The following is a 55,448-nucleotide window of genomic DNA, read 5'->3' on the forward strand; positions in this document are numbered from 1 at the left end:
CAAGTGCGGCGACGATTTCGTGCGGCGCAAGGATGCGTTCCTGGTCGCCTTCGACCAGGAGTGCAAGACCAAAAAAGACGTGGACCTTGAGAGCCTGACCGCCTGCGGCCAGGCGCTGAAGCAGCGCTTCGGGTTCCCGGACCAGGCCTGTCCGGCGGAAAGCCCGCTGTCGGAGATCGACGTGGCGACCCTGCCGCTGGCCTCGCCCGGCGCCTGAACGGCCGCTGCGGCGTGTGCCGCCCATTCACGTGGCGGGCATGGACGCGGGGCTAGCGTCGCCGCATCCCATCCCGGAGCGCGCGCATGGCCGCCGGAACCCGCTTGATGCTGCGGCTGTACCTGCCCCCGGCGTTGTTGGCGTTGGGCGGTTTCGTGATCGCCGAAGTGCTGCTGCACCTCGCCAACGGGCTGCATGCGCCGTGGCTGGCGCGGACCGGCTCGCTGCTGAGCCTGTTCGGCCTGCTCGCGGCGACCGCGTGGGCACTGTGGGCGAGTTGGCGCGCCTGGCACCGGCAGCGCTATGCCGCCCCGGCCGCGGCCGCGGTAGTGGCGAGCGAGAATACGGTAGTGGCGAGCGAGGAGACGCCATAGGGCCGCTGCGCTGGCCCGCGCAGGCCGCGTAGACTGCGGCACTTGCCGCCGCCGCTGCCGAGCGATGTCCTTGTCCATCTCCTTCGCGTTCCGCCTCACTCCCGTCCTGCTGGCCCTCGTTGCTAGCGTCGCTTCCGCGCAGAACGCGCCACCGGCATCGTCCGCGCCCGCGCCGACCACCGCCCCGCCAGCGGCACCTGCCGCACCTGCTGCCGCGCCTGCGGCGGCACCGAAACCGGCGCCGCGCCATGCCGCCGCTGCCGCACCCGCACCCGGGCCGCTGGCCAAGCAGGATGCGCAGATGGCGCAGGCCGGCCTGCGCGCCGCGCAACTGGTCGATGCCGGACGCACCGGCGAGCTGTGGGACGGCGCCTCCGTTGTGGCGAAGAAGGCGGTGACGCGTGCGGTGTTCGTGCGCGAGATCGACGCCGCGCGTGCGCGGCTGGGCGCGCTGCTCGGCCGCGGCGTCGCCAGCGTGGCGCGGGTGCAGTACGCCGCCGGCTCGCAGGTGCCGCCGGGCACCTACGTCAACATCAGCTTCCCCAGCCGCTTCGCCAATGCGCCGCAGCCGGTGCCCGAGCTGGTGTCGTTGCGGCTGGACGAGGACAAGACCTGGCGCCTGGTCGGCTATCACGTGGCCATGCCCGATTGAGCGGCATGCTGCGCGCCGTCTTCCTTCCCTCCGAGGCTCCGATGCCCATCGAAATCCGCATGCTGGCCTGGGCGATCCTGCTCGGGATCGCGCAACTGCTGCTCGCCTCCGCCTTCGTCACCGCGCAGCGCGGGCTGAAGTGGAACGCCGGCGCGCGCGATGCGCCGCAACCGCCGCCGGCCGGCGTGGCCGGGCGCCTGGACCGCGCGCTGCGCAACTTCCTGGAAACCTTCCCGTTCTTCGCCGCCGCGGCGGTGGCGGTGGCGGCGCTGGGCAAGGGCGATGCGCACACCGCGCTGTCGGCGCAGATTTACCTGTGGGCGCGGGTGGCGTACGTGCCGCTGTACGCGGCGGGCGTGCCGTACGTGCGCAGCCTGGTGTGGGTGGTGTCGCTGTGGGCGATCCTGCAGCTGGTGTGGGCGCTGTTCTGAGCCCCGCGGGCTGCGACCGATCGTCGCAGCGCTGATCCAGATCAAGGACGCGGTGCGCGGCGGTCGTATCCTGGCCGGGTCCGATCACGGAGTCGCCGCATGCAAGTGGATATCGCCATCGTCGGGGCCGGCCCTGCCGGCCTGTGCTTCGCCCGCTCGCTGGCCGGCAGCGGCCTGTCGCTGGCGCTGATCGAGCCGCAGCCGCGCGCGGCGCTGGCCGAGGCCGCCTTCGACGGCCGCGAAATCGCCCTGACCCATGCCTCGCGAGCATTGCTGGATCAGTTGGACCTGTGGCCGCGGATCGACCCGCAGGCGATCGCGCCGCTGCGCGATGCGCGGGTGATGAACGGCTCCTCGCCGTTCGCACTGACCTTCGCGGCGGGCGAGGGCGGCCGTGGCGATCTCGGCTGGCTTGTGCCCAATCACCTGATCCGCCGCGCCGCGTTCGCCGCGGTGCAGGACCAGCCCGGTCTGACCTTGCTCGATGGTGTCTCGGTGCAGGCATTGCGCCGCGACGCGCGCCAGGCGCAGGTGCAGCTCTCCGACGGGCGCCGCGTGGCGGCGCGCCTGGTGGTCGCCGCCGACAGCCGCTTCTCCAGTACCCGGCGCATGAGCGGGATCGGTGCGCAGCTGCGCGATTTCGGCCGCACCATGCTGGTGTGTCGGGTGCGCCACGAACGTCCGCACCATCAAACCGCCTGGGAGTGGTTCGGTTACGGCCGGACCATGGCCCTGCTGCCGCTGCACGGCAACGAGGCCTCGGCAGTGCTGACCCTGCCGCCGGAACGCGCGCAGGCGCTGCTGCAGATGGACGAGGCGGCGTTGGGGGCGGAGATCAGTACCTGCTTCGAGCATCGCCTGGGCGCGATGACGCCACTGGTGCGGCCGCAGGCGTACCCGTTGGTGGCCGTCTATGCGCAGCGCTTCGTCGCCGAGCGCTATGCCTTGATCGGCGACGCCGCGGTGGGCATGCATCCGGTGACCGCGCATGGGTTCAACTTCGGCCTGCAGAGCCAGGCGCGGCTGGCGCGTGCGCTGCACGACGCGGTCGCGCGCGGCGGCGACATCGCTGCGCCGGCCTTGCTGGCCGGCTACCAGCGCGGGCACCGCCTGGCCACGCGGCCGCTGTACGAAGCGACCAACGCGATTGCCGCGCTGTACACCGACGATCGCCTGCCGGCGCGCGCCCTGCGCAGCGCCGCGCTGCGCGTGGCCGACCGGGTCGCGCCGTTCAAGCGTGCCATCGCGGCGCACCTGACCCAGCGCGTGGCGGCCATGGCGCGCTGAGGGGGGCGGTCGTGCCGATGCATGCGTGCGTGTCTATCGGTGCTCGGCGCGGCTTGCTTTCAATCCCGAATCCCGAATCCCGATCTCAGCGGCGGCTACCTGGCGTCGGCGTGCCGCTGTTCCGCACCGGCGACCAGCGCGTCGAGGGCGCTCTGCAGGTCGCCGCTGCGCTGCGCCGCTTCGATCGGGGCGATGGCCCAGGCGCAGCCGGCGTGGCGCAGGTGCTGGCGCCAGTCGCCGGTCCAGCCCTCCAGTTCGTCCAGCGCCAGGGAGATGGAGCCGCCGCGCTCCGCGTGGCCGCCGCGGATGGACTGGCCCAGGCGGAACGGCTGCGCTGCGTCGGGGTCGAGCTGCGCGATGTACACGTCGTGGTGCGGATCTTCCGCAGATGGCGCGATGTTGCGGATGCCCAGCGTGATCAGCATCGTGCGGCGATCCGCGCTGTCCGGCGCCACCGGCCGGCGAGTGGCAGGCCAGGGGCACCGATGGCGGTCATGCCTTGCCGAGCACCTGCACCTGCACGTCGCCCAGCTGTACCACCTGGCCCGCGCGCACCTTGCAGGCCTTGCGCAGTTCGACCTCGCCATCCACGCGCACCTGGCCTTCGCTGATCACGGCCTTGGCGGCGCCGCCGCTGTCGCACAGGCCGGTCAGTTTCAACAGGTGCTTGAGTTCCACGTAGTCGCTTTCTAGCTGGAGATCGATGGTCTGCATTGGGGGCTTGCTCGGAAATCGGCGCCCATTGTCGGTCATTCGCGGGCAAAACGCCCGCCATGTCGGCGGCTGGGGGCTGTCGCCGCTGCCGCAGCCTGCGGCGCCGCGCCTGCTGCAGGCGGCCGCGGTGGCCGGCGTCCGGCAGTGCGGAGAGGGTCACGCCTGAACGGTGTCGTTCACCTGCTTTCGACATGCGGCCCGGCAGGGCGCACAATAGGGGCTTCTTTGCGCCTGCCGGTTCTCTGCGGCGCCCCCGGAGTCTCCCATGTCCCAAGATACCCCCGCGCCGCTGCTGTTCGCAGATCTCGGCCTCTCCCCTGCTGTGATGAAGGCGGTCGCCGACGTCGGCTACGAGTCGCCGTCGCCGATCCAGGCCGCCACCATCCCGGCGCTGCTGACCGGCCGCGACCTGCTCGGCCAGGCGCAGACCGGCACCGGCAAGACCGCCGCGTTCGCGCTGCCGATCCTGTCGCGGCTGGATTTCGCTCAGCGCAAGCCGCAGGCGCTGGTGCTGGCGCCCACGCGCGAACTGGCGATCCAGGTGGCCGAGGCGTTCCACCGCTACGCCGCGGCGATCCCCGGCTTCCAGGTGCTGCCGGTGTACGGCGGCCAGCCCTACGTGCAGCAGCTGTCGGCGCTCAAGCGCGGCGTGCACGTGGTGGTGGGCACCCCGGGGCGGGTGATCGATCACCTGGACCGCGGCACCCTGGACCTGTCCGAGCTGAAGACGCTGGTGCTCGACGAAGCCGACGAGATGCTGCGCATGGGCTTCATCGACGACGTCGAGGCGGTGCTGAAGAAGCTGCCGGAATCGCGCCAGGTGGCGCTGTTCTCGGCGACCATGCCGCCGGCGATCAAGCGCATCGCGCAGACCTATCTGAACGACCCGGCCGAGGTGATCATCGCCTCCAAGACCACCACCTCGGCCAACATCCGCCAGCGCTACTGGGCGGTGAGCGGGCTGCACAAGCTCGACGCGCTGACCCGGATCCTGGAGGTCGAACCGTTCGACGCGATGATCATCTTCGCCCGCACCAAGGCCGGCACTGACGAGCTGGCGCAGAAGCTGCAGGCGCGCGGCCTGGCCGCGGCGGCGATCAACGGCGACATCCAGCAGGCGCAGCGCGAGCGGGTGATCCAGCAGCTCAAGGATGGCAAGCTCGACGTCCTGGTCGCCACCGACGTGGCCGCGCGCGGCCTGGACGTGGAGCGGATCAGCCACGTGCTGAACTACGACATCCCCTACGACACCGAAAGCTACGTGCACCGTATCGGCCGCACCGGCCGGGCCGGGCGCAGCGGCGAAGCGATCCTGTTCGTCAGCCCGCGCGAGCGCGGCATGCTGCGCGCGATCGAGCGCGCCACCCGCCAGCCGATCGAGGAAATGCAGCTGCCCAGCGTGGACGCGGTCAACGACCAGCGCGTGAGCCGCTTCATGGAGAAGATCAGCGAGACCATCGCCGCCGGCGGCATCGACATGTACCGCGACCTGCTGCAGAAGTTCGAGGCCGAGAAGAACGTGCCGATGGTGGAAGTGGCCGCGGCGCTGGCGCGCCTGCTGCAGGGCGAGACGCCGCTGCTGCTGGCCCCGGACCGTCCGCGTCCGCCGCAGGGCGAACGCTTCGAGCGCCGCGAGCGGCCCGAGCGGGGCGAGCGCCCGGAGCGTCCCCGGTTCGAGCCGAAGTTCGAGCGCGAGCCGCGTGCGCCGCGTCGCGACGACGGCGAGCGCCCGGCGCGTTCGGCCCCGGCCGCGCGTGGCGAGGATTTCGACTACCACCGCGACGTCGGCAGCTTCGAGGCGCCGCGCCGCGACAAGGCGCCGAAAGCGCCGCGCGGCGCGCCGGAAGTGGGCATGGAGACCTACCGCATCGAGGTCGGTCACCAGCATGGGGTCAAGCCGGCCAACATCGTCGGCGCGATCGCCAACGAGGCCGGGCTGGAGAGCAAGTACATCGGCCGCATCGACATCCACGACGACCATTCGGTGCTGGACCTGCCGGCGGACATGCCGCGCGAGCTGCTGACGCACCTGAAGAAGGTCTGGGTGTCCGGCCAGCAACTGCAGATGCGCAAGCTCGAGGGCGACGATGCCGGCGGCGCGCCGTTCAAGCCGAAGTTCGCCCGTACCGGCAGGCCCGGCGGCAAGCCCAACGCCGCCGGCCCGCGCCCGGCCGGCCGCTTCGCCGCCGACCGGCCGCCGCGCAAGGGGCCGCCGAAGCGCTGAGAGGCCGGGAATAGGGAGTAGGGAATCGGGAATGGGGGCGTCCCCGCTGCCGCTCCCTGCCGTCGTTCCCGACGTTAGCCATGGCCCAGCCGGCAGCAGCCCGCTGTTGCCATTCCCCATTCCCAACTCCCCATTCCCAGCTCCCAGCCCATGTCCGTCCGCCTCAACAAGCACATCGCCGAGACCGGTTTTTGCTCGCGCCGGGAGGCCGATCGGCTGATCGCCGCGCGCCGGGTCACCGTCAACGGCCAGCCGGGTGGGGTCGGTTCGGTGGTGGGCGAGGGCGACGAGGTCAAGGTCGACGGGCAGCCGCTGCGCGCGCGGGCCAAGGCCAAGAGCGGGCGCCGCCACGTCTACATCGCGCTGAACAAGCCGGTCGGGGTGACCTGCACCACCGAGAGCGCGGTCAAGGGCAACATCGTCGACTTCGTCGGCCACGAGCAGCGCATCTTCCCGATCGGGCGCCTGGACAAGGAGTCCGAGGGGCTGATCCTGATGACCAGCAACGGCGACATCGTCAACGAGATTCTGCGCGCCGAGAACCGTCACCAGAAGGAATACCTGGTGGCGGTGAACAAGCCGGTCACCGACGAATTCCTGCGCGGCATGGCGCGCGGGGTGCGCGTGCACGACCAGATGACCCTGCCGTGCCGCACCGCGCGGATCGCCAAGTTCGGCTTCCGCATCGTGCTGGAGCAGGGACTCAACCGGCAGATCCGCTTGATGGCCGCGGCGTTCGACTACCGCGTCACCCAGTTGCGCCGCGTGCGCATCGACAACATCAAGCTCGGCGCGCTGAAGCCGGGCCAGTGGCGCAATCTCACCGAACAGGAACTGCGCGGCCTGCTGCCGCAGCGCCAGGAGTGGTAACCACGTCGCAGTGTCGGCGTTCGGCTGCCGCCGCGCGGCCCAACCGTACAGGCGTCGCGCCCGCCAGGGCTGGCGTCCGTCGCGGATTTGGCCATACTGCGCAACGCGAACCATCGCCGCCGCCGGGTATTCCGTGATCAAGCCCCGCAAGCCCGACAACGAAGCCGCACGCCTGCAGGCGTTGCACGCGTTGCAGATCCTCGACACCGAACCGGAAGCGTCCTACGACGATCTGGTCGGCATCGCCGCCAAGCTGTGCGACACGCCCTCGGCGCTGATCTCGCTGGTCGATGACGAGCGCCAGTGGCTGAAGGCGCAGCGCAACGTCTGCCTGTTGAGCACCGCACGCGACGAGTCGTTCTGCGGCCACACCATCCTGACCCCGGAGCAGGTCATGGTGGTCGCCGACGCCACCGCCGATGCGCGCTTCCAGCACAATCCGCTGGTCACCGAGGGCGGGGTGCGCTTCTACGCTGGCGCGCCGCTGCTGACCCGCGAGGGCCTGCCGGTCGGCACGGTGTGCGTGCTCGACAACCGTCCGCGCACCCTGCAGCCGGAACAACTGGCGGCACTGCAGGCGCTGTCGCGGCAGGTGATGCAGCTGATCGAACTGCGCCGCAGCAGCCATGCGCTGGCGCTGCAGTTGCGCGAACGCGCCTGGTACGAGCAACAGCTGCTGCAATACCAGGAATCGCTGGAATCGCTCAACGCCGAACTGCTGGAACAGGCGCGCACCGATCCGCTGACCGGCCTGCTCAACCGCCGCGCCTTCGCCACCGCGTTGATGATCCATGCCGAGGCGGCGCAGCCGGGTTCGGCGCCGCTCAGCGTGGCGATCCTGGATCTGGACTACTTCAAGAGCGTCAACGACCTGCATGGTCACGACAAGGGCGATGAGGCGCTGCTGGCGCTGGCCGACATGCTGCGCGCGCGCCTGCCGCCCGAGAGCGTCGTGGCGCGCTACGGCGGCGGCGAGTTCGCGCTGTTGCTGCCGGGGATGGACGCGGCGCAGGCGATGCGCGCCTGCGAGCGCCTGCGCCAGGACACCAGCCTGCTGCAGCTCGGCGTGTCGCTCACCGCCAGCATCGGCGTGGCCACGCTGCAGGGTCGCGAAAGCGCCGAGGACCTGCTCAAGCGCGCCGACCAGGGCCTGTACCAGGCCAAGCGTGCCGGCCGCGACTGCGTGTCGCTGGCGGCGTAGGTACGCCACGTCATTCCGGGACGATCCTCAGGTTCCTCCTTGTTCTACGGGAAAAATTCCCCCGCAGGGGTAGGCGCGTCGCCTCGCGAACGCAGACGACGCAGATGCTTTCGCGCCGTACCCTCACCCCAACCCCTCTCCCGGGGGGAGAGGGGCTAGTTCCCGAGCATGCTGCGCCTTTCGCGTTGGGCCTGCGGTCATGCCGCAAATGCGCAGGACCGGGCCAATCCCGACTCCGCAATCCCCAATCCCGAAGTGAGCGCCCCCGTGCTCACTCCACCACGTTCTTCGCCTCGCAGGTGGCCAGCAGCTCCGGGTGCTGCACCGGACGCGTGCGGGTCAGCAGCGGATGCAGGAACACCGCGCCCAGGATCACCGCCACGCCGAGGTAGAACAGCCCGGTGAGCTGGCGCTGCTCGTCCAGCAGCACGATCGCGAACACGATCGCGTAGACCGGTTCCAGGTTGGTGACCAGTTGCACCGCGTAGGCGCTGAGCCGGCGCAATGCGACCAGGGCCAGGGCGAACGGCAGCAGCGTGCACAGCAGCGCCAGCGCCAGCAGCAGCGCGGTGTCGTGCAGGCTGGGCAGCACCAGCAAGGGCCCGCTCAACGCCGGCAGCACGAACGGCAGCAACGGCGCCAGCGCGGTCAGGGTCAGGGTGCCGGCGCCCAGTTCCAGCGCGGTCACGGTCAGCGGATCGGCATGGTCGACCAGGCGCTTGTTGAGCGAGCCGAAGGCCGCCACCAGCAGCGCCGACACCGCGCCGACGGCGACACCGGCGCGCATCCCGTGCGGTACCCCGCCGACCACCAGGGCCACGCCAGGCAGCACCGCCAGGCCGAAGGCCAGTTCGCTGGGGCGGAACGGCCGTTTCGCCACCCAGGGTTCGATCACCGCGGTGAACACCGGCGCCAGCGCGATGCAGGTCGCTGCGACCGAGGCGTTGGCCAGCTTGATCGCGCCGTAGAACGTGAGCCAGTGCAGGCCGACCAGGGCGCCGACGATGGCATAGCCCAGCGCCAGTTTCGGCGTCAGCGCCGCCAGTCCGCGCCACACCCGCGGCAGCAGCGCCAGCGCGGCCACCACCATCAGCATCCGCCACCACACCAGCGGCAGCGCGGGCAGGGTGATCAGCTTGCCGAGAATCGCGGTGATTCCCCACAGCAGGACGCAGAAATGGATTTGCAGCTGGGCTTTGGTGGTGGGGTGCATCGGCATCCGCGTATTGTCGCGCAAAGCGCGCCGCCACGGTCGCGGATCGCCACACGGGTCAGGCGTCTGGCACCGGCGGCGACGCGTTCCGCGCCATCCTGCGCGCATAGGCGGCGGTGAGCGGCGGCACCAGCAGCGCCGTCACCACCACCGAGGTCGCCACCAGTGCGGTCGCGGCCGGCGCGGTGGCCCGGAACTGCGGCGCCACCGCCGCCACCAGCGCGGGCGTGGCCACCGCCGCGCCGGCGGTGCTGGAGGCGGCGAGGCCGGCGCTGCCGTTGCCGCCGGCCAGCCAGCGATCGGCCAGCAGCAGCGGGATCCCGGTCGCCACCATCACCAGCAGGCCCAGCGCGACCCCGGCCACGCCGGCATGGGCGACCATGCGCAGGTCCAGGGTATTGCCCAGGGCGAAGGCGAAGAACGGGATCAGCGCCGGTACCGCACGCGCGAACAGGGCGCGCAGCGCCGGGTCCAGATTGCCGAGCGCGAAACCGGCCAGCAGCGGCAGCACCGCGCCGAGCAGCAGCCGCGGTTCGAAGTTGGCGACGCCGGCGGTGCCGAGGATCAGCATGGTCACCAGCGGGCCGGATTCCAGCGACATCAGCGCCATCGCCCCGGCCTCGCCGCGGCGGCCGTACTGCTGCATGAGCGCGGCGAACAGGCCGGCATTGGTCATGTCCATCGCCGCGACCAGTGCCAGCACCGACATGCCGCTCCAGATGCCGGAGACGATGCCGCCCGGCGGCAGCAGTCGCGCGGCGATCACCGCGGTCAGCCACGCCACCGCGATCTTGGTCAGCACCAGCACGCCGGAGGCGCGCAACACGCGGCCGCCGCTGCGCAGCCGGATCGAGGCGCCCAGGCAGAAGCACCACACCGCCAGGATCGGCACCAGCCCGCCGATCAGGCCTTCGGTGAAGGAGCCGAACCAGGCGCCGGCCTGCGGCCACACGGTGTGGCAGAGCGCGCCGAGCAGCAGCGGCGCCAGCATCATGCCGCCGGGAAGACGTTCGAGCGTGTGCTTGATCCGCATCGAGGGACTCCGCGTGTGCAGGCGCGGCCCGCGGCCGCGGCCCGGCGACGGCGCCGGACGGGCGGTGTTGTACCCCAGCGCGGCGACCGCCAGGTGTCGCCGCGTGCGCGCGCTCGGGGTCCGGTTCAGCCGTCTTGCGACCGCGGCGGCGACGGTCGCGCTTGCGCCGTGCCGGGCGTCGCGTACGCGTGGTCGAGCGCGTCACGCCTGTGCGGCGGACCCCAGCATCTTCAGCAGGGCCATCGCCGCGGCGGGATTACGCTCCTTGGCGGCGCTGATGAAGTAGACGAAGACCTCGCGCGGCGTGGTCTTGGCCACGGCCGTATCGGCGTGCGGCAGCGCCTGCGGATCCTCGCCGCGGCGCCAGGCTTGCGCGTGCGCGGCCCAGGCCTGCAGTTCCTTGGGCGGGTAGCCATGGGCGAGGTCGGCGCGACTGCGCATCAGCCGCGCATAGACGAAGTCGGCGCCCAGGTCGGCGAAGGAGGGGAACTCGGGCGAATCGGTGAACACCGTGGCCACGCCGTGCCGGCGCGTCAGGTGCAGCAGTTCCGGTCCGACGCAGGCCGGATCGCGCACTTCCAGCACGTGGCGCAGACGGCGTCCGTCGGTCCTGCGCGGCAGCAGGTCCAGGAACGCGGCCAGGTCGTCCAGGTCCAGGCGGTGGCCGTGCTCGAACTGCCACAGCAGCGGGCCGAGGCGGTCGCCGAGGCTGGCGATGCCGCCGACGAAATCCTCGATCTGCGTGCCGGCGCCGGCCAGCCGCCGCAATGCGGTGATGCGCTTGGGCGCCTTGGCCGAGAACAGGAAGCCCGGCGGCGTCTCGTCGCGCCAGCGCGCATAGGTCTCCGGCTTCTGCGCCCCGTAGTAGGTGCCGTTGATCTCGATGCTGGTGACGTGGCGGCTGGCGTATTCCAGCTCGCGGCGCTGCACCAGGCCCTGCGGATAGAACATGCCGCCGCGCCATGGTGCGTAGGTCCAGCCGCCGATGCCGATACGGATGCCGTCCGGCGCGGCCGGGGCGGAGTCGAAGAGGTCGTTCATGCGGGCGTGTCCGGCGGCAGGCGGGGAGCGATTGTGCCGCAGCGTGGCGTTGCGGGGTGTGGTCGTGGGAGCCGGCCACCTTGCGGGGTCGCTCGGTGCTGCGCGGCCGCCGCCTGTGCGGCAGGTCGAGGCCTGCGTGATCGCGTGCAGGCATATGCCTGGGGACGGGAGATGTTGCGGAACCGCACTGGCCGCCGCTCGCGAGGTGGACGTCGGCGGCGGTGTCAGCGCCCACCTGTAAGACATCAAGCCCCGCGCGGTGCCGCCGCCCGCCGTGGCGTCGCCGCAAACGGCCCGGCAGGCTCTACACTCGCCGGGACGCGCGCGCCAGTGTGCGGCCTTGGTTTCCCTTCTTCAGGAGCGACGCAGTTGAAGAGCATCTCGATGGGCTGCGGCCTGTTGCTGGCGATGAGCGCCACCGTGCAGGCGCAGACGCCTGTCCCCGCCGCGGCCCCCGCACCGGCCCCGGCCGCATTGCCGCCCGGGCTGCAGGATCTGGACGCGCAGGTGGAGCGCGTGCGCAAGCAGTTCGAGGTGCCCGGCATCGCCATCGCCATCGTCAAGGACGGGCAGGTGGTGCTGGAGCGCGGCTACGGCGTGCGCGAACTCGGCAAGCCGGAACCGGTGGACGCGCAGACCCTGTTCGCCATCGCCTCCAATACCAAGGCCTTCACCTCCGCCGCGCTGTCGATCCTGGCCGACGAAGGCAAGCTCAAGCTCGAGGACCGGGTGGTGGACCACCTGCCGTGGTTCCAGATGTCCGACGCCTACGTCACCCGCGAAATGCGCGTGCGCGACCTGCTCAGCCATCGCAGCGGCCTGAGTCTGGGGGCGGGCGACCTGCTGTTCTGGCCGGCCACCAGTTACAGCAACGAAGAGGTGGTGCGGCGCCTGGCGCATGTGCCGCTGAAGGGCGGTTTCCGCGACCGCTACGCCTACGACAACATCCTGTACGCGGTGGCGCAGAAGCTGATCGAGCAGGTGTCCGGGCAGAGCTACGCCGAGTTCGTGCGCCAGCGCATCTTCGTGCCGGTGGGCATGACCGGCGCGCGCATCAACAGCGACCACCTGCAGCCCGGCGACGAGGCCGCGGTCGGCCACGCCAAGTTCGACTTCCGCGAGCTGCGCACGGTGGCGCCGCTGACCTGGTCCAACAATTCCGGTGCCGGCGGCATCTACGCCAACGTGCACGACATGGCCAAGTGGATGCAGGCGCAGCTCGACAGCGGGCGCCTGCCGGCGGCCGATGGCCAGGCGCGGCAGTTGTTCAGTGCGCAGCGCCAGCAGGAGATGTGGCAGATGATCACGCCGATCGCGATCTCCGAGCCGAGCGTGCCGGAACTGCTGCCGGCCAGGCCCAATTTCGCCGGTTACGGCGAGGGCTGGAGCCTGAGCGACTACCGCGGCGCCAAGCTGGTCTGGCACACCGGCGGCTGGCCGGGCATGGTCTCGCGGTTGACCCTGGTGCCGGAGCGCAAGCTGGGCGTGATCGTGCTGACCAACCAGGAAGTCGGCGCCGCCTTCAACGCGATCACCCTGCGCGTGCTGGACGCCTACCTGGGCGCGCCGGCGACGGACTGGACCGCCGCCTACGCCAAGGCCGTGGCCAAGGCCGACGCCAATGCCGACGAGGACTGGGCCAAGCACGTCGCGGCGCGCGACGCCAAGTCCACCCCGTCGCTGCCGCTGTCCGGCTACGCCGGCACCTACCGCGACCCGTGGTACGGCGATGTGGTGGTACGCCAGCAGGGCAAGCGCCTGGAACTGCAGTTCAGCAAGACCGCGCAGCTGGTCGGCACCCTGGAGCACTGGCAGCACGACACCTTCATCGTGCGCTGGCGCGACCGCTCGCTCAACGCCGATGCCTTCATCAATTTCGCGCTCACGCCCGACGGCAAGGTACGCGAGGCGCGCATGCAGGCGATCTCGCCGCTGACCGATTTCAGTTTCGATTTCCAGGATCTGGTGCTGACGCCGGCGGAGTGACTGCTGGGAATCGGGAATGGGGAATAGGGAATGGTAGGAGCGGCTTCAGCCGCGACGTGCGTTCCCCGGTAAAGCCCCGTCGCGGCTGAAGCCGCTCCTACGAGGGAAAGCGATGCGCACGCGCAGCCGCTTTTGCGATTCCCCATTCTCCACTCCCCATTCCCAGCGTCACGAAGCGTGACGCCGAATACGCTACCCTGACGCCCCTTTTTAGGCGTGACGTGGCGATGTTCCGCTGGTTCGAGTCCCTGATCGAGGTCTTCCCGAAGATCGAGACGCAGATGCCGCCGCGCGGGGTGGTGCGCTTCTATCTGCATTACCTGCGTCCGCTGTGGCCGCTCTTGCTGGCCACGCTGCTGGCCGGTCTTGCGCTGGCGCTGGTGGAAGTGGCGATGTTCGACTTCCTCGGCCGCATCGTCGACATGGTCGCCGAGCAGCCGGGGCCGGACTTCTTCCAGCGCCACGCGGGCGAACTGCTGTGGATGGCCTTCATCGTGCTGCTGGCGCGGCCGCTGTTCGTGGCCCTGCACAACCTGCTGGTGAACCAGGCCATCGTGCCCGGCCTGAGCAACCGCGCGCGCTGGCTGATGCACAACTACGTGGTGCGGCAGAGCCTGGGCTTCTTCCAGAACGACTTCGCCGGGCGCATCGCCAACCGGGTCATGCAGACCGGCACCTCGCTGCGCGAGTCGGCGGTGCAGATGGTCGATGCGCTCTGGTACATCGTGGTCTACACCGGCAGCGCGCTGTACTTGTTCGCGCAGGCCGATCCCTGGCTGATGGCGCCGCTGCTGGTGTGGGTGCTGGCCTACGTGGCGCTGATGGTCTACTTCGTGCCGCGGATGAAACAGCGGGCCTGGATCGCCTCGGACGCGCGCTCCAAGGCGATGGGCCGCATCGTCGACGGCTACACCAACATCGCCACGCTCAAGCTGTTCTCGCATGCCGGGCGCGAGCAGGCTTACGTACGCGAGGCGATCGACGAGCTGGCGGTCAAGCACCGCGGGCAGACCCGCATGACCACCGCGATGGACAGCGCCATCGCCATCATCAACGGCTTCCTGATCGCGGTGACCTGCGGGCTGGCGCTGTGGCTGTGGAGCCGCGGACAGATCAGCGTGGGCGCGATTACCCTGGCCACCGGCCTGGTGATCCGCATCCACAACATGTCCGGCTGGATCATGTGGACGGTCAACGGCATCTTCGAGGACATCGGTGCGGTGCAGGACGGCATGGAGACCATCGCGCAGCCGGCACAGGTGCAGGATCGCGCCGACGCGGTGCCGCTGCGCGTGGAGCGCGGCGAGGTCCGCTTCGAGCACATCCACTTCCACTACGGCAAGCGCGGCGGGGTCATCGCCGGGCTCGACCTGCAGGTGCGCGCGGGCGAGAAGATCGGCCTGGTCGGGCCGTCCGGCGCCGGCAAGTCGACCCTGGTCAACGTGCTGCTGCGGCTGTACGACCTGGAGCAGGGCCGCATCCTGATCGACGGCCAGGACATCGCCGGCGTCACCCAGGAGAGCCTGCGCCAGCAGATCGGCCTGGTCACCCAGGACACCTCGCTGCTGCACCGCTCGATCCGCGACAACCTGCTGTACGGCCGCCCCGACGCCAGCGAGGCGCAGCTGCGCGCGGCGGTGGCCAAGGCGCGCGCCGACGAGTTCATCGAGCAGTTGCAGGACGGCGAGGGCCAGCGCGGCTACGACGCGCAGGTCGGCGAGCGCGGGGTCAAGCTGTCCGGCGGCCAGCGCCAGCGCATCGCCATCGCCCGCGTGCTGCTCAAGGACGCGCCGATCCTGATCCTGGACGAGGCCACCTCGGCGCTGGATTCGGAAGTGGAGGCGGCGATCCAGGACAGCCTGGACGAACTGATGGCCGGCAAGACGGTGATCGCGATCGCCCACCGGCTCTCCACCATCGCGCGGATGGACCGCCTGGTGGTGATGGACCGCGGCGCCATCGTCGAGACCGGCAGCCATGCAGAACTCGTTGCCCGCGGCGGGCTGTACGCGCGGCTGTGGGCGCGCCAGACCGGCGGCTTCGTCGCGGCGGACTGACGCGGCTCGCCATCCAGGATGGCCGGCGACGGCGCGACATCGGTGTCGTGCCGCCAGGGCGGGGCGGCGCCGGGTACGCGCCGCGGCATGGTCCTGGGCGGGGCCCGCGCGTGCATGCCCGACGCGCATCCGACCAGCCGACCGTGGTGTTCCCTGGGCGGCGCACCGCCAGGCGGTTCGGCGCCAACGGCCCGGCAATGCGACAATGCCCGGCTTACCGAGATTCGCCAGACCATGTCCCGATTGCAGTTCCAGCTCCACACCACCGACGGCGCCGCGCGCCGCGGCCGCCTGACCTTCCCGCGCGGGACGGTCGAGACCCCCGCGTTCATGCCGGTGGGCACCTACGGCTCGGTCAAGGGTGTGCTGCCCGAGCAGATCAAGGCGCTGGGCGCGCAGATCATCCTCGGCAACACCTTCCACCTGTACCTGCGCCCGGGCCTGGACGTGATTGGCGATCACGGCGGCCTGCACGGCTTCGCCCGCTGGGACGGGCCGATCCTGACCGATTCCGGCGGCTTCCAGGTGTTCTCGCTGGCGCACCGACGCAAGATCAGCGAGCAGGGCGTCACCTTCGCCTCGCCGACCGACGGCGCCAAGGTGTTCCTGGGGCCGGAGGAGAGCATGAAGATCCAGCGGGTGCTCGATTCGGACATCGTGATGATCTTCGACGAGTGCACCCCGTACCCGGCCACCGAGGACGTGGCGCGGCGCTCGATGGAACTGAGCCTGCGCTGGGCGCAGCGCTCGCGCGACGCGCACGACGCGCTGGGCAACGATGCGGCGCTGTTCGGCATCGTCCAGGGAGGCGTGCATGCGGACCTGCGCAGCCGCTCGATCGAGGGCCTGCAGGCGATCGGCTTCGACGGCTACGCGATCGGCGGCCTGGCGGTGGGCGAGCCGGAGCACGAGCGCAATGCCATGCTCGAGCACCTGCATCCGCGCCTGCCGGGCGACCGCCCGCGCTACCTGATGGGCGTGGGACGCCCGGAGGACCTGGTCGAGGGGGTGGCCCGCGGCGTGGACATGTTCGACTGCGTGATGCCGACCCGCAACGCGCGCAACGGCCACTATTTCACCTCCTTCGGCACGGTGCGCATCCGCAACGCCAAGTACGAGCGCGACCTCGATCCGATCGAGCCGGGCTGCGGCTGCCATGCCTGCAGCAGCGGCTACACCCGCGCCTACCTGCGCCACCTGGACCGCTGCAACGAGATGCTGGCGCCCATGCTGGGCACCCTGCACAACCTCTGGTACTACCAGAAGCTGATGGCCGACATGCGCGCGGCGATCGCCGCGGGAACCTTTGCCCAGTTCCGGCGGTCCTTCTATGCGGCGCGCGGGGTCGAAGCGACGCCACTCCCGACGGAGCAAGGATAAAGCCCCTCTCCCGTCGGGAGAGGGGTTGGGGTGAGGGTCCGGGCGCAGCCTCGTGTTGTTCGGGAGGGGTCGGGGGTGAGGGTCCGGGCGAAGCCTCGTGCCGTTTGGGAGGGGTTGAGCCGAGGGTCCGGCCACCGCCGAACCCTGTTCCTCTCCCGGATCCAACCGCAAGGACCCCGTACGCCAGATCGCCATCGCCCGTCGGTGCCGGCCTGCCTTCCCGCTGCGCATGGCGCCGTTCCTGTGCCGCAAGGGCAGGGCAGCGGTTCCGGAGGGTGAAGGAAGATCGTGGCATAATCGGCGGCTGCTTGCTGCCGCAAGGCAAACCAGCGGTCCGTGCCCCAGGGCGTCGGGCTGCCCAAACCATAGGACGTACCCGATGAATCCGCTCGATTTCCTGATTCCCGTCGCCCAGGCGCAGACCGCTGGCGGCGCCGCCCCGGCCGGTGGTGGCCTGCAGATGTTCCTGCTGCCCATCATCCTGATCGCGGTGATGTATTTCGTGATGATCCGGCCGCAGATGAAGCGCCAGAAGGAACACAAGTCGATGCTGGACAAGCTCGGCCGCGGCGACGAGGTCATCACCTCCGGCGGCGTGGCCGGCGTGGTCACCGACATCGGCGACAACTTCATCACCATCGAAGTGGCCGACAACGTGCGCATCCGCGTGCAGAAGGGCGCCGTCGGCAATGTCCTGCCGAAGGGCACGCTGAAGTCCGCCTGATCCATTTCTCCTACTGCTAGGCGCGACGCCGGCGTGGCGTCGTGCGGGGTCCCGCAATGCTCGAGTTTCCGCGCTGGAAGTATGTCCTCATCCTGATCGTGCTGGCGTTGAGCGCGTTGTACGCGCTGCCCAACGTGTACCAGAAGGATCCGTCGGTCCAGATCACCGCCAGCCGCGGCGGCAAGATCGACGACGCCCTGCGCGAGCGGGTCCTCGCCGACCTGAAGACGGCCGGGATCACCCCGAAGCTGGTCGACAAGGAAGGCGACAGCCTGATGGTGCGCCTGCCGAACCTGCAGGCGCAGACCCGTGCCAACGACGTGCTGCGCCAGCAGGTGGGCGAGAACTACACGGTGGCGCTGAACCTGGCCTCGACCGTGCCGGACTGGCTGTCGCGCCTGGGCGGCAAGCCGATGGTGCTGGGTCTTGACCTGGTCGGCGGCGTGCACTTCGCCCTGCAGGTCGACCAGAAGGCGGCGCTGGAAAAGCGCCTGGACGCCTTCGCCGAGGACATCCGCACCACCTTGCGCGACAGCCGTCTGGCCTACCGCTCGGTCGAGCGCCGTCCCGACAACAGCATCCAGGTCAGCCTGGGCGAGGGCGTCGATGCCAGCGCCGCGCGCGCGGCCATCGCCAAGGCGCAGCCGACCCTGAGCTACGCCGTGTCCGGGCAGACCATCGCCGTGACCGTGCCCGAGGCCGAGCTGAAGCAGATCGCCGCTGGCGCCATCGAGCAGAACCTCACCACGCTGCGTAACCGCGTCAACCAGCTGGGCGTGGCCGAGCCGATCATCCAGCGCCAGGGCGACGACCGCATCGTGGTCGAGCTGCCGGGCGTGCAGGACACCGCCGAGGCCAAGCGCATGATCGGCGCCACCGCCACGCTGGAATTCCGCGGCGTGGTCGACGGCAACGCCGAGGACGCGGTGCGCAGCGGCAACATCCCGCCCGACGCCAAGGTCTACCGCCTGCGCGACAGCGGCGCCCCGGTGCTGCTGAGCAAGCGCGTGCTGGTGTCCGGCGACCAGATGGTCAACGCCACCGTCAGCACCGACCAGAACGGCATGCCGGCCGTGGCGGTCACGCTCAACAACGCCGCCGGCCAGCGCATGTTCGACTACACCAGCGCCAATACCGGCAAGCTGATGTCGGTGGTCTACATCGAGCGCATCCCCACCGTGACCATGGTCGACGGCAAGGAAGTGCGCAGCGTGCGCGTCAACGAGGAGGCGCTGGCGCCGACCCGGATCGCCGGCGTGTTCGGCAAGAACTTCCAGACCACCGGCCTGGAGAAGACCGAGGCCGAGAACCTGGCCAAGCTGCTGCGTGCCGGTTCGCTGGCCGCGCCGATGGACTTCGTCGAGGAATACGTGATCGGCCCGAGCCTGGGCGCGGAGAACGTCGAGCGCGGCATCACCGCGGTGGTCTACGCGTTCCTGTTCACCCTGGTGTTCTTCAGCGTGTACTACCGCATGTTCGGCCTGATCACCTCGGTCGCGCTGCTGATGAACCTGCTGATCGTGGTCTCGGTGATGTCGCTGTTCGGCGCCACCATGACCCTGCCGGGCTTCGCCGGTCTGGCGCTGTCGGTGGGCCTGTCGGTGGACGCCAACGTGCTGATCAACGAGCGTATCCGCGAAGAACTGCGGCTGGGCGTACCGCCCAAGTCGGCGATCGCGGCCGGTTACGAGAAGGCCGGCGGCACCATCCTCGACGCCAACCTCACCGGCCTGATCGTCGGCGTGGCGCTGTACGCGTTCGGTACCGGCCCGCTGAAGGGCTTCGCGCTGACCATGATCATCGGCATCTTCGCCTCGATGTTCACCGCGATCACCGTGTCGCGCGCGCTGGCGGTGCTGATCTACGGCCGTCGCAAGAAGATCAAGTCCGTGGCCATCTGAGCCACGCACGCCACCTTCCGCACGTCCCCGCGCCGACAGGCGCGGGGTCCAAAAAAACGCAGAGCGGTCTCCAATGAAAATTTTCCCGCTTCACCTGATCCCCAACGACACCAAGATCGACTTCATGCGCTGGCGGCACCCGACCCTGGTGCTGATGCTGGTGCTGGCGCTGGCCTCGTTCGCGGTGATCTTCGCCAAGGGCTTCAACTACGCGCTGGAGTTCACCGGCGGCGCGCTGGTGCAGACCAGTTTCCAGAAGCCGGTCGACGTGGACCAGGTGCGCGAACAGCTGGCCAAGGCCGGCTTCGAGAATGCGCAGGTGCAGAACGTCGGCAGCGGCAACGAGGTGGTGATCCGCCTGCAGCCGCAGGGCGAGCACAACAACGAGGACATCACCAAGAACCTCGCCGAGCAGGTGCGCAAGGCGGTGAGCACGCCGCAGAACCCGGCCACGGTCAAGCCGGGCGAGTTCGTCGGCCCGCAGGTCGGCAAGGACCTGGCCTTGAACGGCGTCTACGCCACGGTGTTCATGCTGGTCGGCTTCCTGATCTACATCGCCTTCCGCTTCGAGTGGAAGTTCGCGGTGGTGGCCAGCCTGACCGCGCTGTTCGACCTGTTGGTGACGGTGGCCTACGTGTCGGTCACCGGCCGTGAGTTCGACCTGACCGTGCTGGCCGGCCTGCTGTCGGTGATGGGCTTTGCGATCAACGACATCATCGTGGTGTTCGACCGCGTGCGCGAGAACTTCCGCAGCCTGCGCGTGGAGCCGATCGAGGTGCTGAACCGCTCGATCAACCAGACCTTGTCGCGTACGGTGATCACCGCGGTGATGTTCTTCCTGTCGGCGCTTGCGCTGTACCTGTACGGCGGCGAGTCGATGGAAGGCCTGGCGCTGACCCACATGATCGGTGCGGTGGTGGTGGTGGTGTCCTCGGTGATCGTGGCGGTGCCGCTGCTGTCGATCGGGCCGTTCCAGGTCACCAAGCAGGACCTGCTGCCGAAGTCGAAGGACGTCGAGGCGCTGGCGCGCAGGCCCTGATGGGGCCGGGAGTGGGGATCCGGGTTTGGAGATTCGTGAAAGCGTGACGTCCTGGGCCTGAAGCACTCCCTCCTGCGAACGAAAAAGCCGCGCGGATGCGCGGCTTTTTCTTTGTGCGGACGCTGGGGGCGTCGGGTGGGTGCAGCGCGACGTCGGCCGGGTTGCCGTGCGTGGGATGGGACCGTCAATGACGGTCCCATCCCCTCCGTGGCGTGCCTGCCGCGCAGGGCGTCCGCGCTACGTCGCGTTGGCGGTGGCGCGGGCCACCAGTTGCGCCACCATCGGATAGGTCTCGCTGCGCACCTGGAACTGGCCGACGATCTCCACCAGGTCGCCGGCCTGCTGCTCCATCGCGCGTGCCGCGGCAGTGGCTTCCTCGACCAGGGCGGCGTTCTGTTGGGTGGTCTCGTCCATCTGGGTGACGGTGTGGTTGACCTGCTCGATGCCGGCCGACTGCTCCTGCGAGGCGGCGGCGATCTCGCCCATGATGTCGGTCACGCGCTGCACCGAGGCCACGATGTCCTGCATCGTCGTGCCGGCCTGGGCGACCAGCGCCGAACCTGCGTTCACGCGCTCGACCGAGTCGTCGATCAGCGTCTTGATCTCCTTGGCCGCGCTGGCCGAGCGCTGGGCGAGGGTGCGGACCTCGCTGGCGACCACGGCGAAACCGCGGCCCTGCTCGCCGGCGCGTGCCGCTTCCACCGCGGCATTGAGTGCCAGGATATTGGTCTGGAAGGCGATGCCGTCGATCACGCCGATGATGTCGGCGATCTTCTTCGAGGCCGCCTCGATGCCGTCCATGGTGGTGACGACCTGTCCGACCACCGTGCCGCCCTGCGAGGCCACGGAGGCCGCGCCGGCGGCCAGCTGGTTGGCCTGGCGCGCATGCTCGGCGTTCTGCTTCACCGTGGCGGTCAGTTCCTCCATCGATGCGGCGGTTTCCTCCAGGCTGGCGGCCTGCTGCTCGGTGCGGCGCGACAGGTCGTCGTTGCCGCTGGCGATCTCGCCCGCGGCGGTGTCGATGCTGGCCGCGGCCTGCTGGATGCGGCCGACCATGTCGGTCAGTTGCGCGACGGTGGCGTTGGCGTCGTCGCGCATCCGCGCGAACACGCCGTGGAACTCGCCCTGCATGGTCTGGGTCAGGTCGCCGGCGGCGATCGCGCGCAACAGCTGCGACAGCGCCGCCAGATTGGTCTCGGTGCCCGTCATCATCGTGTTGAGGTTGGCGACCATGCCGCGGAAGGCGTGACGGAAACGCTGATCATTGCCGCGGCGGGAGAAGTCGCCCTGCGCGGCGGCGCGCACCAGCAGGTCGATCTCGTCGTTGATCGCGCCGAGATTGCGCTTCACCTTGGCCATGGTCTCGGTCAGGATCGCCTTCTCGCCCGGGAACTGCTCCAGGTCGCGGCTCAGATCGCCTTCGGCATACTCGCCCATCAGCGCGATCAGCTGCTGCTTGACCGAGATATGGCTGTGCACCAGGGCATTGGTGTCGCGGACCATGCGCCCGTAGTCGCCCGGGAAGCGTGTCTCGTCCATGCGGAAGCTGATCCGGCCGGCGTCATGCTGCTTGGCCATCTCGGTCTGCGCCTGGATCACCGTGCGCAGTTCCTCCTGCATCTGCCGCATGTCGTTGAGCAGCGACGGCGCCTGGGTGCGCAGGCGCACGTCCTGCGACAGGTCGCCGCTGGCGATGCGGCGCACCACGTCGGCTGCGTAGGCGGGCTCGCCGCCGAGCTGGCGCATCAGGCTGTTGCGGACCAGCAGGCCGAGCAGGATGGCGGCGACGATACCGATCAGCATGCCGCCGAGGCTGGTCCATTCGCCCGACTGCGCGCGCGCCTCGCTCTCGGCCTTGCGCACCTGCAGCAGGGCGCGCTCGGCGTTCTCGTACTGACCGATCGTGTCGCGCAACCCGTCCATCTGCTGCTTGCCGACGCTCCGGAACGCGTCCAGCTGGGCGTCGTCGCTGTCGGCCGCGGTGGTGCGCATGTGCTCCACCGCCTTGCGCTTGGTCGTCATGAACTGCGTGTAGTCCTGCATCAGGGTCTGCAGGCGCGCCTGCTGCGCCGCGTTGTCCGCGGTCAGTTCCTTGGACTCCTGCCACTGTGCGCTGAACTCGCGTTCGCCGAGTTCGAGTGGCGCCAGGTAGGACGGATCGCGGGTCAGGGCGAAGCCGCGCGCGCCGCTCTCGATGTTGAGCAGGCTCACCAGCATGCGGTCGCCGAGGGTGATGACCTTGTAGGTGTGCGCGTCCAGCGCTGCCGCGCTGGTGAACTTGCGGAAGCCGATCAGGCTGGTGATGCCGACCAGCAACAACATGGCGATCACGCCGCAGAAGCCGATTGCCAGGCGCTTGGTGACGGTGAGATGATGGAAGGACACGCGAGATCTCCGGAAGATGCGAGAGAGCGGCGCTATCGGCTCCATTGCCGCAGGGACGGCAATGCAGGCACGGATCAGCGGGGAAGTTCGGGCAAAGACCCGCATCGGTATCGGCCGCGTTCCGTGGATCTTTAGGGCTGCGTTCGCCGATTGCGTCGGGCGCATCGCACATGCCGTTTTGCCTGCACGTAGCGCGTCGTGTGCCGTTTTCTACGCAAGCGCCGATCAAGCAGGAGTGAAGCGCGCAGCGTCCAATGCGTGAGTGCGGTGTGACGGAAAAACGGCCCGTGCGTTCTGCGTTCGACGGGATTTCCTGGATGGCGGCTGGTCTGCGCGAGGCCAGGCGGATGCTGCGAAAGGACCTGTGCGGAGGTCGTGCGCCGGTCCGATCGGCGGATGACGGACATAAAAAAAGCCGCGCGAGTGCGCGGCTTTTCTGTTGTTGCGGTGTCGCTGCGCCGGCGTAGCGCCGGTCGCCTCGCTCAGAACTTCGCGTCGAACTCCCCGGCGAAGCCGGTATTGACGATCAGCTTCTGCAGCGCGTCGCCGACCTTGAGGTTGCCGGCGACCACCTGGAACTGCTGTGGGCCGCGGTCGTCGATGCGGCCGAGGGTGCCGCCCTTGAAATCGGTGACGCGGCCACCGGCCTCGCGCACCAGCAGCACGCCGGCGGCGATGTCCCAGGCCTTCACGCCGGCTTCGAAGTAGGCGTCGCTGCGGCCGCAGGCCACATAGGCCAGATCCAGTGCTGCCGAACCGGTGCGACGGATGTCCTCGGCCTGCACCAGCAGTGCATCCACGCACTTGAGCTGGGGGCTGGTGCGCTTGCGCTCGCGCGGCGCGAAGCCGGTGTGGACCATGGCGCCGTTGAGTTCTTTGCGCTCGCTGACACGGATGCGGCGGTCGTTGAGCACGGCGCCGTTGCCGCGGCTGGCGGTGAACAGTTCGTTGCGGAGCGGGTCGAAGATCACCGCGTCGACCGGCTCGCCGTTCTCGACCAGGGCGATCGACACGCAGTAGTGCGGGAAGCCGCGCAGGTAGTTGCTGGTGCCGTCGAGCGGGTCGATCACCCACATGTAGCGGCCGCCGCCCTGCACGCCGCTTTCCTCGCCCATCACGCCGTAGTCGGGGTAGGCGCGGCGCAACTCCTTGACGATCACCTTTTCCGCATCGGCATCGACTTCGCTGGCGTAGTCCATGCGGTCCTTCTGCACCACGTTCAGTGCTTCCAGGCGGTTGATGTGGCGCAACAGCACGTTGCCGGCGAGGCGGGCGGCCTTGACCATGACGGTGACGGCGGGTTTTTGCATGGCAAGCGCTCCCGAGAAGGCGGAGGGGGGTCTGGAGGAGGAAAAGAGCAGTCCGGCGCCAAGGCCGGCCGCACAGTTTACCATCTACGCCCCCGTTCGCTTCGCCTGCCGTGCCGCCATGACCGATTCCCTCCGTATCCGCTTCGTCCTGGTCGGGACCCAGCACCCCGGCAACATCGGCGCGGCGGCGCGCGCGATGAAGACCATGGGGCTGTCGCGGCTGGTGCTGGTGGCGCCGGAATGCGAGCTGGAGACCGAGGCCTACCGGCGTTCTGCCGGGGCCGAGGATCTGTTGCAGCAGGCGCCGGTGCTGCCGGCGCTGGCCGACGCAGTGGCCGATTGCCGGTTGGTGCTGGGCTGCACCGCGCGCAGCCGCCGCGTGTCGCTGGAGGAGTTGCTGCCGGCCGATGCCGCGCAGCGCCTGACCGCGACCAGCGCCGAGCCGGCGGAGGTGGCGCTGGTGTTCGGCCGCGAGCGCACCGGCCTGACCAACGAGGAACTGCAGTTGTGCCATGCGGCCGTGCACATTCCTTCCGATCCGGCGTTCAGCTCGCTCAATCTGGCCGCGGCGGTGCAGGTGCTGGCCTACGAACTGCGCCTGGCGCAGCTGCGCGGCGCCGCCCCCGCGCCGGCGCCGGCACCGGGGTTTCGCGAGGCACCGGCCAGCCACGCACAGGTGGAAGGGCTGTTCGGGCAGTTGGCCGAGACCCTGGACGATATCGACTTCCACAAGGGCCGCGCCCCGGATTCGGCGATGCGCAAGTTGCGCCGGCTGTTCCTGCGCACCGAGCTGACCGAGCAGGAAGTGCGCCTGCTGCGCGGCGTGCTGTCCGATGCGCAGCGCATGGCGCGACTCGCCGGGCAGGCCGGAAACTGAGGCCAGGCCAGGCGCGAAGGCCTCCATCGCGGCGCGCGCGCCGACGCGTGCGCCCAGGGCGGACTGCATGCGCGGCAGGCGCCATTCTGTGACGCTGTCACCGGCATGCGCTTTCGGCTAGGCTTTGCAAGGTCTACTTGGGGATCGTGGTTTGTCCAGTTCGCGTTGGCGGGTGGTCGTGGTGTGGCTGGCGCTGGCGATCTGCTGGCCCGCGTCCGTGCACGCGCGGCCCTCGGTCCTGGTGCTGGGGCGCATCAGCGACAATCCCAAGGCCCATTACGAGCAACTCAAGCCGCTGCTGGACTACGTGGTGCCGCGCATGCGCGAGGTCGGCATCACCTCCGGGCAGATCCTGATGGCCCGCGACAGCCAGCAGATGAGCAGTTACCTGCGTCGCGGCCGGGTCGACTGGGTCACCGAGACCGCTGCCACCGCGATGGCGCTGGAACAGCGCGGTGGCGCCAAGCCGCTGCTGTTGACCGAGCGCAACGGCGTGCGTCAGTACCACACCGTATTCTTTGTGCGCAATGACGCGCCGGTGCACGACCTGTCGGATCTGCGGGGGCGCACGCTGGCGCTGCAGAGCACGCTGTCCACCAGCGCCTACCTGGTGCCGATGATGACGCTGTTCGAGCGCGGCCTGCATCCGGAGATCCTGCTCTCGACCAAGGACCAGCCCTCGGCGGAAACGGTCGGTTACGTGTTCGCACGCTCGGAACTCAACATCGCCGCCTTCGTGCACAAGCACCTGGTGGATGCCGGGGCGTTCAGCAATCTCGACTGGGACGACGATCGCCGCATTCCCCCCGCGTTCCGCCGCGACTTTCGGGTGATCTACCGCAGCGAACCGTATCCGCGCGCGGTGGAGATGGTGCGCAGCGATCTGCCCACGGACGTGGAGACGCGCCTGCGCGAGGTGCTGCTGCACGCCGCCGACGATCCGCAGGGGCGCGCGGCGCTGCGCCAGTTCTTCGGGACCTCCGGCTTCTACCCGATCGATCCGGCGTCGCAGAAACGCCTGGATGCCCTGCGCGCCGGCGTGGCGCGGGTGAGGCTGGAAGTGGAATGAAGACCATGCGTTTCGGGTTGCAGGCCAGGTTCCTGCTGGCCATGGGCGTGGCTGCGCTGCTGGTGATGGCGATCCTGGCCCTGCTGCTGGAGCGCCAGGCGGCGATGCAGCGCGAGGTGCGCACGCTCAGCGGCAACGCCATCCACAGCCTGTTCGACAGCAGCATGCGCACCCGCGGCGAATCGCTGGCGCGGCAACTGGCCGATTCGCTGGCCAACCCGGTGTACTACTCCGACCTGGATGCGATCGGCACGCAGGTGCGTGGGGCGCTGGGCTATGTGGCGGTGGCCTACGTGCTGGTCTACGACGCCGACGGGCGGCTGATCCACGACGGCAGCAAGGACCTGGTGGGCTACGGGCAGCGCATGCGCGGGCCGATGGCCGACGCCGCGATCCGCGCCAAAGGCCTGCTGGCGCAGGAGTCGCCGGAGTTCCTCGACGTGTCGATGCCGATCATGATCGGCGACCAGCGCGTGGGCGGGGTGCGGGTAGGCATGTCCTGGGCACGCGCGCAGGAGTACGAGCGCAAGGCCGGGCAGAACCTCGACCAGCGCCTGGGCGAACTGGGCAAGCGCCATCTCGGCTGGTTGCTGCTGTTGCTGGCCGCCCTGGGCCTGACCGCGGCGATGGTGACGGTCTACGTGCAGCGCACGCTGGTGGCGCCGTTGCGCTGGATGGCGGCGGCCGCGCGCCAGATCGAGGCCGGCAACTACGCGGTGGAGCGCCGCGACAGCGGCCGCCACGACGAGGTCAGCGAATTGCTGCGCGCGTTCGGGCGGATGAGCGAGGCCATCGCCCGGCACGACCGCGACGTGCGCCACATGGCCTACACCGATGCGTTGACCGGGCTGACCAACCGGCTCGCGTTCCGCGAGGCGCTGGACCATCGCATGCTGTCGGCGCGCGCCTCGCAGCGCAGGCTGGCGCTCCTGTTCGCCGACATCGACGATTTCAAGCGGATCAACGACACCCTGGGCCACGAGGCCGGCGACGAGGCGCTGCTGCAGTTCGCGCGGCGCATCCAGCTGGCGGTGGAGCAACTGGGCGGCGACGATGCGCTGCTGGCGCGTTTCGGCGGCGACGAGTTCGTGATCCTGGTGGAGGATGCGCAGGCGGCCAAGGTCGCCACCGCGCTGGCGCAGCGGCTGGTGCAGGAACTGCGCGAGCCGCTGCGGATCCAGGGCCGCGAGGTGTTCATGGGCACCTCGATCGGCATCACTGTCTACCCGGGCGATGCCGAGGACGCCTCGGCGCTGCTGAAGAACGGCGACATCGCCATGTACCAAGCCAAGCTGGCCGGCAAGAACTGCCACCGCTTCTACAGCCGCGCGATGGACTATGCGGTGGAGCGGCGCGTGCACATGGAGCACGAACTGCGCGGCGCCTGGGAGCGCGACGAACTGAAGCTGGCCTACCAGCCGATCTTCCGCACCCAGGACCGGCGCATGGTCGGCGTCGAGGTGCTGCTGCGCTGGCAGCATCCGGCGATGGGCACGATCTCGCCGACGGTGTTCATCGACGTGGCCGAGCAGAGCGGGCTGATCGAAAGCATCGGCCCCAAGGTGCTGCGCGCGGCCTGCAGCGAGGCCACCCAGTGGCGGCGCGCCGACGGCAGAGCCGACCTGTTCGTCTCGGTCAACGTCTCGCCGCGGCAGTTGCGCAGCGGCGATCTGCCCGAAGTGGTGGCCGAATGCCTGCGCGAGTCCGGGCTGCCGGCGGCGCAATTGCATCTGGAGCTGACCGAGACCGCGGTGATCGGCGACGAGCTGCAGGCGGCGAGCATGCTGGCGCGGCTGCATAGGACCGGGGTCAAGGTCTGGCTGGACGACTTCGGTACCGGCTTCTCCGGACTGAGCCATCTGCGCCAGGTACCGGTGGACGGGGTCAAGATCGACAAGAGTTTCGTCGCCGACCTGCAGCGCGACCCGGACGATCTGGCGCTGACCACCGCGATCATCGCCATGGCGCATTCGCTGGACATCACCGTGGTCGCCGAAGGCATCGAGCAGGAGACCCAGTTCGAGCTGCTGCGCGAGCGCGGCTGCGAACTGGGGCAGGGCTTCTGGCTCAGCCGTCCGCTCAGCGCGGAGGAATTTCGTCAGCTGCTCGCCAACGAGGACGCACCGCCCGCCAGCGCGTGATCGCCGCTGCGGCGTCGTGGCCGGCGTGCGCTGTGCCTGCGGCGGTCCCGGCCAGGCGGGTCAGGGCATCAACGGGCGCTTGCCGGTATCGCCGGCGATCTCGCGCACCAGCTTCGGCACGAGATAGCCGGACAGGCGCGCGGCCAGCGCCTGGTGCAGGGCCAGTGCGGTGGCATCGTCCACTTCGAAATGGGCCACGCCCTGCACCCGATCCAGTTGATGCAGGTAGTAGGGCAGCACGCCGGCGGCGAAGCTGCGCTCGCTCAGTGCGGCCAGCGCCTCCACGCTGTCGTTGACCCCGCGTAGCAGCACCGCCTGGTTGAGCAGGTGCGTGCCGGCCTCGCGCAGGCGCGCCAGCGCGGCATCGACGCCGGCATCGAATTCGTTGGCGTGGTTGGCGTGGATCACGAACGCCAGCGGCCACGGCAGCGTGCGCAGCCAGGCCAGCAATGGCGCATCGACGCGCTCGGGCAGCACCACCGGCAGGCGGCTGTGGATGCGCAGGCGCTTGAGTTGCGGCAGCGTCGCCAGCGCCTCGGTGAGTTCGGCCAGCTTCGGCGTGGCCAGCGACAGCGGATCGCCGCCGGACAGAATCACTTCCTCGATGCTGGGGTCGGCGGCGATGGCCGCCACCGCCGTGCGCCAGCCATCGCGCGCGGCGGTCTCGTCGGCATAGGGAAAGTGCCGGCGGAAGCAGTAGCGGCAGTGCACCGCGCAACTGCCGGTGGCCACCAGCAGGGCGCGGCCGCGGTACTTGTGGATCACCCCGTCGGCCTTCTTGGCTGCGGTGTCGCCGACCGCATCGAGGGCGAAGCCGGCGACCACGCGCTGCTCGTCGTCGATCGGCAGCACCTGGCGCAGCAGCGGGTCGTGCGGATCGCCCGGGCGCATGCGTGCGACGAAGCTGCGCGGCACGCGCAGCGCGAACTGCGTCGCAGCCTGTTCGGAGACGCCCAGCGCTTGCGGATCCAGGTCCAGCAGGGCCAGCAGCTCGCGCGGATCGCGCACGGCGTCGCGCCAGGCCTGCTGCCAGCGCGGCGGCGCGACGGCGGGCAGGGGCGGGGACGGCTGCATCGGGCGGGGGGCTGCGGTTATCATAGGCGGTCATCAGACGAGCGCCCGCCGTTGCGGCGGAGCTTCCATTCTATCCGGCCGGCCGCCGAACGCGGCGGGTTTGCCTTACCCGAGGAGTTTCAGATGGCCAGCTACGGCATGAACGACGTCAAGAACGGGATGAAGATCCTGGTCAACAGCGAGCCTGCGATCATCACCGATACCGAATACGTCAAGCCCGGCAAGGGCCAGGCGTTCACCCGCGTCAAGTACCGATTCATCAAGTCCGGGCGCGTGGTCGAAATGACCATGAAGGCGACCGACAGCGTGGAAGCGGCCGACGTGGTCGACACCGACATGCAGTACCTGTACAGCGACGGCGAGTACTGGCACTTCATGCAGCAGGAAACCTTCGAGCAGGTGCAGGCCGACAAGGCCGGCGTCGGCGACGCCGCCAAGTGGATCAAGGGCGAGGAGGATTGCGTGGTGACGCTGTGGAACGGCACGCCGATCCAGGTCACCCCGCCGAACTTCGTCGAACTGAAGATCGTCGAGACCGACCCGGGCGTGCGCGGCGATACCTCCGGCGGTGGCGGCAAGCCGGCGACCCTGGAGACCGGTGCGGTGGTGCGCGTGCCGCTGTTCGTCGGCCAGGAAGAAGTGATCCGCGTCGATACGCGTTCGGGCGAATACGTTTCGCGCGTCAAGTAAGTCGGCATGCCCGCGGCCGCCGCCGGCCGCGGGCATGCGCACGCGCTGGCGTGCGGCGGCCAGGCAGCGCCATGCGCCGGATCGCCGTGCGGCGGTGATGGATCACCTCGCTCCCAGGAAACGCCCGTGACGACCAGCCACGCCGACAGCGCCGACAGCAAGTACCCGCACGACCGCGTCGTGTTCTTCAGCGATGCGGTCTTCGCCATCGCCATCACCCTGCTGGCGGTGGAAATCAAGGTGCCCGGACACGCCGACGTCGCGGCGGCCGGCGGCATCCTCGCCGCCCTGCACCGAATGCTGCCGCTGTTCATCGGCTTTGCGGTCAGCTTCCTGGTCACCGCGCTGTTCTGGAAGTCGCACCTGCAGTTGTGCCGGCACATCCGCCAGTTCGACGACCGGCTGATCTGGCTCAACGTGCTGCAGTTGCTGCTGATCGGACTGCTGCCGTTCTCCACCGCGCTGTACTCGGACTATTTCGGCAGCCACGAGGCGTTCTCGGTGTACTGCGCGCATCTGGCGGCGATCGGCCTGGCCGGGTACTGGCTGCATGCCTATGCGGTGCGCAAGGAAGGCCTGGCGCAGCGGCTGGGCCCGCTGCAGGCGCAGGCGATGAAGCTGCGCGCGGCGGTGTCGCCGTTAGTGTTCGTGTTGTGCATCCCCCTGGGCATGGTGGCACCGTGGCTGGGCCGCTTCGGCTTCCTGGCGGTCTTTCTGCTGCAGTGGGGGGTGATGCGCGTGTACCAGCGACGCATCCGCCAGTCCCAGGCGGCACCGGCACCGTGACCCTCCCTTTTCTAGAGTCCCTGCGATGACCTCCATACCCGAATCCTGCGACCTGCTGATCGAAGCCGGCTACGTGGTCCCGATCGAACCGCATGCGGTGGTGCTGGAAGACCACGCGGTGGCGGTGCGCGGCAGCGAGATCGTGGCGGTGCTGCCCACGGCCGAGGCACGCACGCGCTTCGCCCCCGCGCGCACCGTCTCGCGCCCGGACGCGGCGCTGCTGCCGGGGCTGGTCAACGCGCACACGCACAATCCGATGACCCTGCTGCGCGGCATCGCCGACGACCTGCCGCTGATGGTGTGGCTGCAGCAGCACATCTGGCCGGTGGAGACCGCGGTGATCGGCCCGGAGTTCGTCGCCGACGGCACCGCGCTGGCCATCGCCGAGATGCTGCGCGGCGGCACCACCTGCGCCAACGAGAACTACTTCTTCGCCGACGTGCAGGCCGCGGTGTACAAGCAGCACGGCTTCCGCGCGCGGGTCGGCACGGTGATCATCGATTTCCCGACCGCCTGGGCCAAGACCTCCGACGAGTACTTCGCCCGCGCCTGCGAGGTGCACGACCAGTGGCGCGACGATCCGCTGGTCGGCATCGCCTTCGCCCCGCATGCGCCGTACACGGTCAACGACGCCAACTTCGAGCGGGTGCGGATGCTGTCCGACCAGCTCGAGGTGCCGGTGCACCTGCACACCCACGAGACCGCGCAGGAAATCGCCGACTCGCTCAAGCAGTACGGGCAGCGCCCGCTGGCGCGGCTGGACCGTCTGGGCCTGGTCAACGACCGCCTGATCGCGGTGCACATGACCCAGCTCACCGACGCCGAGATCCACCTGTGCGCCGAGCGCGGGGTCAGTGTGGTGCATTGCCCCGAATCCAACCTCAAGCTCGCCTCCGGCTTCTGCCCGGCCTGCGCGCTGCAGCGGGCGGGCGTGAACCTGGCGATCGGCACCGACGGCTGCGCCAGCAACAACGACCTGGACATGTTCAGCGAGAACCGCACCGCGGCGATCCTGGCCAAGGCGGTGGCCAACGACGCCACCGCGCTGGACGCGGCCAGCACGCTGCGCGCGGCCACCCTGGGCGGCGCGCGCGCGCTGGGCTTCGGCGAGACGATCGGCTCGATCGAGCCGGGCAAGCAGGCCGATCTGATCTGCGTGGACCTGTCGGCGCTGGAGACCCAGCCGCTGCACAACGTGCTGTCGCAACTGGTGTACGCCACCGGCCGCCAGCAGGTCAGCGATGTGTGGATCGCCGGCCAGCCCAAGCTCAGCCAGCGCGTGCTGGTGGACATGGACGTCGACGCGCTGGTCGCCAATGCGCGCGAATGGCGCGAACGTATCCGCAGCGTCCACGCCTGATCCGCTATGTTCGCCGCGCCGCTCCGCGTGCGCGGCCCCAACGAGAATCCGTTATGACCGCTTCCGCCGCCAACGCCTCCGCCAACTTCGATCAGGCCGAACTGGACAAGTTCGGCGCCCTGGCCACCCGCTGGTGGGATGCCGACGGCCCGCAGAAGCCGCTGCACGCGCTCAATCCTGTGCGTCTGCGCTACGTCGCCGAGCGTCTGCCGCTGCGCGGCGCGACGGTGCTGGACGTGGGCTGCGGCGGCGGCCTGCTCAGCGAGGCGCTGGCCAAGGAGGGCGCGCAGGTCACCGCGATCGATCTGGCACCGGAGCTGATCAAGGTCGCGCGGCTGCACCAGTTCGAATCCGGGGTCGAGGTCGACTACCGCGTGCAGTCGGTCGAGGACCTGGCGGCCGCACAACCGGCCAGCTTCGACGCCATCACCTGCATGGAGATGCTCGAGCACGTGCCCGATCCGGCGGCGATCGTGCGCGCCTGCGCGACCCTGCTCAAGCCGGGCGGACAGCTGTTCCTGTCCACCCTCAACCGCACCCCGGCCGCGTTCGCCCTGGCCATCGTCGGTGCCGAGTACGTGGCGCGGCTGCTGCCCACCGGCACCCATCGCTACCAGGACTTCATCAAGCCGGCGGAGCTGGCCGCGTGGTTGCGCCAGGCCGAGCTGCAGCTGCGCGACGTCAGCGGCCTGGCCTACGAGCCGTGGCGCAATCGCGCGCGGCTGTCCTCGCGGACCGAGGTGAATTACCTGGCGTGTGCTGTAAAGCCGGGAATCGGGAATGGGGAATAGGGAAGCGCCGCTGCCGCGGCGGGGTTACCCGCGGGTGGTGCTGTTCGATCTGGATGGCACGTTGCTGGACAGTGCGCCGGATCTGCTGGCCGCGGCCAATGCGCTGCTGGCCGAGCATGGGCGTCCTGCGCTCGACCTGGCGCAGTTGCGGCCGGTGGTGTCGAAAGGCTCGCGGGCGATGCTCGGCGTCGCCTTTCCGGATCTGCCCGCCGCACAGCGCGATGCGCTGATTCCGGCATTCCTGCGCCACTACGAGGCGCTGATCGGGCGCCATTCGCAGCCGTTCGACGGCATCCCGGAACTGCTGCAACGCCTGGAAGAGGCCGGCAGCGTGTGGGGCATCGTCACCAACAAGCCCGAGGCGCTGGCGCGGTTGATCCTGCCGCAGTTGCAGTGGCAGCAGCGCTGCGCGGTGCTGATCGGCGGCGACACGCTGCCCGAGCGCAAGCCGCATCCGCTGCCGCTGCAGGTCGCCGCGCAGCGCCTGGGCGTGGCGCCGCAGGAAGTGGTCTACGTCGGCGACGACGAACGCGACATCCTCGCCGCTCGCGCCGCCGGCATGGCCTCGGTGGCGGTGCTGTGGGGTTATCGGCTGGACGAAGACGATCCGCTGGCCTGGCGCGCCGATGCGATGGTCGCCGCGCCGGCCGAGTTGTACGACGCCGCGGCCTGGCCGGTCAGCGCAGCCGCGTCCTGAAACCGGTGCTGTCGCCGCGTTCGCGGTGATGCATGACCGCCGTGTCGCGGCCTGCACGCCGACGCCGCTCGGCATCCACCGGTCGCGCACGTACACTGCGCGTTCTGCGCGGCAGCCGCGCTCACTCTCCCATTGCGCGATGCCGTCGGCGCGCGCGCCTGACTCCGGATTCACCGATCGCATGAGCAGTTCGTCCGCCCTGGATGCCTTCCTCGACAAATGGCGCCGCCGCTGGCCGGAATGGGCCGTGGCCGAGGCGTTCGTGCCGGCGCCGCAGCGCGCCCGCACCGTGGCCTGGTTCGCCCTGCTGCAGGAGTTCGACGACATCCTCAACATCGCCGGCGACCCGCTGCCGGCCGACGCCAAGCTGGCGTGGTGGGGCGAGGAACTGCGCAGTTGGGCCGGGCAGCGTTCGCGGCATCCGCTGGGCCGGGTGCTGGAGCCAGTGGCTGCGCCGTGGACACAACTGGCCGAGGCCTTGCCGAGCCTGCCGCAGTCGCGCGCGGCCGCGGCCGACACCGCGCATGCGCTGGAGCGGCTGGAGCCGTTCGCGCAGGCGGTGGTCGCGGTCGAGCGCGCGTTGTTCGAGGCCTCGGCCGAGGGCGCCGCGGTGTCGGTCGCGCTGCAGGTGCTGGCGCAGCGCCTGGTCGAGGGCGGCGCCGCCACCGCGCCGCTGGCGCTGCGCGGCGGCGATGAGGCGCAGCAGCGCCAGCGCTGGGCGCAGGCATTGCTGAAGCCGTGGCCGCGCCGCGTGCGCGGGCCGCGTCCGCGGCGCATCCTGTCGGCGTTGGCGCGTGCGCGGATGGTGCAGCAGGCGGCCGCCATACCCAGGCCGCCGGGACAGATGGCGACGCTGTGGCGCGCCTGGTGGGCCGGGCTGGGATAGAGCCCGCCCGCCCTCCGCGCCGGCATGCCTCAGGGCGCGCTGCCGGCGCCGCTGTTGGCGTACTCGTAGAAGCGATTGGCCGAGGTGCTGCAGTTGCTGCTGCAGTACGGACGGCCGATGGTCGAGGCGTTCCACGGCGCGCTCTTGCGGATGTGCCCGCCCAGCGTCGAGTCGCGGATCACCACCTTGCCGTTGGGCGAGGTGCCGTCGACGTAGTTGGACAGGCTGCCCACGCTCTCGTCCCAGGCCCGGCCCAGCCACACCGTGCCGCTGCCCGGATTGCCGACCGCATCGAAGGTGCTGCCGATCGCCAGGAAGCCGTAGCTGCTGCCCGGGCGGGTGCTGGGCGCGAAGATCACCCCGCCATCGTTGGCGCCGCGGCGCGCGGCGGTGTAGCGGATGGTGCTGCCGGCGAACACCGCCACGCCCGAGCCGAAGATGAAGTCGGTGTCGCCCTCGATGGTGCCGCCCTTGAAATAGGCGCGGATCACCGTGTTGGCGCTGCCGGCGCTGATCAGCAGGGTGTCCTGGTTGCCGGTCAGCACCACGTTCTCCAGCACTGCCTTGTCGCCGCGCAACGCCAGCGCCACCGCCGACTGGTTGCTGCCGCTGTAGGTGCCCTCGACGTAGCTGTTGACGATCGCCAGGTTGCGCGCCTGGAACTGCGCCGCGCGCACGGTGACGGTGCCGCTGTCGGAGGTGCCGACGGTGCTGCTGGCGGCGTTGCTGGCGCACGGATGGGTGGCGCTGCCGGTGGGTTTCGGGGTGGGGTTGGCGTTGCCGAAACGGATCGTGGTGCTGGCCGGGCTGCCGCCGAGGCCGAACAGCGTGAGCGGCGGCGCCGCGGCGGGCACGCAGACCACTTCGGTATAGGTGCCCGGCGCCACGCTGATGTAGCGGCGCATGCTGCCGCCGGCGGCGACCGCGGCGTCCACCGCGGCCTGCACGGTGCGGTAGCGGGTGCTGCCGTCGGCGGCCACCGCGTAGTCGGCCTGCAGCAGCGCGACGCCGGCGCTCGGATCCCAGTTGTCGGTAACCAGCGCGCCGATCGGTCCGGCCTGGGCCAGGTGGCGGGCGACGGTCTGGTTGGCCGCCTCGCTGCTGGTCAGTTGCGGGCGCGACGCGGTGCCGGTCAGGGCCGGGGCGTCTGCGACAAACCCGCCCGCCAGGGCGAGGGTGGAGGAAAGCAGCAACCAGCGCGATACGGTCATGGGAAGCCTCCGCTCAAGGATAAGGGCCCGCGGCCACGCCTGAAATGATACCGGTGTCATCCGGTCGCCTGATCCGGCGTCGTCAGCGGACCGGCGATGGTAGGGGCGTTCGCGCGCCGATGCCGGCCGATGTCGCAGCCAGAGCTCGGTTGTGCCGCTTCCATCACGATCGCGGATCCGCCGCACGTGCGGCGCGCCGGTTGGTGGGGGCGTGGAGGGCGATTCCCAGGCCAAAACGCGACGGCTGCAGGCGCTCCAGACCCGGCGCCGGCGGACGGTCGCCGCACTGCGGCATGGATCTGCGCGCCGTGTGCCACCCCACTTTCTGGCGTGACGGGGTCGTGAATTTGGATACGAGCGCCGTCGCGGCTTGCGCTACCCTCGACGCCGATCCCACTTGGAAGTCATCGATTGAAGCGCCTGTGCCGTTGGTGCTGCCTGTTGCTGTGCCTGGGGCTGGTCGGGTCGGCGCTGGGGCAGGAACTGTTGTTGCAACGGCTGGCCGCCGACCCTCCGCCGCCGGAGGTGGTGGCGGGGCGCCACGATACCGCGTTCGCCGATGCCGGCCATGGTGCGATCCTGTACGAGCGCAGCAAGCAGCCCACCTGGTGGCGGATCCGTGCCGACCATGCGATCGGTCGCGACGGCCAGCCGCAACTGGTGCTGCAGTCGCCGTATCTCACCCGGGTCGAGGCCTGGGTGCCAGGGCGCACCGGGCCGACCCGGCACGCGATCTACGGCGCCGACGCCGACCTGCGCTACTCCACCCGGGCCCTGGTGATCGCCTTGCCGCAGGGGTTGCCGGCCGGTGCCTCGATCTGGCTGCGGGTGCATGCGCCGGCGGCGATGCCGATGCCGGTGGGCATCGCGCCGCTGGCGCAGGTGCAGCGCGAGGATCTGCACTACGTCGGCTGGCGCGCCTTCATCCTCGGCTCGACCGCGGTGCTGGCGATCCTGGCGATCGCCTTGTGGGCGCGTCTGCGCGAGCCGATCTACGGCTACTTCACCGCCAACGTGATGTGTGTGCTGCTGTACCTGCTCGGCCTCGGCGGTGAGGCGCGCGCGGTGCCGGGCCTGGCCAGCGTGTTCGCGTCCTCGCCGACGCCGATGCGCATCGTCGCCGCGCTCGGCGGCTTCTTCATCATCACCTTCCAGCGCCGGCAACTGGAGATGCGCCGGCAACTGCCGCGGCTGGACCGGGTGCTGCGGCTGTGCGCGCTGTTCCTGCTCGGCATCGCCGTGGCCTGCTTGCTGTCGGACGCGGCGGTGCTGAGCCTGCTCGGCAATCTCGGGCTGATCGTCGGTGCGGCGCTGCTGCTGCCGTGTTGCCTGCTGCTGGCCTTGCGCGGGCAACGCTACGCCTGGCCGTTGCTGGCTTCGTGGACGCCGCTGTGGATGCTGTGCGTGCTGCGCTGCCTGGAACTGACCGGGTGGTTGCGCCTGGACGTGGCCGCGCCGGTGCTGGCGCATGGCATCAGCCTGGCGTTGGCGATCTCCTGCCTGCTGGTGACCTTCGGGTTGGCCGAGCAGATCCTGGAGCTGCGTCGCGACCGCGACCGCGCCAGCCGCATGGCGACCGTGGACGAACTCACCGGCATCCTCACCCGCGCCGCCCTGCAGCAGCGTCTGGCCGAGGCGCTGCAGGACGCCGCGCGCGGCGACCGGCCGCTGGCATTGGCTTACATCGACATCGACCATTTCAAGCGCATCAACGACATCCACGGCCACGCCGGCGGCGACGCCTGCCTGCGCTGGATCGCCGCCTGCGCGCGGGCGCGCCTGCGCAGCACCGACACGCTCGGCCGCCAGGGCGGCGACGAGATGCTGCTGCTGATGCCCGGCGCCACCCTGGAGGCCGCGCGGCGCGTGGCCGAGGACATCCGCCAGCACGTCGCCGCGCAGCCGCTGCCGCGCGAAGGCCAGGCGCTGTCATGCACGCTGAGCGTCGGCGTGGCGCAATGGCAGCGCGGCGAGAGCGCGGCGGCGCTGTTGCAGCGGGCCGATGCCGCGCTCTACGCCAGCAAGGCCGCCGGCCGCAACCGCGTCAGCGTGTCCACCCCCAGCCACCACGTCACCCACCAGGAGCCTCAACCATGACTGCGCAGACCGATTTGCCCGCGTTCGCTCCCGATCAGTTGCAGGTCGGCGACATCCTGTTGCAACTGGGCTGCGGCCCGGTGTCCGAACTGATCGCCTGGTGCGGCGACAGTATCTACAGCCATGCCGCCATCGTCGCCGATCAGGGCGATCTGATCGAGGCGGCGGCCAGCGGCGTGCGCCGCTATCCGCTGTCGCAGCGGCTGACCGACACCACCAACTACCTGATCATCGACGCCTACCGGCCGCTCAGCTACGCCTGCGTGGCGCTGGACGACGCCGATCGCGCCAGCGTGCTGGCCAAGGCGCAGTCGCTGCTGGGCGTCCCGTACCCGCTGGACAGCCTGGCCACGCTCGGCCTGCTGGTCGCCATCCGCGGCAAGTGGCCGCAGCACTGGCTGGCGCGGATCGTGGTGCGCGAGGCGCTGGACCATCTGGTCCGCGACAACCCCTCGCACATGGTGTGCAGCGAAGTGGTATACCGCGCGCTGGCCGAATGCGATGCGACGCCGCCGGGCCGGCTGGCGCCGCAGATCGTGCTCAGCGGGCCGACCCATATGCCGTTCCCGCACCTGGACTGGAAGGCGTTGTGGGAGGAAGTGTGGCAACTGCTGCATCCGCACCGGCAGCAGGCGCTGGGCGATATCGCGCAGCGCCTGGCGGCGGTGGAGGGCGCACCAGCCAGCCTGGCCGCCTCGGCGCTGACCACGGTCGCCGACGACGACCTGCTCAGCCGCGCCAACGCGGTCCGCGCCGGCCTGGGCCTGCCGCCGCTGGCGCCGGTCACCGATCAGGTGGAAGACAACGGCAGCCTGCTGCGCGAAGCCGGCGAAGAAGCGCCGGGCGCGCCGTTGCCGCATCCCAATCCCAAGCTGGTCATGCCGCTGGATCTGGCCAACAGCCCCTCGCATGTGGTGCTGGGGCGCCTGCTTGAGGTGCCCACGTCGGCGTAGCTGAAAGGCTGCGCGCCAGCGCAGTGCGCGAGGCTGCGCCCGTACCCTCATCCGCCCCTTCGGGGCACCTTCTCCCGAGGGGAGAAGGGAGAGCGCTTGCCCCTCTCCCATTGGGAGAGGGGGCAGGATGAGGGTGCGGCCTCCCGGCCACGCGCGCCAACGCACCTGACCCACCAGCGCTTTACGGCTGCTTTGTCCGCTCCAGCACCAACAACGGATCGATGCGCACATCGAACCGCGCCAGGCGAATGTGTCCGCGACCCGGATGAGGAACGCGCCGCCGCGCGCCAGCGCACCTGACGCACCAACGCTCTACGGCTGCTTCGTCCGCTCCAGCACCAGCAATGGGTCGATGCGCACATCGAACCAATTCATCCCCCAATGCAGATGCGGCCCGGTCGCACGGCCCGTGGCACCCACCGCGCCGATCACCTGGCCCTGGGCGATGCGGTCGCCGACTTTGACGTCGATCCGCGACAGGTGCAGGAAGTTGGAGCTGACGCCATAGCCGTGATCCAGCAGCACGGTGCCGCCGGTGAGGTACAGGTCGGGGGCCGCGAAGGTGATCACGCCGGCGGCCGGCGCCTTGACCGGGGTGCCGGTGGGCACGGCGATGTCCATGCCCGAATGCCCGGCGCCGGGCTGGCCGTTGTAGACCCGGGCGTTGCCGAAGCGGCCGCTGATGCGGCCCTGCACCGGCCAGATGAAGGGTGCGGCGAAATCGGTGCGCGGGTCGTCGCGGTCGCGTGCGGCAGTGACCTGGGCCTGTTCGCGCTTGATCCGCTCGGCGATCGCCGGCGGCGGGTTCACCGTCTTCGGCGGCACGCCGTTGACCTGTTCCAGCGGCCAGTCGCGCGGCGTCACCGCGATCTCGACGGTCTCAGTCCCGCCATCCGGGCGCTGCACGGCGATGCGCAGCGGGCCTCGCTCGTCGCGGCCGATGCCGAACACCACGCTGCCGTAGTCGCTGACTCGCAGGGTGCGTCCGGCGTACTGCACGCGGCTGCCGGGCGCGACCTTGCCGATCACCAGCGCCCCCTGCGAGGCGCTGCGCGGGAACACGCTGCGCGCCTCGGCGCCGGCCGCGGCCGGCGTCTGTGCGTGCAGCGCCGGGGCGAGCGGTGCGGTCAGCAGGACCAGCGCCAATGCGGCGCCGGACACCAGGGCGCCGCGCATCAGCGGTCGAACGCCAGGCGCTGCCCGTTGGGGGTGCCGACCAGGCGGGTGCCGTCCCAGGCCAGCACGCCGTTGATCCAGGTCGCGGCGATCCTGGAGCGGAAGCTGCGGCCTTCGAACGGCGACCAGCCGCACTTGGACAGCACGTCCTCGCGGCGCACGGTGAACGCGGTGTCGTCGATCAGCACCAGGTCGGCGTGGTAGCCCTCGCGCAGGAAGCCGCGTTCGTGCACGTCGAACAGCAGCGCCGGCGCGTGCGCGAACTTGTGCACCACCTGGGCCACGCTGAGCCGGCCCTCGTGGACCAACTCCAGCGCCGCGACAAGCGCGTACTGCACCAGCGGCAGGCCCGACGGCGCCTGCGCGTACGGCTTGCTCTTCTCTTCCCAGGTGTGCGGGGCGTGGTCGGTGGCGAGCACGTCGATCACGTCCTCGGCGATCGCGCGGATCAGCGCCTCGCGGTCGCTGGCGTCCTTGATCGCCGGGTTGCACTTGATCAGGTTGCCGAGCGTGGCGTAGTCGGCGCGGTCGAAGCGCAGGAAATGGATGCAGGTCTCGGCGGTGATGCGCTTGCCCTGGATCGGGCCAGGGGTGAACAGCGCCAGCTCGTCGGCGGTGGAGATGTGCAGCACGTGCAGGCGGGTGCCGTGCTTCTTCGCCAGCGACACCGCCAGCTGCGAGGACTTCAGGCAGGCCTCGCGCGAGCGGATGTCCGGGTGCATGTCCGGGGTCAGCGCCTCGCCATACTTTTCCTTGAACGCAGCCAGGGTCGCGTCGATGGTCGGGGTGTCTTCGCAGTGGGTGATGATCGGCGTCGGCGCGTCGCGGAAGATCGCGTCCAGGGTCTGCGGGTTGTCGACCAGCATGTTGCCGGTGGAGGCGCCCATGAACACCTTGATGCCGGGCGCGGTCTTCGGGTCCAGGGTCTGGATCGCGGCCAGGTTGTCGTTGCTGGCGCCCAGGTAGAAGCCGTAGTTGCCCCAGGCGCGGCCGTGCGCGGCGTCGTACTTGGCCTGCAGCGCGGCGGCGTCGAGCGTCGGCGGATTGGTGTTGGGCATGTCCATGAAGCTGGTCAGGCCGCCGGCCACCGCCGCGGCCGATTCGGTGGCGATGTCGCCCTTGTGGGTCAGGCCGGGTTCGCGGAAGTGCACCTGGTCGTCGATCATGCCGGGCAGCAGCCAGCGCCCGGCGGCATCGACCACGGTCTCGCCCTCGCGCGCGGCCAGCTGCGGGGCGATCGCGGCGATGCGGCCGTCCGCGATGCGCAGGTCGCCCTGGGTTTCGCGGCCTTCGTTGACCAGGCGCGCGTTGACGATCAATGTGGAAGCGGACATCAGTGTTTTCCTTGGCAGCGGCAGGGTGGCGGCGCCGTGGGGTCGGGCACCGGGTCGAACCCGCCAGGATGGAAGGGGTGGCAGCGGCCGACGCGGCGGGCGGCCATCCAGCCGCCGCGCAATGCGCCGAAACGGGCGATGGCGGTCACCGCATACGCCGAGCAACTGGGCACGAAACGACAGCGCGGTCCCAGCAGCGGGCTGATGAAGCGCTGGTACAGGCGCAGCAGGGCGATGAGAGCGCGGGCGATCACATCACCATGATATGCCACTGTGCTGGACTAGGCGGGTCGCTCGGCGTATACGCCGCGTTGTTGCCGCGGGGGGTAGGGTAGGCTATAAAGGCCCGCTTTCCCGGGCCCCGGGAAGACCAAGGAAGAGCGTTCGTGGCTGCTAAAAAACCTGCAAAGAAGGCCGTCCAGGCCGCCAAGAAGCCTGCCAAGCCCGTCGCCAAGAAAGCGACGGTGTCCGCCGCCAGCAAACCGCTGAAGAAAGCCGCGCCTGCGAAGTCGGCAGCCAAGGCCGCGCCGGCCAAATCGGCCAGCAAGGCCGTGGCCAAGAAGCCGGCGGCCAAGCCGGTCGCTGCGTCGCCGGCCAAGTCCGCTCCCGCCAAGAAGGCCCCGGCCAAGAAGGCGCCTGCCAAGCCGGTCGCACCGGCGAAGGCCGCCGCCAAGCCAGCGCCCGCCGCCAAGCCGGCAGCGAAGACGCCCGCGGCCAAGCCTGGCGCCAAGGTCGTCAAGACCGCGGCCGCTCCCGCCAAATCCAAACCGGCCACCGCCCCCGTTGCACCCGCGGTGACCACCTCCGTACCGAAGTCGGCGCCCAAGCCGGCTGCGGCCAAGCCTGTCCCGGTCAAGCCCGCCGCGCCTGCCGCAGCACCGGCCCCCAAGCCCGTTGCCGCCAAGTCCGCCGCGCCGTCGACCCCGCCACAAAAGAATCCCGTGTCCGTTTCGAAATCCTCCGCGAAAACCCCCACCAAGTCCGAATCCACCCCGAAGGCGCCGGTCGCCAAGCCCACCGGCAAGGTCGCCGTGGCCGTGACCGCCAAGTCCAACACCCCGGCCAAGCCGGCCAAGTACAAGGTGGTCGAGTACAAGACCGACGAGGCCACCGGCCGCCCGATCCTGCCCAAGGGCTACAAGCCGGCGGCGGACGAGGAGTACATGAGCGCGCTGCAGCAGGAGTACTTCCGCCAGCGCCTGCTCACCTGGCGCGCCGACCTGGTCGAGGAATCCAAGCAGACCATCGAGAACCTGCGCGACGAGGTCCGCGACATCGGCGACGAGGCCGAGCGCGCGACCCGCGAGACCGAGAACTCGCTGGAACTGCGGACCCGCGACCGCTACCGCAAGCTGATCGGCAAGATCGACAGCACCCTCAAGCGTCTGGACGCCGGCGACTACGGCTACTGCGTGGACACGGGCGAGGAAATCGGCCTGGAGCGCCTGGAAGCGCGTCTGACCGCCGAGCGCACCATCGACGCGCAGGAGCGTTGGGAACATCTGCAGAAGCAGCAGGGCGACTGAGTCCGCGCCGCCCCGACGTGTCAAGGCAAGGCCCCGCTCGCGCGGGGCTTTGCGTTTTCGGCCCCCTCGTCAGGGCGAAGCGTCTGCCGTTTGCTGCCGCGTGTAGCGGTAGTGCCACTCCTGCTGCACGACCGCCCATCGATGCGCGATGCGCAGCCGAGCGCCCGTCCAGCCGCCGCGGCCGTTCGCGGCCGCGTGGGCAGACTTCCGTTGGCAGGCGGGCCTGTGCCGGCATGGACGACGGCGCCCTTCAGCGCACGCCGTTGATCAGGCCGCTTTGCGCGTCCTTGCGCAGTTGCACGCCGGGCAGGGCGAAACTGTCCAGGTCCTGCTTGGTGGCTGCGAGGTCCAGCCCGACGATTGCCGACGTCTCCGGATCGACCTCCAGGCCCAGTGGCATCGCGGCGAACTGCACGTAGTCGCGGCTGGCGTTCCATTGCGGCTGCCCGCCGATGGCCTGCAATACCCGATCGACGGGCGTACCGGCCGGCTGGCCGAGCAACTCGAACGGCAACGGGGCGTCTGGAGTGGCGAAGGCGATCAGATTGGTGACCCGGTCGTTGCGAAAGCGCACCGCCAACTGGCTGTAGCGGAGAGCGGTCGCCGGCCGCGGTTGTTGCGCCAGCAGCGCATTGAGCGCGCGCGGGTATAGATACACCACACTGAGCGTGTCCGGATGTGCCGCATCGCTGCGGGTGATGTCCGGCTGGCCCAGTGCGGCCAGCACCTGTTGTTTGCGCATGCCGAGCGCGACTGCTCCGAGACGCGCGCACGGCGTGGGCAGGGTGGCCGCGCTGCTGGAGCCTGCAAAGGCCTGATGCAGCGCGTGCGTGCAGGCCGCCGCATCGCCGCCGGCGGCATGGGCCTGCGAGTAGGCCATGCACAGCGCGAGCAGGCCGAACAGCGGGAAGAACCGGGATGCCATGAGAAATCTCCGTGACGGATGATGCGTGGCGAGGACGGGAGCGCTCCCGTCCTCGCCACGGGGGGAGTTAGTTGCCGTGCCAGCCTTCGCGGTGCCCGTCGGCGGTGATGAACGCGTTGCGCTGGTCGCTGCTCAACGATGACCACTGATCGGACGGATTCAGGCCCGAATTGGTGGTGATGGTGGTGATCATCTCCGAGGTCGGATTTTCGCCACTGCGCCTGCAGCGACGTCGCAAGCGCCTACGTGGCGGTTACATCCGCTGCGTCTTCGGCGCTTCTTCGCTGGAGCACGCCAAGGTCAGGTCCAGGCGACGTACCGTCCAATGCGACGGCGTGTCCATCGTCCCCAGCGCATGGATGTGATAGGCGGGGCAGTCCGCATCTTCCTCTGGGTTGTTCCTGATGTCGCAGTTGCCTTCGATCAGGAAGGTGTTGTTCCCTTCGACGCCGGTGCGGGCAAATTTCAATGCGGGGCAACTACCGAAGAGCCTCGACAGGGCGAGGTCGTTCTTCAGCACATACGCGATCGCCTGTTCTCCATCTGCGCGGGAAGAGGCTGGATTCGCCTGCAGCGATCCTGGCACGGCAATGGCGAATGCCAACGCCATGCCTATGCTCGGTAACCCAAAGACTTTCATGTGGAGAACTTCAATCGGTGGTTGTCTGCCGGGTCGGTGGCGTCGGTGCCTAGTGCGATGCAACTCCGCGCCCGAGTCGAAAGTGGCGTTGCCAGTGGCGCCGTCTCCAGCGATGCCTGGCTTCGGGCGTCCACTGCCGCGTCACGGAAAAGCGAATGTTCCATTCGGCTGATTCCATCCGTGTTTCATATGGGGCCGCGCGTTTCGAGGCGCATCCATTTTCCAGAAGTGGGGTGACACTTGATTCGGAGGAGATAATTTCGGAGGCTTCTTTCGTCTTCCTTTCTGTGTTTGCGGACTTTCCATCTTGTCTGCAAAATGCGTTCTGCCGATGCTGGCTGATGAGAAAATAATCAATTAAAATCAGTTACTTGTGATCAGAGTTTCAGTGCCATGCGTGGCTTTGGAAAGGCTTTAAATGCGCCTGTCATGACGGTGTCGCATAATGGCGGCTGTGGTATATCGCCATGTCGCCGCCGACAATCAATGTCACTGCTTGAAAATTATTTCCATTATGTGTCCTCACTTGGTTCGATAACGGAGCGTCGCGCTTGAACGGTCATTCCGGCGTGGCCGGATCGGGCGCGCGCAAACCCCGTCGTCGTTGGCGCTGGCCGATCCTGATCGCCCTGTCATTGCTGGCGGTCGTTGCGCTGGGGCCGCGGGTCAGCGTGGCCTTGCCGCAGGTGGCGGCGCCGGCGGTGCCGCAGGATCCGCTGGCGCTGCAGGCCTGGATCGATGCGCGCGAACGTGCCACGCCGGGGCTGCGCCCGGACAACCAGGCGCGGATCGTCTGGGCCGATCCGGCGCATCCGGGGCGACGCGCGTGCGCCATGGTCTATCTGCATGGCTTCACCGCCAGCCAGGGCGAGGGCGCGCCTACCCACGTGCGGCTGGCGCGCAGCTTCGGCTGCAATCTGTATCTGCCGCGCCTGCCCGGGCACGGCCTGGTCGCGGCCGATGCGCTGCGCGGCGTCGATGCCGGCCGCCTGCTCGCGGGTGCGGCCGAGGCGCTGGCGGTAACCCGGGTGCTGGGCGACCGGGTGGTGGTGATCGGCAATTCGATGGGCGGTGCGCTGGCGACGCAGGCGGTGGCGGCGAATCCGCGCCAGGTGCAGGCGCTGGTGCTGTGGTCGCCGCTGGTGCGCGAGTACGGCGATCAGCTGCAGCCGATGTTGTGGCCGTGGGGCGCGCAGTTGCTGGCGTGGACGCACAACGGTGGCGATCCGATCCTGCGCTATCCGGTCGACAGTGCCTACTGGGCCGACGCCACGCACCTGGACGGCTACCGCGCGCTGGCGGCGCTGACCCGCGGCGGCATGCGGCCGGCGACCTATGCGCGCATCCATGTGCCGGTGTTCCTCGGCTACTACTACCGCGATCCGCAGCACCAGGACCGCACGGTGTCGGTGGCGGCGTTGCAGGCGATGTTCAAGCAATTGGGAACACCGCCGGCCTTGCGCCAGGCGGTGGATTTCCCTGGGGCGGACAATCACGTGCTGGCCTCGCCGATCCGCTCGCGGGCGGTGCCGGCGGTGTTCGCCGCCACCTGCCGGTTCCTGGCGGGGCAGGGCGGCCTGGTGCAGCCGGCCGGCGTGCCGGATTGCGCGCATGCCTGGGCCGACGACGAGGCGCAGGCGCGCGCGGTGGCGGCCGCGCGCTGAGCGCGGTCGTTTGCGGCGAATGGAAGAATGACTGGCGCGGTGCGCACGCGCCGGCGCCAGGGTGCGTGATGCACGACCGGGCCGGGCTGTCTCGCGTCCGACCCACACTCGCCATCAGTCACCCCTACTGCAGGTCGCGCAGATCCAGATTGCGCAGCTTGGGCGCTTTCCAGCTGGTGACGCCGACCACGCCCAGGGTCACGCAGCCGCCAAGTACCACGGCGGGCACCAATCCGATCAGCCGCGCCATGACACCGTCGTAGAACGCACCCAGTTCGTTCGACGAGCCGATGAAGATGCCGTTGATCGAGGAGACGCGGCCGCGCATCGCGTCCGGTGTCGCCAGTTGCAGGATGGTCGAACGCACGATCACCGAGACGCCGTCGCACATGCCATAGGCGAGCAGGATCGCCGCCGACAGCCAGAAGTGCCGCGACAACCCGAAGGCGATCGTGCACAGGCCGAAGCCGGCCACCGCCAATAGCAGCACGCGTCCGGCATTGCGCTGCAGCGGGTGCCGCGCCAGCCACACGCCGACCAGGATCGAGCCCAGCGCCGGGGCGCCGCGCAGGATGCCCAGGCCCTCGGGGCCGTAGTGCAGGATGTCGTGGATGAAGGCCGGCAGCATCGACACCGCGCCGCCCAGCAGCACCGAGAACATGTCCAGGGCCATCGCGCCGAGCATGATCTGGTTGGAGAACACGAACTGCGCGCCTTCGGCGATGCTGCGGAAGATCGGTGCGCGCGGGCCTTCGTGGACCGGCTCGGACACGCGCAGCAGCCACAGCGCCAGCAGCGCCGCGCTCGAGGCGCCGATGGCGGTGCCGTAGGCCAGGCTCTTGCCGCCCCAGCCGACCAGCAGACCGCCCAGCGCCGGGCCGATCACCATGCCGGCCTGGAACGCGACGCTGCCGACGCTGGCGCCGCGCGCATAGGCCTCGCGCGGCAGGACGCGGGCGAACAGCGCGTTGTACACCGGCGACAGAAAGGCGCGCGCGGCGCCTGTCAGGGCGATCGCCGCGTAGATCGGCCACACGCCCTGCGCCGCCAGCCAGCCGCGGCTCACCGCCAGCAGGACCGCGGCGGTGGCGACCAGGCCGACGCTCGCGAGCATGCCCAGGTAGCGGCGCGGCAGATGATCGACCAGGTAGCCGGCGAACGGGGCGATGCAGAAGAACGGCAGGATCTCGGCCAGTCCGATCAGCCCCAGCGAGAATGGATCGCGGGTGATCTCGTAGATATGCCAGCCGACCGTGACCGCGACGACCTGATAGGACAGCATCGCCAGGATGCGGTAGGCCAGCACCAGGGCGAAGCCGGGATGCGCCAGTAGCGTGCGCAGGGTCTGCGGGGTGGGCAGCGGCGCGCTCATGCCTGCTGGGCGCGCGCGGTGTCCTGGATGAAGGCCAGCAGCGCGGCCAGGCCGTTGCTGCGGGTCGGCGACAGATGCTTGCCCAGGCCGATGGCGGCGACGAAGTCCGGCGCGGTGGCGAGGATGTCCGCGGCGCTGCGCCCGGAATAGACCCGCAGCGCCAGATAGATCAGCCCGGACACGATCGCCGAGTCGCTGATCGCATGGAACACCAGGCGCTCGGCATTGCCCTCGGGCACGATCCACACCATCGACTGGCAGCCGTGCAGGCGATGCTCCTCGGTCTTCCAGTGCTCGGGGAAGGCGGGCAGCTTGCGGCCGAGGTCGATCAGGTACTGGTAGCGCTCGGACCAGTCGCCGAAGAAGCCGAATTCCTCGGCGATGGCGGCCTGGGCGTCGGCGGGCGTGGGTTCGAGCGGAAAGTCGGTGTCGGTCATAGCAATCCAAGATCAAGCGATGTAAAGCCCCTCTCCCTCCGGGAGAGGGGTTGGGGTGAGGGTGCGGGCGAAGCCTCGCGAACTGTCGAGGCCATTCGCTCGGCCTCATCTCTCTTGGCTTCGCCCGTACCCTCATCCGCCCCTTTGGGCATCTTGTAAAGCCCCTCTCCCCTCGGGAGAGGGTTTGGGGTGAGGGTCCGGGCGTAGCTTCGCGAACTTGTCCATGCGAGTCGCTTCGCGCCGTACCCTCATCCGGCGCCCGTACCCTCATCCGCCCCTTCGGGGCACCTTCTCCCGAGGGGAGAAGGGAACAGCCGCGCTTCTTCTGACTGCGCGTGCGGTGGTCACCCACGCTTCCAACGTACGCCCTGCGGCGTGTCCTCCAGGACAATGCCGGCGTCGGCCAGTTCCTGGCGGATGGCGTCGGCGCGGGCGAAGTCGCGGGCCTGCTTGGCGTCGCTGCGGGCGTCGATCAGCGCCTGGATGCGGGCGTCGTCGTCGCTGCCGGCACCCTGGAACCAGACCTGCGGATCCTGCTGCAGCAGGCCCAGGGCCAGGCCGGCGCCGAGCAGGCGGCCCTTGGCCTGGCGCAGCGTGTCCGCACGTTGCGTGGCGTCGGCGGGGTCGGGGCCGCCGGCCGGCGCCGCCTCGCGCAGTGCCTGTCGCGCCTGGGTCGCCAGGCTCGACAGCACCGACAGCGCCAGCGGCGTATTGAGGTCGTCGTCGAGGGCCTCTTCGATCTCGGCCGGAATGACGGCTTCGGCGTCGATGGCCTGCAGATCGCGCAGCGTTCCGTACAGGCCGTCGAGCCGGGCCACCTGGGCCTGGATCAGGGCGTCGGACCAGTCCAGCGGCTGCCGATAGTGGGCACTGAGCAGCGCGCAGCGCAGCGCCTCCGGTGGATGCCGCTCGATCAGATCGTGCACGGTTTCGATGTTGCCCAGCGACTTGCTCATCTTGGCGCCGCTGAAGGTCAGCATGCCGTTGTGCAGCCAGACGCGGGCGAAGGTGGCGCCGCCGTGGGCGCATTCGCTCTGCGCGATCTCGTTCTCGTGGTGCGGGAACTGCAGGTCGACGCCGCCGGCATGGATGTCGATGGTCTCGCCCAGGTGCGCGGCGGCCATCGCCGAGCACTCGATGTGCCAGCCGGGGCGGCCGCGGCCCCACGGCGAGTCCCAGCCGGGCAGGTCGTCGCTGGACGGCTTCCACAGCACGAAGTCGCCCGGGTCGCGCTTGTACGGGGCGACTTCGACGCGGGCGCCGGCCAGCATCTCCTCCGGGTCGCGCCGCGACAGCTTGCCGTAATCGGCGAAGCTGGCCACCGCGAACAGCACGTGGCCCTCGGCGGCATAGGCGTGGCCGCCGGCGATCAGCCGTTCGATCATCGCCACGATATGCGGGATGTGCGCGGTGGCCGCCGGCTCGATGTCCGGCGGGGTCACGCCCAGCGCGGCCATGTCCTGGCGGTAGATGGCCGCGAAGCGGTCGGTGATGGCCGAAATCGGCACGCCCTGCGCCTGCGCGGCGGCGTTGATCTTGTCGTCCACGTCGGTGATGTTGCGGGCGTAGCGCAGTTTGCCGTAGCGGCGCCGCAGCAGTGCCGCCAGCACGTCGAACACCACCGGGCCGCGGGCGTTGCCGATGTGCGCGTAGTTGTAGACGGTGGGGCCGCAGACGTAGAGCGTCGGGCCGGCCACCGGATCGAGCGGTTCGAAGGCGTCGACCCGGCGGGTCAGGTTGTTGTGCAGGCGCAGGCTCATCGGCATCGGCGGTGGGGAAACCGTCCGATTCTACCGGCAGCCGTCGCCAGGCGGGCGCGCGGCGCGCCTGTCGGCTCGCGTTCAGCCCGACGCAAGCCGCCATGCCTACACTCATTGGTCTGCCCTTGCGAAGCTGCTGCCGATGCGCCCGAACCCGTTGTTGCCGCTGGTCGGCCTCCTTGCCTGCGCCGCGGCGCCGGCCTGGGCGCAGGACTCCGAGGCGCGCAATCGGGTGGTGGTGATCGAGAACGTCAAGCTGGACTACGCCCAGGTGCTGAACGTGGAGCCGGTCTACCAGACCCTGCGCGCCACCCGCACCGAGCAGCAATGCGACCCGGCTCCCGCGCCGGCCCCGACGGCGCCGGCGCCCAAGCCGGCCGAGGACGACAGCCGCTTGAACCGGTTGATGGATTCGGTGAAGGACATCTTCAGCCGCCGCCACGAGGAGCCGGCCCCGGCCGCTGCGCCGGCCACGGCGCCGCAGGGCGGACGCAACTGCCGGATGGTCGAGGTCGGTCGCGAGTTCCGCCGGCCCATCGCCTACGACGTGGACTATGTCTACAAGGGCACCAAGTACCGCTCGCGGCTGCCGGAAGATCCGGGCAACCGGCTGCGCATCCGCGTCTCGGTGGCGCCGTACGTGCCCGACGCGGTGGTGGTGCCGCCGCGCTGAGCGCCGCACGCGCTTGCGCCTGTGGCGTGCGCGTGCGAGGATGCGCGCCGATGAAAGCGAACCTGCCCCAGCACGATCTCAGCGCCGCACGCATGGCCTCGGGCATGACGTCGCGCGCGCGTCGACCGGAATCCCACATTCTCGCTGGGTAACCGGAGCGTCGTGCCGTTCGTTCTGAAAACCCAGCCCGAGGCTGGGTTTTTTCGTTTTCATCGGCCGGAAAAGTTTCACCCGTAAAGAACCTCCCTGTAGAACGCCTCGCGCGTCCCCGCGTCCCCACCGCTGCAAAGGATCGATCGATGTCTCTGAAGCACTTCTTGAACACCCAGGACTGGAGCCGCGCCGAACTGGACGCGGTGCTGACCCAGGCGGCGCTGTTCAAGCGCAACCGCCTCGGCAGCGAGCTGAAGGGCAAGTCGATCGCGCTGGTGTTCTTCAACCCGTCCATGCGTACCCGCACCAGCTTCGAGCTGGGCGCGTTCCAGTTGGGCGGCCACGCGGTGGTGCTGCAGCCGGGCAAGGACGCGTGGCCGATCGAGTTCGACCTGGGCACGGTGATGGACGGCGACACCGAAGAGCACATCGCCGAGGTGGCGCGGGTGCTGGGCCGCTATGTGGACCTGATCGGCGTGCGTGCGTTCCCGAAGTTCGTCGACTGGGCCAAGGACCGCGAGGACCTGGTGCTGAAGAGCTTCGCCAAATATTCGCCGGTGCCGGTGATCAACATGGAGACCATCACCCATCCTTGCCAGGAGCTGGCGCATGCGCTGGCGCTGCAGGAGCACTTCGGCACCAGCGACCTGCGCGGCAAGAAGTACGTGCTGACCTGGACCTACCATCCCAAGCCGCTGAACACCGCGGTGGCCAATTCCGCGCTGACCATCGCCACCCGCCTGGGCATGGACGTGACCCTGCTGTGCCCGACCCCGGACTACGTGCTCGACGAGCGCTACATGGGTTGGGCCGCGCAGAACGTGGCCGAGAGCGGCGGTTCGCTGAGCGTCAGCCACGACGTCGACAGCGCCTACGCCGGCGCCGACGTGGTCTACGCCAAGAGCTGGGGCGCGCTGCCGTTCTTCGGCAACTGGGGCCCGGAGAAGCCGATCCGCGACCAGTACCAGCACTTCATCGTCGACGAACGCAAGATGGCGCTGACCAACAACGGCGTGTTCTCGCACTGCCTGCCGCTGCGCCGCAACGTCAAGGCCACCGACGCGGTGATGGACTCGCCCAACTGCATCGCCATCGACGAGGCCGAGAACCGCCTGCATGTGCAGAAGGCGATCATGGCGGCGCTTGCTTCGCAGGCGGGAATCGGGAATCGGGAATAGAGAATCGGTACAGCAACAGCGTTAGCCCCCACTTTTACGCGTGATAAGGAAACAACCATGAGCACCGCTTCTACCATTCCCGATTCCCCACTCCCCACTCCCGGCCTCAAGGACATCGTCCTCGCCTTCTCCGGCGGCCTCGACACCAGCTTCTGCATTCCCTACCTGCAGGCCAAGGGTTATGCGGTGCACACCGTGTTCGCCGACACCGGCGGCGTGGACGCCGAGGAGCGCGATTTCATCGAGAAGCGCGCCGCGGAACTGGGCGCGGCCAGCCACGTCACCGTTGACGGCGGCCCGGCGATCTGGGCCGGCTTCGTCAAGCCGTTCGTGTGGGCGGGCGAGGGCTACCAGGGCCAGTATCCGCTGCTGGTGTCGGACCGCTACCTGATCGTCGATGCCGCGCTCAAGCGCGCCGAGGAGCTGGGCACCAAGACCATCGCCCACGGCTGCACCGGCATGGGCAACGACCAGGTGCGCTTCGACCTGGCGGTCAAGGCGCTGGGCGACTACGAGATCGTCGCGCCGATCCGCGAGATCCAGAAGGAACACACCCAGACCCGCGCCTACGAGCAGAAGTACCTGGAGGAGCGCGGCTTCGGCGTGCGGGCCAAGCAGCAGGCCTACACCATCAACGAGAATCTGCTTGGCCTGACCATGTCCGGCGGCGAGATCGACCGCTGGGAAGCGCCGGGCGAGGGCGCCCGCGGCTGGTGCGCGCCGCGCAGCGCGTGGCCGACCGAGCCGCTGACGGTGAAGCTGAAGTTCGTGCACGGCGAGGCGGTCGAACTCGACGGCAAGGCGCTGCCGGGCGAACAGATCCTGGCCAAGCTCAACAAGCTGTTTGCGCCCTACGGCGTGGGCCGCGGCGTGTACACCGGCGACACCGTGATCGGCCTGAAGGGCCGCATCGTGTTCGAGGCGCCGGGCCTGGTGGCGCTGCTGGCCGCGCACCGCGCGCTGGAGGATGCGGTGCTGACCAAGCAGCAGAACCGCTTCAAGCCGGACGTGGCGCGCAAGTGGGTGGAGCTGGTCTATGAAGGCTTCTACCACGACCCGCTGAAGACCGACCTGGAAGCCTTCCTGAAGTCGTCGCAGGCGATGGTCAATGGCGAAGTGACGCTGGAGACCCGCGGCGGCCGCGTCGACGCGGTGGCGGTGAAGTCGCCGCACCTGCTCAACGCCAAGGGCGCGACCTACGCGCAGTCGGCGGACTGGGGCGTGGCCGAAGCCGAGGGCTTCATCAAGCTGTTCGGCATGAGCTCGACGCTGTACGCGCAGGTCAATCGCTGACGCTTAGAGCCCCTCTCCCTTTGGGAGAGGGGTTGGGGTGAGGGTACGGGCGAAGCCTCGCACTAGTTGGTTGCGCGAGCTTCGCCAGGATCTTCACCTGCTGGCGCGATTGGCTTCACCCGGCTTCGCTCGTACCCTCATCCGCCCCTGCGGGGCACCTTCTCCCGAGGGGAGAAGGACCTGTCTGATGGACCTCATGCACGCACTGCGCATCAGCACCGACAAGCAGGAACTGGATCTGCCGTTGATCCATCGCTTCCTAAGCGAGCAGGCCTATTGGAGCCTGGGCATCCCGCTGGACACGGTGCAGCGGGCGATCGCCGGTTCGCTGTGCTTCGGCGGCCATCTCGATGGCGTCGGGCAGGTGGCGTTCGCCCGGGTCATCACCGACGGCGCGACCTTCGCCTATCTCGCCGACGTGTTCGTGCTCGACGCCTATCGCGGCCGCGGCTACGGCAAGCAACTGGTGGCGGCGGTGATGGCCCACCCCCAACTGCAAGGCCTGCGTCGCTTCATGCTCGCCACCTCCGATGCGCATGCGCTGTACGCCCAGTATGGGTTCGCCGCGCCGGCGCGGCCGCAGTCGTTGATGGAAATCGCCTATCCCGATCTCTACCGCACCAGCACCACGGCAGCCTGACACACCATGACCGATCTGCTCACCTCCACGCTCGATCACCTGCAGGCGCTGGTGTCCTTCGACACCCGCAATCCGCCGCGGGCGATCGGCACCGATGGCATCTTCGACTACCTCCGCGCGCAACTGCCCGGCTTCGCGGTGGAGGTGGTCGACCACGGCGCCGGCGCGGTCAGCCTGTACGCGGTACGCGGCACGCCGAAGTACCTGTTCAACGTGCACCTGGACACGGTGCCGGATTCGCCGCACTGGAGGGCCGATCCGCACGTCATGCGGCGCCTGGACGATCGCGTGGTCGGCCTTGGCGTGTGCGACATCAAGGGCGCGGCGGCGGCGCTGCTGGCCGCGGCCAATGCCGGCGACGGCGATGCCGCGTTCCTGTTCTCCAGCGACGAGGAAGCCAACGACCCGCGCTGCATCGCCGCGTTCCTGGCCCGCGGCATTTCCTATGAAGCGGTGCTGGTGGCCGAGCCGACCATGAGCGAGGCGGTGCTGGCGCACCGCGGCATCAGTTCGGTGCTGATGCGCTTCGCCGGCCGCGCCGGGCATGCCTCCGGCAAGCAGGATGCCGCGGCCAGCGCCCTGCATCAGGCAATGCGCTGGGGCGGCCGTGCGCTGGACCACGTCGAGTCGCTGGCGCATGCGCGCTTCGGCGGGCTGACCGGGCTGCGCTTCAACATCGGCCGGGTCGAGGGCGGGATCAAGGCCAATATGATCGCGCCGGCGGCGGAGCTGCGCTTCGGTTTCCGGCCGCTGCCGTCGATGGATGTGGATGCGTTGCTGGCGACCTTCGCCGGCTTCGCCGAGCCGGCCGCGGCGCATTTCGAGGAGACCTTCCGCGGGCCGAGCCTGCCGTCGGGAGACATTGCGCGCGCCGAGGACAAGCGCCTGGCCGCGCGCGACGTCGCCGATGCGCTGGAGCTGCCGATCGGCAACGCGGTGGACTTCTGGACCGAGGCCTCGCTGTTCTCCGCCGGCGGCTACACCGCGCTGGTCTACGGCCCGGGCGACATCGCCCAGGCGCATACCGCCGACGAGTTCGTGACGCTGGAGCAACTGCAGCGCTACGCCGCCTCGGTGCACCGCATCATCAACGGCGCGCGCTGAGCCGCGCGCCTTTCCACGTCGCCCGGACCGATCCTGCGATCGGCTCCACCCTGGATTCCTTCGGACATCGCCCCACGCCATGCACGCCAACCGCCAAACCCGCCAGACCATCGTGCGCCTGCTCTCGAGCATGGCCAGCGCGAAGGAGATCAGCCAGTACCTCAAGCGCTTCTCGCAACTGGACGCCAAGCGCTTCGCCGTGGTCAAGGTCGGCGGCGCGGTGCTGCGCGACGACCTGGAGGCGCTGACTTCCTCGCTGTCGTTCCTGCAGGAAGTGGGCCTGACCCCGATCGTGCTGCACGGCGCAGGCCCGCAGTTGGACGCGGAGCTGTCCGCCGCCGGCATCGACAAGCAGACCGTCAACGGCCTGCGGGTGACCTCGCCGGAAGCGCTGGCGATCGTGCGCCGGGTGTTCCAGGCTTCCAACCTGAAGCTGGTCGAGGCGCTGCAGCAGAACGGCGCGCGCGCCACCTCGATCACCGGCGGCGTGTTCGAGGCGCAGTACCTGGACCGCGATACCTACGGGCTGGTCGGCGAGGTCACCGCGGTGAACCTGGCGCCGATCGAGGCCAGCCTGCAGGCCGGCTCGATCCCGGTCATCACCAGCCTGGGCGAGACCCCCAGCGGCCAGATCCTCAATATCAACGCCGATTTCGCCGCCAACGAACTGGTGCAGGAACTGCAGCCGTACAAGATCATCTTCCTCACCGGCACCGGCGGCCTGCTCGACGAACAGGGCCGGGTGATCGATTCGATCAACCTGTCCACCGAGTACGACCACTTGATCGCGCAGCCGTGGATTCATGGCGGCATGAAGGTCAAGATCGAGCAGATCAAGGACCTGCTGGACCGGCTGCCGCTGGAGTCGTCGGTGTCGATCACGCGCCCGGCCGACCTGGCCA

The 55,448-nt window shown here is 69.6% G+C and carries 51 protein-coding genes (2 of these 51 only partly in view); 33 read left to right on the forward strand and 18 right to left on the reverse strand.

The genetic code is table 11. The features are described from left to right. The 5 genes from ACHWVH_RS19250 to ubiM all read left to right on the forward strand — a co-directional run. Positions 1-217 carry the 3' end of a hypothetical protein gene (locus ACHWVH_RS19250; RefSeq protein ID WP_148829043.1) on the forward strand. 827 nt of this gene lie to the left of the window's left edge, so only the last 217 of its 1,044 coding nucleotides appear in the window; its start codon lies beyond the left edge, outside the window; the stop codon is at positions 215-217. An 86-nt stretch (positions 218-303) separates the two neighbouring features. Beyond that, positions 304-591 carry a hypothetical protein gene (locus ACHWVH_RS19255; protein ID WP_267084753.1) on the forward strand — a complete coding sequence of 96 codons (288 nt, stop codon included), beginning with the start codon at positions 304-306 and terminating at the stop codon, positions 589-591. Positions 592-667: 76 nt separating this feature from the next. Continuing rightward, positions 668-1,243: a DUF4019 domain-containing protein gene (locus ACHWVH_RS19260; protein WP_394687798.1), complete on the forward strand. Its 576-nt coding sequence runs from the start codon at positions 668-670 to the stop codon at positions 1,241-1,243. A 41-nt stretch (positions 1,244-1,284) separates the two neighbouring features. Further along, the gene (locus ACHWVH_RS19265) at positions 1,285-1,674 is read left to right on the forward strand and encodes an MAPEG family protein (protein ID WP_026143987.1); all 390 of its coding nucleotides are present in this window, start codon (positions 1,285-1,287) and stop codon (positions 1,672-1,674) included. 99 nt (positions 1,675-1,773) lie between these two features. Further along, on the forward strand, positions 1,774-2,961 hold the full coding sequence (gene ubiM, locus ACHWVH_RS19270) for a 5-demethoxyubiquinol-8 5-hydroxylase UbiM (RefSeq protein WP_295949506.1): 1,188 nt from the start codon (positions 1,774-1,776) through the stop codon (positions 2,959-2,961). Positions 2,962-3,056: 95 nt separating this feature from the next. Here the strand turns inward: ubiM and ACHWVH_RS19275 are convergent, their stop codons facing one another. Both ACHWVH_RS19275 and ACHWVH_RS19280 read right to left on the reverse strand, forming a co-directional pair. Beyond that, entirely contained in the window at positions 3,057-3,386 is a 330-nt protein-coding gene (locus ACHWVH_RS19275; RefSeq protein ID WP_267093883.1) for a hypothetical protein, read from the reverse strand. Positions 3,387-3,453: 67 nt separating this feature from the next. Then, the gene (locus ACHWVH_RS19280; protein ID WP_017909138.1) at positions 3,454-3,675 is read right to left on the reverse strand and encodes an RNA-binding S4 domain-containing protein; all 222 of its coding nucleotides are present in this window, start codon (positions 3,673-3,675) and stop codon (positions 3,454-3,456) included. 265 nt (positions 3,676-3,940) lie between these two features. Between ACHWVH_RS19280 and ACHWVH_RS19285 the strand changes: the two genes are divergently transcribed. The 3 genes from ACHWVH_RS19285 to ACHWVH_RS19295 all read left to right on the forward strand — a co-directional run bounded on the left by ACHWVH_RS19285 (position 3,941) and on the right by ACHWVH_RS19295 (position 7,970). Further along, positions 3,941-5,899 (forward strand): DEAD/DEAH box helicase, encoded by a 1,959-nt coding sequence (locus tag ACHWVH_RS19285; protein WP_394687783.1) that lies wholly within the window; start codon positions 3,941-3,943, stop codon positions 5,897-5,899. 150 nt (positions 5,900-6,049) lie between these two features. Then, the gene (locus ACHWVH_RS19290) at positions 6,050-6,769 is read left to right on the forward strand and encodes a pseudouridine synthase (RefSeq protein ID WP_010343505.1); all 720 of its coding nucleotides are present in this window, start codon (positions 6,050-6,052) and stop codon (positions 6,767-6,769) included. 133 nt (positions 6,770-6,902) lie between these two features. Further along, complete coding sequence (locus tag ACHWVH_RS19295; protein ID WP_394687784.1) at positions 6,903-7,970, forward strand: diguanylate cyclase; 1,068 nt, start codon at positions 6,903-6,905, stop codon at positions 7,968-7,970. 271 nt (positions 7,971-8,241) lie between these two features. Here the strand turns inward: ACHWVH_RS19295 and ACHWVH_RS19300 are convergent, their stop codons facing one another. From ACHWVH_RS19300 to ACHWVH_RS19310, 3 genes are all read right to left on the reverse strand, one after another. After that, positions 8,242-9,189 carry a DMT family transporter gene (locus ACHWVH_RS19300; protein ID WP_148829689.1) on the reverse strand — a complete coding sequence of 316 codons (948 nt, stop codon included), beginning with the start codon at positions 9,187-9,189 and terminating at the stop codon, positions 8,242-8,244. A 52-nt stretch (positions 9,190-9,241) separates the two neighbouring features. Beyond that, complete coding sequence (locus ACHWVH_RS19305) at positions 9,242-10,216, reverse strand: 2-keto-3-deoxygluconate permease (RefSeq protein WP_267084750.1); 975 nt, start codon at positions 10,214-10,216, stop codon at positions 9,242-9,244. Between the two features lie 201 nt (positions 10,217-10,417). Then, on the reverse strand, positions 10,418-11,257 hold the full coding sequence (locus tag ACHWVH_RS19310; protein ID WP_267093886.1) for a DUF72 domain-containing protein: 840 nt from the start codon (positions 11,255-11,257) through the stop codon (positions 10,418-10,420). Between the two features lie 369 nt (positions 11,258-11,626). Between ACHWVH_RS19310 and ACHWVH_RS19315 the strand changes: the two genes are divergently transcribed. The 6 genes from ACHWVH_RS19315 to secF all read left to right on the forward strand — a co-directional run bounded on the left by ACHWVH_RS19315 (position 11,627) and on the right by secF (position 20,344). Next, positions 11,627-13,243, forward strand: coding sequence for a serine hydrolase (locus ACHWVH_RS19315; RefSeq protein ID WP_394687785.1), 1,617 nt, complete (start codon positions 11,627-11,629; stop codon positions 13,241-13,243). 227 nt (positions 13,244-13,470) lie between these two features. Then, positions 13,471-15,300: an ABC transporter ATP-binding protein gene (locus ACHWVH_RS19320; protein ID WP_043095646.1), complete on the forward strand. Its 1,830-nt coding sequence runs from the start codon at positions 13,471-13,473 to the stop codon at positions 15,298-15,300. A gap of 234 nt (positions 15,301-15,534) precedes the next feature. Next, positions 15,535-16,680 (forward strand): tRNA guanosine(34) transglycosylase Tgt, encoded by a 1,146-nt coding sequence (gene tgt, locus ACHWVH_RS19325; protein ID WP_267109767.1) that lies wholly within the window; start codon positions 15,535-15,537, stop codon positions 16,678-16,680. A gap of 379 nt (positions 16,681-17,059) precedes the next feature. Continuing rightward, a complete protein-coding gene (gene yajC, locus ACHWVH_RS19330) occupies positions 17,060-17,404 on the forward strand; it encodes a preprotein translocase subunit YajC (RefSeq protein ID WP_017910689.1) in 345 nt (114 codons plus the stop codon). 56 nt (positions 17,405-17,460) lie between these two features. Then, positions 17,461-19,305 (forward strand): protein translocase subunit SecD, encoded by a 1,845-nt coding sequence (gene secD, locus ACHWVH_RS19335; protein WP_017910688.1) that lies wholly within the window; start codon positions 17,461-17,463, stop codon positions 19,303-19,305. 73 nt (positions 19,306-19,378) lie between these two features. Beyond that, a complete protein-coding gene (gene secF, locus ACHWVH_RS19340; RefSeq protein WP_017910687.1) occupies positions 19,379-20,344 on the forward strand; it encodes a protein translocase subunit SecF in 966 nt (321 codons plus the stop codon). A gap of 237 nt (positions 20,345-20,581) precedes the next feature. Here the strand turns inward: secF and ACHWVH_RS19345 are convergent, their stop codons facing one another. Together ACHWVH_RS19345 and ACHWVH_RS19350 are read right to left on the reverse strand one after the other, a co-directional pair. Then, positions 20,582-22,729: a methyl-accepting chemotaxis protein gene (locus ACHWVH_RS19345; protein WP_267102940.1), complete on the reverse strand. Its 2,148-nt coding sequence runs from the start codon at positions 22,727-22,729 to the stop codon at positions 20,582-20,584. Between the two features lie 482 nt (positions 22,730-23,211). Continuing rightward, on the reverse strand, positions 23,212-24,039 hold the full coding sequence (locus tag ACHWVH_RS19350) for an inositol monophosphatase family protein (RefSeq protein ID WP_026144017.1): 828 nt from the start codon (positions 24,037-24,039) through the stop codon (positions 23,212-23,214). Positions 24,040-24,157: 118 nt separating this feature from the next. Here ACHWVH_RS19350 and ACHWVH_RS19355 point away from each other — a divergent pair, with 118 nt between their 5' ends. The 3 genes from ACHWVH_RS19355 (at position 24,158) to ACHWVH_RS19365 (ending at position 28,126) form a co-directional block, all read left to right on the forward strand. After that, a complete protein-coding gene (locus ACHWVH_RS19355) occupies positions 24,158-24,916 on the forward strand; it encodes an RNA methyltransferase (RefSeq protein ID WP_017914286.1) in 759 nt (252 codons plus the stop codon). 178 nt (positions 24,917-25,094) lie between these two features. Then, the gene (locus ACHWVH_RS19360) at positions 25,095-25,985 is read left to right on the forward strand and encodes a phosphate/phosphite/phosphonate ABC transporter substrate-binding protein (protein WP_152237866.1); all 891 of its coding nucleotides are present in this window, start codon (positions 25,095-25,097) and stop codon (positions 25,983-25,985) included. Then, a complete protein-coding gene (locus ACHWVH_RS19365; RefSeq protein WP_394687786.1) occupies positions 25,982-28,126 on the forward strand; it encodes a putative bifunctional diguanylate cyclase/phosphodiesterase in 2,145 nt (714 codons plus the stop codon). Before ACHWVH_RS19360 ends, ACHWVH_RS19365 begins: the two co-directional genes overlap by 4 nt. A gap of 60 nt (positions 28,127-28,186) precedes the next feature. Here the strand turns inward: ACHWVH_RS19365 and epmB are convergent, their stop codons facing one another. Beyond that, positions 28,187-29,224 carry an EF-P beta-lysylation protein EpmB gene (gene epmB, locus ACHWVH_RS19370; protein ID WP_394687787.1) on the reverse strand — a complete coding sequence of 346 codons (1,038 nt, stop codon included), beginning with the start codon at positions 29,222-29,224 and terminating at the stop codon, positions 28,187-28,189. Between the two features lie 99 nt (positions 29,225-29,323). Here epmB and efp point away from each other — a divergent pair, with 99 nt between their 5' ends. The 6 genes from efp (at position 29,324) to ACHWVH_RS19400 (ending at position 34,410) form a co-directional block, all read left to right on the forward strand. Continuing rightward, positions 29,324-29,890 carry an elongation factor P gene (gene efp, locus ACHWVH_RS19375; protein WP_010343528.1) on the forward strand — a complete coding sequence of 189 codons (567 nt, stop codon included), beginning with the start codon at positions 29,324-29,326 and terminating at the stop codon, positions 29,888-29,890. A 126-nt stretch (positions 29,891-30,016) separates the two neighbouring features. Next, complete coding sequence (locus tag ACHWVH_RS19380; protein WP_394687788.1) at positions 30,017-30,676, forward strand: TMEM175 family protein; 660 nt, start codon at positions 30,017-30,019, stop codon at positions 30,674-30,676. A gap of 25 nt (positions 30,677-30,701) precedes the next feature. After that, positions 30,702-32,036: a TRZ/ATZ family hydrolase gene (locus tag ACHWVH_RS19385; RefSeq protein WP_017914280.1), complete on the forward strand. Its 1,335-nt coding sequence runs from the start codon at positions 30,702-30,704 to the stop codon at positions 32,034-32,036. A gap of 53 nt (positions 32,037-32,089) precedes the next feature. Continuing rightward, entirely contained in the window at positions 32,090-32,827 is a 738-nt protein-coding gene (gene ubiG / locus ACHWVH_RS19390) for a bifunctional 2-polyprenyl-6-hydroxyphenol methylase/3-demethylubiquinol 3-O-methyltransferase UbiG (RefSeq protein ID WP_394687789.1), read from the forward strand. Beyond that, positions 32,817-33,524: a phosphoglycolate phosphatase gene (locus ACHWVH_RS19395; RefSeq protein WP_153752639.1), complete on the forward strand. Its 708-nt coding sequence runs from the start codon at positions 32,817-32,819 to the stop codon at positions 33,522-33,524. The genes ubiG and ACHWVH_RS19395 overlap by 11 nt, the downstream gene beginning before the upstream one ends. 181 nt (positions 33,525-33,705) lie before the next feature. Next, positions 33,706-34,410, forward strand: a complete 705-nt coding sequence (locus ACHWVH_RS19400) for a phytoene/squalene synthase family protein (RefSeq protein ID WP_267094614.1) — start codon at positions 33,706-33,708, stop codon at positions 34,408-34,410. Between the two features lie 29 nt (positions 34,411-34,439). Here ACHWVH_RS19400 and ACHWVH_RS19405 read toward each other — a convergent pair whose 3' ends face one another. Then, positions 34,440-35,621 carry a putative acyl-CoA thioester hydrolase gene (locus tag ACHWVH_RS19405; RefSeq protein ID WP_152237505.1) on the reverse strand — a complete coding sequence of 394 codons (1,182 nt, stop codon included), beginning with the start codon at positions 35,619-35,621 and terminating at the stop codon, positions 34,440-34,442. A gap of 411 nt (positions 35,622-36,032) precedes the next feature. On the opposite strand from ACHWVH_RS19405, the gene ACHWVH_RS19410 reads away from it, so the two are divergent. Beyond that, on the forward strand, positions 36,033-37,718 hold the full coding sequence (locus ACHWVH_RS19410) for a diguanylate cyclase (RefSeq protein ID WP_295935594.1): 1,686 nt from the start codon (positions 36,033-36,035) through the stop codon (positions 37,716-37,718). Next, positions 37,715-38,671, forward strand: coding sequence for a hypothetical protein (locus ACHWVH_RS19415; protein WP_267104347.1), 957 nt, complete (start codon positions 37,715-37,717; stop codon positions 38,669-38,671). Before ACHWVH_RS19410 ends, ACHWVH_RS19415 begins: the two co-directional genes overlap by 4 nt. 312 nt (positions 38,672-38,983) lie before the next feature. Here ACHWVH_RS19415 and ACHWVH_RS19420 read toward each other — a convergent pair whose 3' ends face one another. From ACHWVH_RS19420 to yidD, 3 genes are read right to left on the reverse strand one after another with little or no spacing between them, the layout of a single operon-like run. After that, positions 38,984-39,847: a M23 family metallopeptidase gene (locus ACHWVH_RS19420; RefSeq protein WP_267094617.1), complete on the reverse strand. Its 864-nt coding sequence runs from the start codon at positions 39,845-39,847 to the stop codon at positions 38,984-38,986. Beyond that, the gene (locus ACHWVH_RS19425) at positions 39,847-41,181 is read right to left on the reverse strand and encodes a dihydroorotase (RefSeq protein ID WP_295924663.1); all 1,335 of its coding nucleotides are present in this window, start codon (positions 41,179-41,181) and stop codon (positions 39,847-39,849) included. The genes ACHWVH_RS19420 and ACHWVH_RS19425 overlap by 1 nt, the downstream gene beginning before the upstream one ends. Next, positions 41,181-41,453 (reverse strand): membrane protein insertion efficiency factor YidD, encoded by a 273-nt coding sequence (gene yidD / locus ACHWVH_RS19430; protein ID WP_026144024.1) that lies wholly within the window; start codon positions 41,451-41,453, stop codon positions 41,181-41,183. The genes ACHWVH_RS19425 and yidD overlap by 1 nt, the downstream gene beginning before the upstream one ends. 114 nt (positions 41,454-41,567) lie before the next feature. Here yidD and dksA point away from each other — a divergent pair, with 114 nt between their 5' ends. Next, entirely contained in the window at positions 41,568-42,707 is a 1,140-nt protein-coding gene (gene dksA / locus ACHWVH_RS19435; protein WP_152237509.1) for an RNA polymerase-binding protein DksA, read from the forward strand. Positions 42,708-42,957: 250 nt separating this feature from the next. Here dksA and ACHWVH_RS19440 read toward each other — a convergent pair whose 3' ends face one another. The 3 genes from ACHWVH_RS19440 to ACHWVH_RS19450 all read right to left on the reverse strand — a co-directional run bounded on the left by ACHWVH_RS19440 (position 42,958) and on the right by ACHWVH_RS19450 (position 44,242). Beyond that, positions 42,958-43,632: a secreted signal peptide protein gene (locus ACHWVH_RS19440; RefSeq protein ID WP_295924658.1), complete on the reverse strand. Its 675-nt coding sequence runs from the start codon at positions 43,630-43,632 to the stop codon at positions 42,958-42,960. Positions 43,633-43,699: 67 nt separating this feature from the next. Next, positions 43,700-43,825: a hypothetical protein gene (locus tag ACHWVH_RS19445; protein WP_255424819.1), complete on the reverse strand. Its 126-nt coding sequence runs from the start codon at positions 43,823-43,825 to the stop codon at positions 43,700-43,702. 60 nt (positions 43,826-43,885) lie between these two features. Continuing rightward, the gene (locus ACHWVH_RS19450; protein WP_394687790.1) at positions 43,886-44,242 is read right to left on the reverse strand and encodes a hypothetical protein; all 357 of its coding nucleotides are present in this window, start codon (positions 44,240-44,242) and stop codon (positions 43,886-43,888) included. A gap of 581 nt (positions 44,243-44,823) precedes the next feature. Between ACHWVH_RS19450 and ACHWVH_RS19455 the strand changes: the two genes are divergently transcribed. Continuing rightward, entirely contained in the window at positions 44,824-45,936 is a 1,113-nt protein-coding gene (locus ACHWVH_RS19455) for an alpha/beta hydrolase (RefSeq protein ID WP_394687791.1), read from the forward strand. Positions 45,937-46,060: 124 nt separating this feature from the next. Here ACHWVH_RS19455 and ACHWVH_RS19460 read toward each other — a convergent pair whose 3' ends face one another. From ACHWVH_RS19460 to cysS, 3 genes are all read right to left on the reverse strand, one after another. Beyond that, positions 46,061-47,308, reverse strand: coding sequence for an MFS transporter (locus ACHWVH_RS19460; RefSeq protein ID WP_284467452.1), 1,248 nt, complete (start codon positions 47,306-47,308; stop codon positions 46,061-46,063). Further along, a complete protein-coding gene (locus ACHWVH_RS19465; protein ID WP_017912501.1) occupies positions 47,305-47,745 on the reverse strand; it encodes a SufE family protein in 441 nt (146 codons plus the stop codon). The genes ACHWVH_RS19460 and ACHWVH_RS19465 overlap by 4 nt, the downstream gene beginning before the upstream one ends. 344 nt (positions 47,746-48,089) lie before the next feature. Beyond that, positions 48,090-49,505: a cysteine--tRNA ligase gene (gene cysS, locus ACHWVH_RS19470; protein WP_295910599.1), complete on the reverse strand. Its 1,416-nt coding sequence runs from the start codon at positions 49,503-49,505 to the stop codon at positions 48,090-48,092. A 142-nt stretch (positions 49,506-49,647) separates the two neighbouring features. Here cysS and ACHWVH_RS19475 point away from each other — a divergent pair, with 142 nt between their 5' ends. The 6 genes from ACHWVH_RS19475 to ACHWVH_RS19500 all read left to right on the forward strand — a co-directional run. Then, positions 49,648-50,178 (forward strand): hypothetical protein, encoded by a 531-nt coding sequence (locus ACHWVH_RS19475; RefSeq protein ID WP_295924651.1) that lies wholly within the window; start codon positions 49,648-49,650, stop codon positions 50,176-50,178. A gap of 299 nt (positions 50,179-50,477) precedes the next feature. Continuing rightward, entirely contained in the window at positions 50,478-51,509 is a 1,032-nt protein-coding gene (locus ACHWVH_RS19480) for an N-acetylornithine carbamoyltransferase (RefSeq protein WP_394687792.1), read from the forward strand. A gap of 57 nt (positions 51,510-51,566) precedes the next feature. After that, on the forward strand, positions 51,567-52,802 hold the full coding sequence (locus ACHWVH_RS19485) for an argininosuccinate synthase (protein WP_152239357.1): 1,236 nt from the start codon (positions 51,567-51,569) through the stop codon (positions 52,800-52,802). A 187-nt stretch (positions 52,803-52,989) separates the two neighbouring features. Then, positions 52,990-53,442: a GNAT family N-acetyltransferase gene (locus tag ACHWVH_RS19490; protein WP_043095626.1), complete on the forward strand. Its 453-nt coding sequence runs from the start codon at positions 52,990-52,992 to the stop codon at positions 53,440-53,442. Positions 53,443-53,448: 6 nt separating this feature from the next. Then, complete coding sequence (locus ACHWVH_RS19495; protein WP_295924649.1) at positions 53,449-54,546, forward strand: acetylornithine deacetylase; 1,098 nt, start codon at positions 53,449-53,451, stop codon at positions 54,544-54,546. Between the two features lie 79 nt (positions 54,547-54,625). Then, positions 54,626-55,448 carry the 5' portion of an acetylglutamate kinase gene (locus tag ACHWVH_RS19500; protein ID WP_267084726.1) on the forward strand. The gene runs 494 nt beyond the window's last position, so 823 of the gene's 1,317 nt are visible here — the first part of the coding sequence; the start codon lies at positions 54,626-54,628; the stop codon falls past the right edge of the window.

Origin of the sequence: uncultured Xanthomonas sp. (assembly GCF_964278005.1) — a bacterium.
GTDB classification, from domain to species: Bacteria; Pseudomonadota; Gammaproteobacteria; order Xanthomonadales; family Xanthomonadaceae; genus Xanthomonas_A; species Xanthomonas_A sontii.

What these genes read in the sequence shown, in the direction of transcription:
- ACHWVH_RS19255 (WP_267084753.1), top strand. Translation starts at nt 304, where the DNA reads ATGGCCGCCGGAACCCGCTTGATGCTGCGGCTGTACCTGCCCCCGGCG.
- ACHWVH_RS19265 (WP_026143987.1), top strand. Translation starts at nt 1,285, where the DNA reads ATGCCCATCGAAATCCGCATGCTGGCCTGGGCGATCCTGCTCGGGATC.
- ubiM (WP_295949506.1), top strand. Translation starts at nt 1,774, where the DNA reads ATGCAAGTGGATATCGCCATCGTCGGGGCCGGCCCTGCCGGCCTGTGC.
- ACHWVH_RS19275 (WP_267093883.1), bottom strand. Translation starts at nt 3,386, where the DNA reads ATGCTGATCACGCTGGGCATCCGCAACATCGCGCCATCTGCGGAAGAT.
- ACHWVH_RS19280 (WP_017909138.1), bottom strand. Translation starts at nt 3,675, where the DNA reads ATGCAGACCATCGATCTCCAGCTAGAAAGCGACTACGTGGAACTCAAG.
- ACHWVH_RS19285 (WP_394687783.1), top strand. Translation starts at nt 3,941, where the DNA reads ATGTCCCAAGATACCCCCGCGCCGCTGCTGTTCGCAGATCTCGGCCTC.
- ACHWVH_RS19290 (WP_010343505.1), top strand. Translation starts at nt 6,050, where the DNA reads ATGTCCGTCCGCCTCAACAAGCACATCGCCGAGACCGGTTTTTGCTCG.
- ACHWVH_RS19300 (WP_148829689.1), bottom strand. Translation starts at nt 9,189, where the DNA reads ATGCCGATGCACCCCACCACCAAAGCCCAGCTGCAAATCCATTTCTGC.
- ACHWVH_RS19305 (WP_267084750.1), bottom strand. Translation starts at nt 10,216, where the DNA reads ATGCGGATCAAGCACACGCTCGAACGTCTTCCCGGCGGCATGATGCTG.
- ACHWVH_RS19310 (WP_267093886.1), bottom strand. Translation starts at nt 11,257, where the DNA reads ATGAACGACCTCTTCGACTCCGCCCCGGCCGCGCCGGACGGCATCCGT.
- ACHWVH_RS19320 (WP_043095646.1), top strand. Translation starts at nt 13,471, where the DNA reads ATGTTCCGCTGGTTCGAGTCCCTGATCGAGGTCTTCCCGAAGATCGAG.
- tgt (WP_267109767.1), top strand. Translation starts at nt 15,535, where the DNA reads ATGTCCCGATTGCAGTTCCAGCTCCACACCACCGACGGCGCCGCGCGC.
- yajC (WP_017910689.1), top strand. Translation starts at nt 17,060, where the DNA reads ATGAATCCGCTCGATTTCCTGATTCCCGTCGCCCAGGCGCAGACCGCT.
- secD (WP_017910688.1), top strand. Translation starts at nt 17,461, where the DNA reads ATGCTCGAGTTTCCGCGCTGGAAGTATGTCCTCATCCTGATCGTGCTG.
- secF (WP_017910687.1), top strand. Translation starts at nt 19,379, where the DNA reads ATGAAAATTTTCCCGCTTCACCTGATCCCCAACGACACCAAGATCGAC.
- ACHWVH_RS19350 (WP_026144017.1), bottom strand. Translation starts at nt 24,039, where the DNA reads ATGCAAAAACCCGCCGTCACCGTCATGGTCAAGGCCGCCCGCCTCGCC.
- ACHWVH_RS19355 (WP_017914286.1), top strand. Translation starts at nt 24,158, where the DNA reads ATGACCGATTCCCTCCGTATCCGCTTCGTCCTGGTCGGGACCCAGCAC.
- ACHWVH_RS19365 (WP_394687786.1), top strand. Translation starts at nt 25,982, where the DNA reads ATGAAGACCATGCGTTTCGGGTTGCAGGCCAGGTTCCTGCTGGCCATG.
- epmB (WP_394687787.1), bottom strand. Translation starts at nt 29,224, where the DNA reads ATGATAACCGCAGCCCCCCGCCCGATGCAGCCGTCCCCGCCCCTGCCC.
- efp (WP_010343528.1), top strand. Translation starts at nt 29,324, where the DNA reads ATGGCCAGCTACGGCATGAACGACGTCAAGAACGGGATGAAGATCCTG.
- ACHWVH_RS19385 (WP_017914280.1), top strand. Translation starts at nt 30,702, where the DNA reads ATGACCTCCATACCCGAATCCTGCGACCTGCTGATCGAAGCCGGCTAC.
- ubiG (WP_394687789.1), top strand. Translation starts at nt 32,090, where the DNA reads ATGACCGCTTCCGCCGCCAACGCCTCCGCCAACTTCGATCAGGCCGAA.
- ACHWVH_RS19395 (WP_153752639.1), top strand. Translation starts at nt 32,817, where the DNA reads ATGGGGAATAGGGAAGCGCCGCTGCCGCGGCGGGGTTACCCGCGGGTG.
- ACHWVH_RS19400 (WP_267094614.1), top strand. Translation starts at nt 33,706, where the DNA reads ATGAGCAGTTCGTCCGCCCTGGATGCCTTCCTCGACAAATGGCGCCGC.
- ACHWVH_RS19405 (WP_152237505.1), bottom strand. Translation starts at nt 35,621, where the DNA reads ATGACCGTATCGCGCTGGTTGCTGCTTTCCTCCACCCTCGCCCTGGCG.
- ACHWVH_RS19415 (WP_267104347.1), top strand. Translation starts at nt 37,715, where the DNA reads ATGACTGCGCAGACCGATTTGCCCGCGTTCGCTCCCGATCAGTTGCAG.
- ACHWVH_RS19420 (WP_267094617.1), bottom strand. Translation starts at nt 39,847, where the DNA reads ATGCGCGGCGCCCTGGTGTCCGGCGCCGCATTGGCGCTGGTCCTGCTG.
- ACHWVH_RS19425 (WP_295924663.1), bottom strand. Translation starts at nt 41,181, where the DNA reads ATGTCCGCTTCCACATTGATCGTCAACGCGCGCCTGGTCAACGAAGGC.
- ACHWVH_RS19440 (WP_295924658.1), bottom strand. Translation starts at nt 43,632, where the DNA reads ATGGCATCCCGGTTCTTCCCGCTGTTCGGCCTGCTCGCGCTGTGCATG.
- ACHWVH_RS19445 (WP_255424819.1), bottom strand. Translation starts at nt 43,825, where the DNA reads ATGATCACCACCATCACCACCAATTCGGGCCTGAATCCGTCCGATCAG.
- ACHWVH_RS19450 (WP_394687790.1), bottom strand. Translation starts at nt 44,242, where the DNA reads ATGGCGTTGGCATTCGCCATTGCCGTGCCAGGATCGCTGCAGGCGAAT.
- ACHWVH_RS19460 (WP_284467452.1), bottom strand. Translation starts at nt 47,308, where the DNA reads ATGAGCGCGCCGCTGCCCACCCCGCAGACCCTGCGCACGCTACTGGCG.
- ACHWVH_RS19465 (WP_017912501.1), bottom strand. Translation starts at nt 47,745, where the DNA reads ATGACCGACACCGACTTTCCGCTCGAACCCACGCCCGCCGACGCCCAG.
- cysS (WP_295910599.1), bottom strand. Translation starts at nt 49,505, where the DNA reads ATGAGCCTGCGCCTGCACAACAACCTGACCCGCCGGGTCGACGCCTTC.
- ACHWVH_RS19475 (WP_295924651.1), top strand. Translation starts at nt 49,648, where the DNA reads ATGCGCCCGAACCCGTTGTTGCCGCTGGTCGGCCTCCTTGCCTGCGCC.
- ACHWVH_RS19480 (WP_394687792.1), top strand. Translation starts at nt 50,478, where the DNA reads ATGTCTCTGAAGCACTTCTTGAACACCCAGGACTGGAGCCGCGCCGAA.
- ACHWVH_RS19485 (WP_152239357.1), top strand. Translation starts at nt 51,567, where the DNA reads ATGAGCACCGCTTCTACCATTCCCGATTCCCCACTCCCCACTCCCGGC.
- ACHWVH_RS19490 (WP_043095626.1), top strand. Translation starts at nt 52,990, where the DNA reads ATGGACCTCATGCACGCACTGCGCATCAGCACCGACAAGCAGGAACTG.
- ACHWVH_RS19495 (WP_295924649.1), top strand. Translation starts at nt 53,449, where the DNA reads ATGACCGATCTGCTCACCTCCACGCTCGATCACCTGCAGGCGCTGGTG.